40 protein-coding genes and 2 pseudogenes are annotated in these 41056 nt (G+C 71.0%); 24 read left to right on the plus strand and 18 right to left on the minus strand.

Annotation, left to right across the window (positions count from 1 at the left end):
* On the plus strand, window positions 1-699 hold a 699-nt coding region (locus tag VGR06_RS06085; RefSeq protein ID WP_327557972.1), incomplete at its 5' end, for a DUF1932 domain-containing protein.
* Complete coding sequence (locus VGR06_RS06090; RefSeq protein ID WP_327557973.1) at window positions 692-1879, plus strand: class I SAM-dependent RNA methyltransferase; 1188 nt, start codon at window positions 692-694, stop codon at window positions 1877-1879. The genes VGR06_RS06085 and VGR06_RS06090, both read left to right, overlap by 8 nt.
* A 216-nt stretch (window positions 1880-2095) precedes the next feature.
* Here VGR06_RS06090 and VGR06_RS06095 read toward each other — a convergent pair whose 3' ends face one another.
* Window positions 2096-2683 (minus strand): YceI family protein, encoded by a 588-nt coding sequence (locus VGR06_RS06095; RefSeq protein ID WP_327557974.1) that lies wholly within the window; start codon window positions 2681-2683, stop codon window positions 2096-2098.
* Window positions 2684-2771: 88 nt separating this feature from the next.
* Between VGR06_RS06095 and VGR06_RS06100 the strand changes: the two genes are divergently transcribed.
* Complete coding sequence (locus tag VGR06_RS06100) at window positions 2772-3230, plus strand: MarR family winged helix-turn-helix transcriptional regulator (protein WP_327557975.1); 459 nt, start codon at window positions 2772-2774, stop codon at window positions 3228-3230.
* 3 nt (window positions 3231-3233) lie between these two features.
* On the opposite strand, the gene VGR06_RS06105 is transcribed toward VGR06_RS06100, so the two are convergent.
* The gene (locus VGR06_RS06105; RefSeq protein ID WP_327557976.1) at window positions 3234-3899 is read right to left on the minus strand and encodes a hypothetical protein; all 666 of its coding nucleotides are present in this window, start codon (window positions 3897-3899) and stop codon (window positions 3234-3236) included.
* Between the two features lie 200 nt (window positions 3900-4099).
* Between VGR06_RS06105 and dxs the strand changes: the two genes are divergently transcribed.
* Window positions 4100-6034: a 1-deoxy-D-xylulose-5-phosphate synthase gene (gene dxs, locus VGR06_RS06110; protein WP_327557977.1), complete on the plus strand. Its 1935-nt coding sequence runs from the start codon at window positions 4100-4102 to the stop codon at window positions 6032-6034.
* On the opposite strand, the gene VGR06_RS06115 is transcribed toward dxs, so the two are convergent.
* Entirely contained in the window at window positions 6031-6264 is a 234-nt protein-coding gene (locus VGR06_RS06115) for a hypothetical protein (protein WP_327557978.1), read from the minus strand. The two genes, dxs and VGR06_RS06115, sit on opposite strands and share 4 nt — an antisense overlap.
* Window positions 6265-6382: 118 nt before the next feature.
* Between VGR06_RS06115 and VGR06_RS06120 the strand changes: the two genes are divergently transcribed.
* The 3 genes from VGR06_RS06120 to VGR06_RS06130 are packed head-to-tail and all read left to right on the plus strand — an operon-like array spanning window position 6383 to window position 9020.
* Complete coding sequence (locus VGR06_RS06120; protein ID WP_327557979.1) at window positions 6383-7246, plus strand: helix-turn-helix transcriptional regulator; 864 nt, start codon at window positions 6383-6385, stop codon at window positions 7244-7246.
* 29 nt (window positions 7247-7275) lie between these two features.
* A complete protein-coding gene (locus tag VGR06_RS06125; RefSeq protein ID WP_327557980.1) occupies window positions 7276-7449 on the plus strand; it encodes a DUF397 domain-containing protein in 174 nt (57 codons plus the stop codon).
* On the plus strand, window positions 7449-9020 hold the full coding sequence (locus VGR06_RS06130; protein ID WP_327557981.1) for a DUF885 domain-containing protein: 1572 nt from the start codon (window positions 7449-7451) through the stop codon (window positions 9018-9020). The genes VGR06_RS06125 and VGR06_RS06130 overlap by 1 nt, the downstream gene beginning before the upstream one ends.
* 130 nt (window positions 9021-9150) lie before the next feature.
* Here VGR06_RS06130 and VGR06_RS06135 read toward each other — a convergent pair whose 3' ends face one another.
* The 3 genes from VGR06_RS06135 to VGR06_RS43795 all read right to left on the minus strand — a co-directional run bounded on the left by VGR06_RS06135 (window position 9151) and on the right by VGR06_RS43795 (window position 10441).
* The gene (locus VGR06_RS06135) at window positions 9151-9606 is read right to left on the minus strand and encodes an SRPBCC domain-containing protein (protein ID WP_327557982.1); all 456 of its coding nucleotides are present in this window, start codon (window positions 9604-9606) and stop codon (window positions 9151-9153) included.
* Between the two features lie 206 nt (window positions 9607-9812).
* Window positions 9813-10217 carry a hypothetical protein gene (locus tag VGR06_RS06140; protein ID WP_327557983.1) on the minus strand — a complete coding sequence of 135 codons (405 nt, stop codon included), beginning with the start codon at window positions 10215-10217 and terminating at the stop codon, window positions 9813-9815.
* Complete coding sequence (locus VGR06_RS43795; RefSeq protein WP_414637164.1) at window positions 10214-10441, minus strand: type II toxin-antitoxin system HicA family toxin; 228 nt, start codon at window positions 10439-10441, stop codon at window positions 10214-10216. The genes VGR06_RS06140 and VGR06_RS43795 overlap by 4 nt, the downstream gene beginning before the upstream one ends.
* 158 nt (window positions 10442-10599) lie before the next feature.
* On the opposite strand from VGR06_RS43795, the gene VGR06_RS06145 reads away from it, so the two are divergent.
* The 5 genes from VGR06_RS06145 to VGR06_RS06165 all read left to right on the plus strand — a co-directional run bounded on the left by VGR06_RS06145 (window position 10600) and on the right by VGR06_RS06165 (window position 14771).
* Window positions 10600-11280 (plus strand): response regulator transcription factor, encoded by a 681-nt coding sequence (locus tag VGR06_RS06145; RefSeq protein ID WP_327557984.1) that lies wholly within the window; start codon window positions 10600-10602, stop codon window positions 11278-11280.
* Entirely contained in the window at window positions 11270-12397 is a 1128-nt protein-coding gene (locus VGR06_RS06150) for a HAMP domain-containing sensor histidine kinase (RefSeq protein WP_327557985.1), read from the plus strand. The genes VGR06_RS06145 and VGR06_RS06150 overlap by 11 nt, the downstream gene beginning before the upstream one ends.
* 129 nt (window positions 12398-12526) lie before the next feature.
* Entirely contained in the window at window positions 12527-12916 is a 390-nt protein-coding gene (locus VGR06_RS06155; protein ID WP_327557986.1) for a hypothetical protein, read from the plus strand.
* Between the two features lie 349 nt (window positions 12917-13265).
* Complete coding sequence (locus VGR06_RS06160; RefSeq protein WP_327557987.1) at window positions 13266-14441, plus strand: LLM class flavin-dependent oxidoreductase; 1176 nt, start codon at window positions 13266-13268, stop codon at window positions 14439-14441.
* A 123-nt stretch (window positions 14442-14564) separates the two neighbouring features.
* Window positions 14565-14771, plus strand: coding sequence for a hypothetical protein (locus VGR06_RS06165; protein WP_327557988.1), 207 nt, complete (start codon window positions 14565-14567; stop codon window positions 14769-14771).
* 5 nt (window positions 14772-14776) lie between these two features.
* Here VGR06_RS06165 and VGR06_RS06170 read toward each other — a convergent pair whose 3' ends face one another.
* The 3 genes from VGR06_RS06170 to VGR06_RS06180 all read right to left on the minus strand — a co-directional run bounded on the left by VGR06_RS06170 (window position 14777) and on the right by VGR06_RS06180 (window position 17659).
* Window positions 14777-15580 carry a DUF72 domain-containing protein gene (locus VGR06_RS06170; RefSeq protein ID WP_327558009.1) on the minus strand — a complete coding sequence of 268 codons (804 nt, stop codon included), beginning with the start codon at window positions 15578-15580 and terminating at the stop codon, window positions 14777-14779.
* Window positions 15581-15611: 31 nt separating this feature from the next.
* Window positions 15612-16856: a ribonuclease D gene (locus VGR06_RS06175; protein ID WP_327557989.1), complete on the minus strand. Its 1245-nt coding sequence runs from the start codon at window positions 16854-16856 to the stop codon at window positions 15612-15614.
* 86 nt (window positions 16857-16942) lie between these two features.
* Window positions 16943-17659 (minus strand): response regulator transcription factor, encoded by a 717-nt coding sequence (locus VGR06_RS06180; protein ID WP_325161656.1) that lies wholly within the window; start codon window positions 17657-17659, stop codon window positions 16943-16945.
* A gap of 279 nt (window positions 17660-17938) precedes the next feature.
* Between VGR06_RS06180 and VGR06_RS06185 the strand changes: the two genes are divergently transcribed.
* Window positions 17939-18952: a dipeptidase gene (locus tag VGR06_RS06185; protein WP_327557990.1), complete on the plus strand. Its 1014-nt coding sequence runs from the start codon at window positions 17939-17941 to the stop codon at window positions 18950-18952.
* A 51-nt stretch (window positions 18953-19003) separates the two neighbouring features.
* Here VGR06_RS06185 and VGR06_RS06190 read toward each other — a convergent pair whose 3' ends face one another.
* Window positions 19004-19567, minus strand: a complete 564-nt coding sequence (locus VGR06_RS06190) for a DUF3000 domain-containing protein (RefSeq protein WP_327557991.1) — start codon at window positions 19565-19567, stop codon at window positions 19004-19006.
* A 100-nt stretch (window positions 19568-19667) separates the two neighbouring features.
* Between VGR06_RS06190 and hemE the strand changes: the two genes are divergently transcribed.
* Both hemE and hemG read left to right on the plus strand, forming a co-directional pair.
* A complete protein-coding gene (gene hemE, locus VGR06_RS06195) occupies window positions 19668-20753 on the plus strand; it encodes a uroporphyrinogen decarboxylase (protein ID WP_327557992.1) in 1086 nt (361 codons plus the stop codon).
* The gene (gene hemG / locus VGR06_RS06200) at window positions 20750-22213 is read left to right on the plus strand and encodes a protoporphyrinogen oxidase (protein ID WP_327557993.1); all 1464 of its coding nucleotides are present in this window, start codon (window positions 20750-20752) and stop codon (window positions 22211-22213) included. Before hemE ends, hemG begins: the two co-directional genes overlap by 4 nt.
* A 184-nt stretch (window positions 22214-22397) precedes the next feature.
* Here the strand turns inward: hemG and VGR06_RS06205 are convergent, their stop codons facing one another.
* Complete coding sequence (locus tag VGR06_RS06205) at window positions 22398-22835, minus strand: PPOX class F420-dependent oxidoreductase (RefSeq protein ID WP_327557994.1); 438 nt, start codon at window positions 22833-22835, stop codon at window positions 22398-22400.
* Window positions 22836-22858: 23 nt separating this feature from the next.
* Between VGR06_RS06205 and hemQ the strand changes: the two genes are divergently transcribed.
* The 4 genes and pseudogenes from hemQ to VGR06_RS06225 all read left to right on the plus strand — a co-directional run bounded on the left by hemQ (window position 22859) and on the right by VGR06_RS06225 (window position 27226).
* Window positions 22859-23551 carry a hydrogen peroxide-dependent heme synthase gene (hemQ, locus tag VGR06_RS06210; RefSeq protein WP_327557995.1) on the plus strand — a complete coding sequence of 231 codons (693 nt, stop codon included), beginning with the start codon at window positions 22859-22861 and terminating at the stop codon, window positions 23549-23551.
* Window positions 23552-23985: 434 nt separating this feature from the next.
* Complete coding sequence (locus VGR06_RS06215; RefSeq protein ID WP_327557996.1) at window positions 23986-24753, plus strand: VOC family protein; 768 nt, start codon at window positions 23986-23988, stop codon at window positions 24751-24753.
* 10 nt (window positions 24754-24763) lie between these two features.
* Window positions 24764-25589, plus strand: a pseudogene (locus VGR06_RS06220) (pentapeptide repeat-containing protein).
* A gap of 86 nt (window positions 25590-25675) precedes the next feature.
* On the plus strand, window positions 25676-27226 hold the full coding sequence (locus VGR06_RS06225) for an alpha/beta fold hydrolase (protein WP_327557997.1): 1551 nt from the start codon (window positions 25676-25678) through the stop codon (window positions 27224-27226).
* A 46-nt stretch (window positions 27227-27272) separates the two neighbouring features.
* On the opposite strand, the gene VGR06_RS06230 is transcribed toward VGR06_RS06225, so the two are convergent.
* The gene (locus VGR06_RS06230) at window positions 27273-27899 is read right to left on the minus strand and encodes a maleylpyruvate isomerase family mycothiol-dependent enzyme (RefSeq protein WP_327557998.1); all 627 of its coding nucleotides are present in this window, start codon (window positions 27897-27899) and stop codon (window positions 27273-27275) included.
* A gap of 73 nt (window positions 27900-27972) precedes the next feature.
* On the opposite strand from VGR06_RS06230, the gene VGR06_RS06235 reads away from it, so the two are divergent.
* From VGR06_RS06235 to VGR06_RS06245, 3 genes are all read left to right on the plus strand, one after another.
* Window positions 27973-28410, plus strand: coding sequence for a MarR family winged helix-turn-helix transcriptional regulator (locus VGR06_RS06235; protein WP_327557999.1), 438 nt, complete (start codon window positions 27973-27975; stop codon window positions 28408-28410).
* Window positions 28411-28643: 233 nt separating this feature from the next.
* A complete protein-coding gene (locus tag VGR06_RS06240) occupies window positions 28644-30686 on the plus strand; it encodes a choice-of-anchor P family protein (RefSeq protein WP_327558000.1) in 2043 nt (680 codons plus the stop codon).
* Window positions 30687-30769: 83 nt separating this feature from the next.
* The gene (locus VGR06_RS06245; RefSeq protein WP_327558001.1) at window positions 30770-31933 is read left to right on the plus strand and encodes a hypothetical protein; all 1164 of its coding nucleotides are present in this window, start codon (window positions 30770-30772) and stop codon (window positions 31931-31933) included.
* Here the strand turns inward: VGR06_RS06245 and VGR06_RS06250 are convergent.
* Window positions 31923-32354, minus strand: a complete 432-nt coding sequence (locus VGR06_RS06250) for a protein-tyrosine phosphatase family protein (RefSeq protein WP_327558002.1) — start codon at window positions 32352-32354, stop codon at window positions 31923-31925. The genes VGR06_RS06245 and VGR06_RS06250 overlap by 11 nt on opposite strands.
* A 17-nt stretch (window positions 32355-32371) precedes the next feature.
* On the opposite strand from VGR06_RS06250, the gene VGR06_RS06255 reads away from it, so the two are divergent.
* Window positions 32372-33688, plus strand: coding sequence for a serine hydrolase domain-containing protein (locus VGR06_RS06255; protein WP_327558003.1), 1317 nt, complete (start codon window positions 32372-32374; stop codon window positions 33686-33688).
* Here the strand turns inward: VGR06_RS06255 and VGR06_RS06260 are convergent.
* Together VGR06_RS06260 and VGR06_RS06265 are read right to left on the minus strand one after the other, a co-directional pair.
* Window positions 33674-34267: a TetR/AcrR family transcriptional regulator gene (locus tag VGR06_RS06260; protein WP_327558004.1), complete on the minus strand. Its 594-nt coding sequence runs from the start codon at window positions 34265-34267 to the stop codon at window positions 33674-33676. The two genes, VGR06_RS06255 and VGR06_RS06260, sit on opposite strands and share 15 nt — an antisense overlap.
* 2 nt (window positions 34268-34269) lie before the next feature.
* A complete protein-coding gene (locus tag VGR06_RS06265) occupies window positions 34270-34962 on the minus strand; it encodes a crotonase/enoyl-CoA hydratase family protein (RefSeq protein WP_327558005.1) in 693 nt (230 codons plus the stop codon).
* A gap of 200 nt (window positions 34963-35162) precedes the next feature.
* Here VGR06_RS06265 and VGR06_RS06270 point away from each other — a divergent pair, with 200 nt between their 5' ends.
* Window positions 35163-37928 carry an AfsR/SARP family transcriptional regulator gene (locus tag VGR06_RS06270; RefSeq protein ID WP_327558006.1) on the plus strand — a complete coding sequence of 922 codons (2766 nt, stop codon included), beginning with the start codon at window positions 35163-35165 and terminating at the stop codon, window positions 37926-37928.
* 32 nt (window positions 37929-37960) lie between these two features.
* Here VGR06_RS06270 and VGR06_RS06275 read toward each other — a convergent pair whose 3' ends face one another.
* From VGR06_RS06275 to VGR06_RS06285, 3 genes and pseudogenes are all read right to left on the minus strand, one after another.
* The gene (locus tag VGR06_RS06275) at window positions 37961-38968 is read right to left on the minus strand and encodes a hypothetical protein (RefSeq protein ID WP_327558007.1); all 1008 of its coding nucleotides are present in this window, start codon (window positions 38966-38968) and stop codon (window positions 37961-37963) included.
* Window positions 38969-39495: 527 nt separating this feature from the next.
* Window positions 39496-39912, minus strand: coding sequence for a PASTA domain-containing protein (locus VGR06_RS06280; protein WP_327558008.1), 417 nt, complete (start codon window positions 39910-39912; stop codon window positions 39496-39498).
* A gap of 244 nt (window positions 39913-40156) precedes the next feature.
* A pseudogene (locus VGR06_RS06285) lies at window positions 40157-41056 on the minus strand (GTP-binding protein); the annotation flags it as partial.

Consider the following 41056-nt stretch of genomic DNA (forward strand, 5'->3'; position numbering starts at 1 on the left):
GGGTTGCGCGGGGTGGACACGGTGGGGGAGCTGCTCGCCGAGTCGTCCGTGGTGCTCGCGATCTGTCCGCCCGCCGCGGCCGAGGACGTGGCGAACCTGGTGGCGGGCAACGGGTTCCGCGGGGTCTACGTGGACGCCAACGCGATCAGTCCACATCGGATGATCCGGATCGCGGAGTTGTTCGCGGACGTGGTGGACGGGTCGATCATCGGGCCGCCGCCCCGGCCGGACCGGTCCGCGCGGGTGTACCTGTCCGGGCCGGATGAGCTGGTTTCCTTGGTACACGGATTGTTCGTGGGTGGCGCGGCCGAGCCGGTGCGGCTGAGCCCGCGGATCGGCGACGCCAGCGCGCTGAAGATGGCGTTCGGTTCGTACAACAAGGCGAGCCACGCGCTGGCCGCGGTGAGCCAGGCGCTGGCGTCGGAGTACGGGGTGACTGCGGAGCTGCTGGCCGAGGCCGGGCGGGAGACGGAGAGCGCGCTGGCCAGGCCGCACCGGATGCCCGGGGTGGCCGCGCGGGCCTGGCGCTGGGCACCGGAGATGCTCGAGGCGGCCGAGTCGTTCGCCGCGGTCGGGCTGCCGGCCGAGCTCGCCACCGGGGCCGCCGCCGTGCTGGGCCGGTGGGAGGCCGACAAGGACGACGCCGACCTCGACGTCGCGGCGGCGTTGCGGCACCTGCGCCGGGGCCGTGATGACTGACTGGGTGGGCCGGCGGTTCGAGGTGGAGGTCGGGTCGGTCGCGCACGGCGGGCACTGCGTCGCGCGGGCCGAGGGCCGGGTGGTGTTCGTGCGGCACGCGCTGCCCGGCGAGCGGGTCGTGGTCGAGGTGACCGAGGACCGCGGCGGCTCCTTCTGCCGCGGTGACGCCGTTTCCGTGCTTTTGGCGTCACCCTCGCGGGTGCCGCCGCCCTGCCCGCTGGCCGTGCCGGGTGGCTGCGGCGGTTGCGACTGGCAGCATGCGTCCGGCGCGGAACAGCGGGCGCTCAAGGGTTTCGTGGTCGCCGAGCAGCTGCGCCGGCTGGCCGGCCTGGACGTCGCGGTCACCGTCGAGGAGCTCCCCGGCGGCCTGCTCGACTGGCGCACGCGCGTCCAGCTGGCCGTCGACGAGGAGGGCTGCGCCGGGTTCCGCGCCCACCGCAGCCATCACGTGGTGCCGGTCGCCGACTGCCCGATCGCCGCGCCGGGCACCGTCGACGCGGTGGCCGGCCGCCCGTGGACCCCGGGCGCCGAGCTCGACGTCACGCTGGATTCCTTGGGAAGCCTGCACATCGCCGAGGTGACCGACGGCCGCCCGCGGCTGGTCACGGGCTCCGCCGTCGCCGTCGAGCACGCCGCCCGCCGCGAGTGGCGCCTGGCGGCACGGGGTTTCTGGCAGGTCCACCCGGACGCCGCGGACGTCCTCGCCGAGGTGGTCGGCGACTGGGCCGCGTTGGCTCCGGGTCAGTGTGCCTGGGACCTCTACTCCGGGGTCGGCCTGTTCGCCGCCGTCCTCGCCGCCCAGGTCGGTCCCCAAGGGACGGTCCTGGCCGTCGAGTCCGCCGCCCGTGCCGCCGAAGACGCCGCCGGCAACCTCGCCGACCTCCCACAGGTCCGCGTCTTCCACGGCCGCACCGAACGCGTCCTCACCGCCCCCGACCTCCCGTCGCCGAACGTCGTCGTCCTCGACCCGCCCCGCCGCGGCGCCGGCCGCCCCGTCGTCGAAGCCATCACCGCCCGCGCTCCCGCCCGCGTCATTTACGTCGCCTGCGACCCCGCCGCCCTGGCCCGCGACGTCGCCACCTTCTCGTCGCTCGGCTATCCCCTCACCCACCTCCGCGCCTTCGACACCTTCCCCATGACCCACCACATCGAATGCGTCGCCCTCCTCGAACGGGCGTGACCATGGCGGGTAATCGTGTTGGCGTCTCACGTCGCTGTGTTGGCGCGCCACGTCGCCGTGTTGGCCCCTGACGCGGGCGTATTGGCTGGTGACGACGACGCCGGACACAGCTCACGGCGACCCCGACGCGCACTCGGCCAACGTGGCGACGCCACAAGTCAACATGGCCACGCCATGGGCCAACATGGCGACGTCGGAGGCCAACACGCCGGACGTCTAGTTTGCCGTCGGCTGGCGGATCAGTTCGACCTCCAATTGCAGCTCGATCTCCTTGGAGACGAGGACGCCGCCGGTTTCGAGGAGCATGTTCCAGGTGAGGTGCCAGTCTTCGCGGTTGATTTTGCCGTGGGCGGAGAAGATGGCGCGGTCGTTGTTCCAGGGGTCGCGGGCGTGGCCGAGGTATTCGATGTTCAGGGTGACCGGGCGGGTGGTGCCTTTGATGGTGAGGTTGCCGGTCATGGTGCCTCGGTTGCCGTTCCACGTGACCTGAGTGGAGGCGAAGGTTGCGGAGGGGTGGTTGGTGACGTCGAAGAAGTCCGCCGAGCGGAGGTGGTCGTCGCGCGCGGTGTCGCCGCTGTGGACGCTGGCCATGTCGATGGTGACGGAGACGTGGCTGTCCTCCGGGCGTTCGCCGATGGTGATGGTGCCGTCGACGCCGGTGAACCGGCCGCGCACCTTGGTCAGCATGAAGTGCCGGCCGACGAAGCCGACCTCGGCGTGGCCGGGGTCCAGCCGCCAGGTTCCCGCGGCGGGGAGTTCGGTCCCACCGAGCAGGCGGGTCGGTGCCGTTGTCGTGTTGCTCATGGTCTGGGGTTCCTTCCGTTCAAACTGTGTGCGTCTGCACGCACTTTAACAGGTGTGTGCAGACGCACGCAACGGTTATGCTGGCGGCATGCCGAAGGATGAGCCCGGACTCGACGCGTGGCGGGCGATGCTGCTGGCGTCGAACGCCGCGCTGCGGGCGATCGAGGCCGACCTGAGCCGTGCCGGGGGAATCCCCCTGACCTGGTACGACGTGCTGCTGGAGCTGAACGGGGAAGGGGGACGGCTGCGGATGCAGGAGGTCGCCGAGCGGGTCGTGCTCAGCCGCACCCGGGTGAGCCGGCTGGTCGACGAGATGGCGCGGGCCGGGCTGGTGCGCAAGGAGCCCGACGAGGATGACGGCCGGGTGGTGTGGGCGGTGATCACCGAGGAGGGCGGGCGCGAACTACGCGCCACCGCGCCGCGTTACCTGCGCGGCATCGAGGACCACTTCGCCGTGCACCTCACCGACGACGAGAAGAAGGTGCTGGCCGAGGCACTGGGGCGGGTGGCGAAGGTCCACCACGACACCGGCCGGAGCCGCCGGTAGTGGTCAGGTGGTGGCCGGGTCCGGTGGAGGCGGGGGAGACCAGCCCGGCGGTGGGCCCGGTTGCCCGGCCTGCTGAGGTGCGGCCCAGTTCGGCGGCCCGGCCGGCATGGGTGCGGCGGGTGGTGCGAATGGCGGGCCGGGGCGGACGGTCTGGGGCATGCCGGCCGGCGGTGTCGCCATCGGTGGCTGCGGCCCGGCGCCGGGCGGAGGCATGGGCGGTTGTCCGGCCGGGGGCAGGCCGGCGCGCTGGCGGAGCCAGTCGGGGATGTTGTCGTCGGAGCGGGGGAAGAAGCGGAGTTCGTCCTGGAAGCCGATGGGCGGCGGGAGGCGGCGCCAGCGGGGCTCGAGGTCGGGTTCGAAGTCGACGGTGAAGCTGCTGGGCGGCTCGAGGGCGTAGACGGCGGAGAGCCAGGTGCCGATGCCGGGGCGGTACATGCCCTGGCGCATCCGGCCGAGGCCGTCGACCACCTCCATGGGCGGGCGCATCGGGTGCTCGGCGCCGTCGGGGCCGGTCACGAACACGTCGACCTCGATGTGCCGGCCGGCGGAGCGGTACTCGGCGCGGATCCGGGTCCAGCCCGGTGGCGCGGCGCCGAGCAGGGCACGGCCGACCTGGCGGGTCAGCTGGTCCTGCTCCGCCTGGCTCATCGCCGGCAGCGGCTCACTCAACGTCCTCGTCCTCCCCGACCCCTGCTTCGAGGGTATGACCTTACCGGGTGAGGCGGCCGGTCGCGGGGCACTCGTAAACTGGCCGCGTCGGCTACGGGCGGGAACTCGACACTGGCGCTACGCCAGCGAGCCAAATAAGAGGTCACAGTCCGAAGGAGACCAGCCGCTTGTCGGCGTTGTGCGAGATTGGGGTGCGTGTCGTGACCTTGCTGGAGTCCGTCCGGGGACCGGCCGATCTCAACCGGATGAGCCACGAGGAGCTGGACCGGCTGGCCGCCGAGATCCGGCAGTTCCTCGTCGACAAGGTGACCACCACCGGCGGGCACCTCGGGCCGAACCTGGGTGTGGTGGAGCTGACCATCGCGCTGCACCGGGTGTTCGCCTCGCCGCACGACGCGGTGATCTTCGACGTGGGGCACCAGAGCTACGTCCACAAGGTGCTCACCGGCCGCCGCGACGGCTTCGACCGCTTGCGGCTGCAGGACGGCATCTCCGGCTACCCGAGCCGGGCGGAGAGCGAGCACGACCTGGTGGAGAACAGCCACGCCTCCACCGCGCTGTCCTACGCCGACGGCATGGCGAAGGCGTTCGCGCTGCGCGGTGAGCGCCGGCACGTGGTGGCCGTCGTCGGCGACGGCGCGCTCACCGGCGGTATGTGCTGGGAGGCGCTGAACAACATCGCCGCCGGCAAGGACCGGCCGATGGTGATCGTGGTGAACGACAACGGCCGAAGCTACTCGCCGACCATCGGCGGCCTGGCCGACCACCTCGCGACGCTGCGCACCCGGCCCGGTTACGAGCGCGCGCTGCAGGGCGGAAAGCGCGTGCTGCAGGGCACGCCCGTGGTGGGCAAGCCGGTCTACACCGCGCTGCACGCGGCCAAGAAGGCGATCAAGGACGCGCTCAGCCCGCAGATGATGTTCGAGGACCTCGGGCTGAAGTACCTCGGCCCGGTGGACGGCCATGATCTCGCGGCGCTGGAGTCGGCGCTGCGCCGGGCGAAGGCGTTCGGCGGCCCGGTCGTCGTGCATGCGGTGACCCGCAAGGGTTGCGGTTTCCCGCTGGCGGAGAACGACGAGATCGACCAGATGCACCAGACCGATCCGATCGACCCGCTCACCGGCAAGCCCACGACGGCCAAGGGCGCGTCCTGGACCAGCGTGTTCGCCAAGGAGCTGGCAAATCTTGGGGCGGAGCGGCCGGACGTCGTGGCGATCACCGCGGCGATGCTGCGCTCGACCGGGCTCGCCCCGTTCGCCGAGGCCTACCCGGACCGCTGCTTCGACGTGGGCATCGCCGAGCAGCACGCGGTCACCTCGGCCGCCGGCATGGCGATGGCCGGCATGCACCCGGTCGTGGCGATCTACTCGACGTTCCTCAACCGGGCGTTCGACCAGGTGCTGATGGACGTGGCGCTGCACCGGCTGCCGGTGACGTTCGTGCTGGACCGGGCGGGCATCACCGGGCCGGACGGCGCGAGCCACCACGGCATGTGGGACCTGTCTCTGCTCGGCGTGGTCCCCGGCATCCGGGTCGCCGCGCCGCGCGACGCCGTCACCCTGGCCGAGGAGCTGCGCGAGGCGGTCGGCACCGACGACGGGCCGACGGTCCTGCGCTTCCCGAAGGCCGCGGTCGGCGGCGAGGTGGCCGCGGTGGACCGGATCGGGCCGGTGGACGTGCTGCGCTGGCCGGGCCCGGCGGAGAGCGCGGACGTGCTGCTGGTGACCGTGGGCGCGTTCGCCGAGCTGGGGTTGGCGACGGCCGCGCGGCTGGCGGATCAGGGCATCGGGGTGACCGTCGTGGACCCGCGCTGGGTGGTGCCGGTGCCCGGTGAGCTGGTGGACGTCGCCGCGCGGCACCGGTTGGTGGTCACGGTCGAGGACAGCGGCCGGCACGGCGGTTTCGGCTGGGCGCTCGCGGCCGCGCTGCGGGACTCCGATGTGGACGTTCCGTTGCGGGATCTGGCCGTGCCCAACAAGTTCCACGCGCAGGGCACGCGGCCGGAGGTGTTCGTGCGGCTGGGGCTGACCGCGCAGGACGTGGCCCGGCGAATCACCGAGTGGGCCGCGGACCTGATCGGCGAGCGCCCGCAGGAGGTCGCCGCGCGGCCCGCCGAGGAGCGCGAGAGCCGCTAGGCTGGATCCTCGTTTTCCTTGGCGTACAAGGCATCCAACTCAGCGAGCAGCTCGGTGCCGAGCTTGACGAACTCGCGGAGCGCCTCGGATTCGAAGTCGAGCTCGAGGTTGTCCACCTTGATCCAGGCTCGGCCGCTGCCCTCGATCAGGTAGGTGAAGCGACAGTCGTCGGGCAAAGTGATCAGGGAACTGACCGACACGCCGGTGACCATGGCCGAGTGCTCTCCCATCCTCGACGGTAAAATGCGGTGACTAAGGGACCTCCTGATCGGGATTGTGCTCGACAATACGTGGGGTATCCCGTTATGACACTTCCCCAATCGGGTGATCTGGAGGGCAGCTCATCTCATGGCAACGCCTACGACGCGGCGGAAACAGCTCGGCTACGCGTTGCGGTACCTGCGCGAGCAAGCCGGCCTCGGGCAGGAGGAGGCGGGCAGCCACGTCGGGAAGCGGCAGGGCCGAATAGCCGAAATCGAGTCCGGGCAACGTGTCGTCTCCGCGGATGATTTGGCCACGCTGCTGAAGGTTTACCGGGTGACCGACCAGTCCCGCATCGATCTGCTGACCGAACTGCGCCGGGACAATTCTCATCGCGGCCGGTGGAATGGCCACCGCGCGACCTATCCCGAACAGTTCCGGATGTTCGTCGACCTGGAGGAGGACGCTGATCTGATCCGCACGGTGGGGGCCGAGGTCATTCCCGGCATCGTGCAGTGCGAGGAATATGTCCGTGCCATGTACGAGGAGCGGTCCCGGTTCGAGAACGCGCTCAGCGTGGAGGACTTCGTGCGAGCGCGGTTGGAGCGGCACGAGATCCTGGACAAGGCCGACGCGCCGGAGCTTCTGGTGGTCATGTCCGAGTCGGCCCTGCGCCGGATGCAGGGCGGCGCCGAGGTCATGCGTGCGCAGATCGACTACCTGATCACGTTGTCGCGGCGGCCCAACACCCAGATCCAGGTGCTGCCGTTCAGAACCCGTACCTACCACGGTGCATTCGTCAGTTTCCGGTTCACGATCCTCCGCATCCCCACGCCGGGCGCCGCTGGGCCGCTGGAGGTGGTCTACCTCGACCAGCTCGTCGATTTCCGTTACCTGGAGGACAAAACCGATATCACGGCGCACGATAGGTTGTGGCATCGCTTGTCCGCCGCGGCGCTGAGCCCCGAGGACACCCGGGCGTTCATGGGCGAGGTGGCTCGCGACTACTGACCTGTCCCCGCTCGTGCAAGGACAAGACCATGGCCGAGTTCCGCAAGTCCAGTTACAGCGACGCCAACGGCGCGGAGTGCGTCGAGGTCGCCGGCACGCTCGATGCCGTGCGTGACTCCAAGAACCCCGGCGTCCGCCTCGAGGTCGAGCTCGGCGCGTTCCTGACCGCCGTCAGGTCCGGCCGCCGCCTGGAGAACCGTTGATGCGCCTGGAGGAGCTCGCCGGCGAACTGGTCGACGTGCTGGCCGGGGAGGACCCGCTCAACGAACTCCTGCAGGGTTATCCGGGTTACGAGGACCGGCTGCCCGACATCGACGAGGCGGCCGGGCAGCGCCTGCGCGACCATGCGCTGCGCATCGCCCGGGAGGCGTCGGGGCTCGACCCGGGCGACGAGGTCACCCGTGGCGTGGTGATCCAGCAGGCCGGGGCGGTCGCCACCCGGTTCGACGCGCGGCTGGTCGAGCACACCATGGTCAACCACCTGACCGCGCCGTTCGCCATCCTGTCCATTCTGTCCCAAGTAGAGGGTGGAAACCTGCTGGCACGCCTGGAAAGCGTGCCGGGCTTCCTGGCGTCGGCGGCGGAGCGGCACCGGGCCGGAGTGGCCGCCGGCCGGCTTCCGGTCGGCTCGCTGGTGCGTGCTGCGATCGGGCGGATCGACGCCTACCTCGCCGATCCCGCCGCCGACCGGTTGCGCCGGCCGGAGACCGAGGACGTACTCGACCGGAAGGTGCGCCCGGCCGTCGCCGCCTACCGCGCGGTGCTGCACGACGAGCTCGCCTCCGCCGGCCGCCCCGATGACCGTCCCGGATTGTGTTGGCTCCCTGGCGGATCCGACACCTACGCCGCGCTCGTCCGGATGCACACCACCACGGGGCGGAACCCGGACGAGCTGCACCGCACCGGCCTCGAGCTGATCGAGCGGTTGGCCGGCGAGTACCGCGAGATCGGTGCCGCGGCGCTGGGCACGCGCTCGGTCGACGAGGTGCGCCAACGGATGCGCACCGACCCCGCGCTGCGTTTCCGCGACGCCGCCGAGGTGCTGTCAACCTGCCGTTCCGCGATGGACCGCGCCGAGGCCGTCCTGCCCCGCTGGTTCGCCCGCCTCCCCACCCACCGCTGCGGCCTCGCCCCCGTCCCCGAGCTCGACGCCCCGACCGCGTCCAGCGCCGGCTACCAGCCCGGCCCCCTCGACGGCTCCCGCCCCGGCGTCTTCCACGTCAACACCTACCGCGCGAGCGAGCGCGACCGCTGCGTCGCCGAGGCCAACACCTTCCACGAGGCCGTCGGGCACCACATCCAGATCACCCTCGCCCAGCAGCTCACCGGCGTGCCGACGCTCCGCCGCGTCGCCTGGATCAACCCCTACATGGAAGGCTTCGCCCTCTACTGCGAGCGCCTCGCCGACGAGATGAACCTCTACTCCGACCACGTCGCCCGCCTCGGCATGCTCGCCAACGACTCCATGCGCGCCGCCCGCCTCGTCGTCGACACCGGCCTGCACCACCTCGGCTGGCCCCGCCGCCGCGCCGTCGACTACCTCCGCGCCAACACCGTCATGAGCGAAGTCGAGATCCAGTCCGAAACCGACCGCTACATCGAATCCCCCGGCCAGGCCCTCTCCTACATGATCGGCCGCCTCGAGCTCGACCGCCTCCGCGCCCGGACCGAACGCGCCCTCGGCACCTCCTTTGACATCCGCGCATTCCACGACCTGATCCTCAGCACCGGCCCGGTGCCGATGGCCGTCCTGGACGACGTGGTCGCCTTGTGACCATGTTGGCGTCTCACGTCGTTGTATTGGCACGACGCCACCTGCCAACACGCCGACGCCAGAGGCCAACACAGCAACGTCAGCGGCCAACATGCCCGGACTGGGCACGTGATGATCTGCCGCGGCGGGGTTAGGGCTGCGTCTCGGTGAAGGATTTCAGGGCTTGGATGGTGCGTTGGCTTTCCTGGCGGAACTGGCGCAGGACGAATGGTTGGAGCGGTTTCAGCGGCCAGGGGAGGGTGAGGGTGACGAGCCGGGCGACGTGGACGCCGGCTGGGGTTGGGGTGAGGGTGTAGGTCACGTGGATGTCGATGGTGCCGAGGGAGCGCGGCTTCATGGTCATCGGTTGGTGGAAGGTGACGCGGTTTGGTGGGTCCAGCTCGGTCACCGTGCCGTGGCGCGTCCCGCTGGGGCTGGATTCGGTGTAGGTGGTTCCGGCCGTGATCGGGTCGGCGCTGATCTCGGTGGTGCCGGCATAGGCTGCCGAGGAGGTGAGCCAGCGGTCGTAGCCGCGCAGGTCGGTGATGAGCTGGAAGACCGTGTCGGCAGAGCTGTGGATCTCGGTTTCGAAGGAGAGCTCCACCATGCCCGGACCACCTTTGCTCGTGCCGCGTTGCCGTGCGGCAGCGTAGTGGCGGCTACCAGTGCAGGGGGAGGGTGGCCAGGAACGCGGTGAGATGTCGGCGTAGCCGGCGTCGGGGTCGTTCAGCACGATTCCGGCCCCGGTGCCGCGGAACCGGCCTTCGAAATAGGCACCGGATTTGTCCGGCGTGGTCCATGATCGGTGGTGCGCTAACTGGCCCTTCGTGTGGTGATCTGTGAGACCCGCTGCGGGCTGATGCCGAGAATCGCGGCGACATCGCGAACGGAGAGGCCGTGCGCGACCAACAGTTCCGCCGCTGCGCTGGTACGGGCGGTCGCGGAGGCAGCGATTTGGTCGGCCTGCTCGCGCAGTGTTCGTACCTCGGCGGCGGTCACGTCCACTTCTGGATCACCGGTGCGATAGTCGTACGCCAGACGAAGGAGCGGCATATCCTCGTCGGGTCGGTCAACTGCCATCACGACGACCTCACGTACCGCGCGGTCAAGCGCGGGAAGGGTGCGAGCGTACGTGTGTGCGCCCGCCAGCTCGGGGACGTCCGCCAGCCAGGCTCCGTTCTCCCGGGTCACGACCACCCGGTAGACGTGCTCGCTCATCGCAGCCATCCTTTCCCGAACGCGACCTCGAGATCTCCCTCGATCGCCCGGAGCGTTCCCGCCGGAATGTCCCCTGGATGCTGTGCCACCGTCGTGAAGGCGACTGCCTCCGCGCCTGTGGCACGATCCGTGTAGGTGGCCTGGTAGCGGCGGTGCGAGCCGGTCTGCCGTGACATCACGCCACCCAACCGCTCGATCCGCCGGTTCACCTCACGGGCTTTCACAATGATATGTCTATCTAGTAGACACCACAACCGTCAACTGGCTAGACACTATCGGGTGATGGCGGAGGTCCAGGAACCTTGATCGGGGTCCGGTCGTTCATGACCTCGTACGAGGTGCCGGGCGGCGGCGGGGGCGGATGTGCGAATACGGTGAGGTTGTGCGGATTCTGATCGTGGAGGACGAGCGGCCGTTGGCTGAGGCGGTGGCTCGTGGGCTGCGGCGCGAGGGTATGGCCGTGGACGTCGCGTTGACCGGGGACGAGGGCCACGAGAAGGCCTCGATCACCCGGTACGACGTGGTGGTGCTGGACCGTGACCTGCCGGGCATGACCGGGGACGAGCTGTGCCGGGAGATCGTCCGGTCCGGGCAGCTCACCCGGGTGCTGATGCTGACCGCGAGCGGCGCGGTGGAGGAGCGGGTCGAGGGGCTGTCCCTCGGCGCCGACGACTACCTGGCGAAGCCGTTCGCGTTTCCCGAGCTGGTGGCGCGGGTGCGGGCGCTGGCCCGGCGGGCGACGCCGGTGACACCGCCGATCCTGCAGGCCGCGGACGTCGAGCTGGATCCGGCGCGGCGCACGGTCACTCGCGCGGGGCGGCCGGTGGAGTTGACCCGCAAGGAGTTCGGCGTGCTCGAGGTGCTGCTGGCCGCGGGCGGGTCCGTGGTGAGCAGCGAGGAGCTGCTGGAGCGGGTGTGGGACGAGAACGCCGACCCGTTCACCACCACGGTGCGGGTCACCGTGATGACGCTGCGCAAGAAGCTGGGTGAGCCGGGCATCATCGACACCGTGGTCGGCTCGGGCTACCGGGTGCCGGTGGCGAGCCGCCGAGATGGCAGCTAAGCGGCGAAGCCCCGGGCTGCGCGGCCGGATCACGCTGCTCACCACCGGCCTCGTGGCGATGGCCGGCGGGCTGCTGCTCTGGCTGGGCTGGGTCCTGGCCGGCGACGTGGGCGCGTCCGTCCCGTCGTTCCCGCCCGGGACCACGATCGAGGTGGACGGCGTTCCGGTCGAGGTCGGGCAGCTCGCCTCGGCTTTGCGGCACGACGCCCAGGCCCGGGTGCTGCAGGCCGGGTCGATCGCGCTGGTCTGCGTCGTGCTGGCGGCCGCGCTGCTGGCCTGGACGATCACCGGCCGGGTGCTGCAGCCGCTGCGGGATGTCACCGCCACCGCGCGCCGGCTGTCCGTGGAGTCGCTCGGCGAGCGCATCGGCCACCGCGGGCCGCGCGACGAGGTGGCGGAGCTGGCGGACACGTTCGACGCGATGCTGGACCGGTTGCAGGCCGCGTTCGCCTCGCAGCGCCATTTCGTCGCCAACGCCTCGCACGAGCTGCGCACCCCGCTGTCGGTGATCCGCACCGAGCTGGACGTGACGCTGGCCGACGCCAACGCCGACGTTGCCGAGCTGCGCCGGATGGCCGAGGTGGTGCGCGCCGCGACCCTGCGCGCCGGGCACCTCGTCGAGGCGCTGCTGCTGCTCGCCCGCACCGACGGCCTGGGCATCGCCGTCGCCGAGCCGGTCGACCTCGCCACCGTGGTCACGTCCGCCTGGCGTGCCGTCCGCGCCGAAGCCGAGCGCCGGCACATCACCGCGTCGTTCCTCGGCGACACCGCCCCCACCGTCGGCGACCCCGCCCTGCTCGAACGCGTCGCCGGCAATCTTCTCGAGAACGCCGTCCGGCACAACGTCGACGGCGGCTGGATCGAGGTTCGCCTCGACCGCGCCCCGGCCCACTCCTGCCTGCGGGTCAACTCGTCCGGCACCCTCGTCGACCCCGACCGCGTCGGCGAGCTCTTCGAACCCTTCCGCCGCGCCGGCCCCGACCGCACCGCCCAGACCGGCACCGGTCTCGGTCTGTCGATTGTCCGCGCCGTCGTCCTCGCCCACCGCGGCCTGGTCACCGCCGACCCCGTCCCCGGCGGCGGCCTCACCGTCACCGTCCAACTTCCTGCGGTATAGCGTTCTGTCACTATTCGCGGTTCCGTTTACCCTCGATCGTGTTACTCCGTTTGTCCTTGTTGGACGGTACTTTCAGAAGGGGAACGGAGGTGCGCGATGTCGATCAGGAATAGTCTTCGTGTGTCCATTGTGGGCGGCATGATCGTGGCGATGGCGGCGGTTTCCGTGCCGTCCGGCGTTGCCGAGGTGGTGGCGCCGGATCGGGTGATCTCCACCGCCATGACGGCGGATCCCGGCGTCCTCATCGTGGCGGACTCGTCGGACTCGGTGAATGGCGGCAAGACCAAGATCAAGAAGCACTGGTGGGGGTTCGCCGTCTTCCTGAACTCCGAGGACGCGAACATCGTGATCGGGGGAGGTGCGGCCGCGGCCGCGTTGCTGTCACGGTTGGGCCTGCCCGGCGCGATCGTCGCGACCATTCTGGCGATCGGGGTCGGTGTCCTGACCGCCTGCCGGGGAAAGAACGGTATCTATATTCACGCCGCCTGGATCGGCCCGTCGTGGTGTAAGCGTCAGTAGCCAATCCAGCGGAGACGCCCAGACCCACGGCTGTTTCAAGATCACCTGAGTGGTTGCTGTTTGCTGATGGGACTGTGGTGACGCCAGGTACTCCAGTGGCTGGCGAAGTCGTGCGATGAAGGACGCTTTCCTCACGCTGGGCGTGAGAAAGGACGCCTTCCTCGCATCCACTCCACAATGGACACTGAGGTGTCGCACGGCTCGGCACCACCGGCACGCCACCGGCCTCGGGTAGCACCGCCTGAGGCGCCACCCAAACGATCTTGAAACGGCCCTGCGCCCAGACCGGTGCCGGTCAGTTCGGCGCCGGTCTGGTCCTGTCCATGGTCGGGGCCGTAGCTTGTCTCTTGTGAAGATCGATCTGTTCAACGAGATCCAGAACCCGCGGCCGTGGCCGGAGGGGCATGAGGGGCGGAAGTTCGCGGAGACGCTGGAGCAGGCGAAGTTGGCTGATGAGCTGGGGTATGGATGCTGGTGGCAGGTGGAGCACCACGGGGCCGGGGAGTTCAGTTTGTCGTCTGCGCCGGAGTTGATGCTGGCGGCGATCGCGCAGCACACCACGCGTATCCGGCTGGGGCATTCGGCGGTGCTGGCGCCGGCCCGGTTCAACCATCCGATCCGGATCGCGGAGCGGGCGGCGACGCTCGACCATCTCAGTGGCGGGCGGGTGGAGTTGGGGTTGACCCGCTCGACGATTCCGGAGTGGCGGCTGTTCAACATCGACCCGGAGGAGGCCCGGGACCAGACGCGGCAGGCGTTCGAGATGGTGCCGGGGATCTGGATGTCGGAGCGGTTCTCCTACCACAGCGAGACGTATCAGATCGACGATGTGCGGATCGGGCCGAAGCCGGTGCAGCGGCCGCATCCGCCGCTGTGGCAGGCGGCGACCAGTCCCGCGTCGTTCGAGGAGGCCGGCCGGCGCGGGGTCGGGGTGCTGGGCACGACGATGTGGGAGTCGCTGGAGCGGGCGGGGCGGATGGTGGCGCTGTACCGGGCGGCGGCGCGGGCGTGCACCGAGCCGGCCGGCGCGTTCGTGAACGACCAGATCGCCTACTTCACGTTCGTGCACTGCGCGGACACCGACGAGGAGGCCATGCACAACGGCGCGGCGGCCGCGGCCGCGTGGTACACGGTGACCGCGCTGACGTTCTTCGAGGCGGCCAGCGCGTTCGTGGAGATGACTCAGCGGCACCAGCAGCTGCTCGAGTCCGCCGGCGGCGGCGGTCTCGCCGGTGAGTTCCTGCGCGGCGAGGCGGGCAACGCGCCGACCGAGGCGCAGCTGCTGATCGGCCGGGTGCTGCAGGGCGAGCACGTGCCGGACGACGAGATCTTCACCGTGCTCAGCGCCCAGGACTCGCTGATCGTGGGCAGCCCGGACACCTGCCGCAAGAAGCTCCAGGCCTACGCGAACCTGGGCATCGACCGGCTGATGTGCCTGCAGCAGATCGGCGGCATGCCGCACGACAAGGTGATGAAGAGCATCCGGCTGATCGGCGAGCTGATCCCCGAGCTCGACCGGGAGTGACCCCCGCCCGCGTGTCCAACTGAAATCTTCATGGTCGACCGATGCCGCACGCACTGGTTGTCAAGTGGCTGCCGTGCGGAGAATCGCACATCCAGTTATTGACTTTCTCGCGGCGGTGTCATCATGACCGTTCTGGACGAACTGGGTCAGCTGATCCGAACTGCACCTGGCCTCCAAGCCCCACCGACCCAAGTGGCCCACTGGTACGAGCTCAAGGCCCACATGCTCGAGCAACTCGCCCAAGAGGACGAAGCCAGCCGGCCCACCGCGCTGCGCCAGGCCGCGGCCGCGCACCAGCACGCCACAGCCTTGCTGGCTCTGGCTTCCTGACGCCGTCAGCTCCGGAGTCGCTGCGCCAGAGCCATGGCGTCGAAGGGGGCGTGGGCGTGTGCGTCGTTGTCGAAGTAGACGTAGACGTCCCCGGCGGCGCTGAGGCTGCGGATCCGGGTGGCCCAGGTGTCCAGGGCGGACGGTGCGTAGCCGCTGGTGTAGAGCTCGACGTCGCCATGCAGGCGGACGTAGGCAAAGCCGGCGGTGACGTCCTCGAGGTACGGGAACTTCCCGGCGGTGTCCGCGATGACGAGGGCGATGTCGTTGGCGCGCAACAGGTCCAGGAACTCGGGCGTGGTGAAGTCGGGATGCCGGACCTCGAGGGCATGGCGGAGCGGGCGGTCGGCGTCGGCGGTGAGCCAGTCCCGGCCGGACAGCCGGTCGTCGCGGTGCTTGGCGAGATCGGCCGCTGCAGAAGTGGTGCGCGGCAACAGGGTGAAGAACGCGGTGAGCAGGTCCGGGTCGTAGCGCAGGGTGGCGGGGAGCTGCCAGAGGAACGGGCCGAGCTTGGCGCCGAGCGCGAGCGGGCCGGAGGCGAAGAAGTTGGCCAGCGGGGTTTCCACGTCGCGCAGGCGTTTCATGTGGGTGATGAAGCGGCCGCCCTTGACCGCGAACAGGAAGTCGTCCGGGGTCTGCGCGTGCCAGGACTGGTAGCTGGTGGGGCGTTGCAGGGAGTGGAACGAGCCGTTGATCTCCACCGAGCTCAGCCGGCCGGCGAGATAGCCGAGCTCGGCGCGGTGCGGCAGGCCCGTGGGGTAGAAGACGCCGCGCCATGGTGGGTAGAGCCAGCCCGAGGTGCCGACGCGGATCACGGCAACAGAGTGCCACCGTGGACGGAAGTCAACCGGCCGACACCGCAAGCGCCTCGGCGAGCGCCGCCACGGTCAGCGTGATCTGCCAGTTCCGGGCGCCGCCGGCGCGCAGGGCTTCGGCCACGCCCGACTCGGAGAGGTCGGCCGGCGGTTCCCAGCAGGTGCGCCGGACCAGGTCGGGTTGCAGCAGGTTCTCCAGCGGCAGCCGGTTGTTCTCGGCGATCGCGGTGAGCGCCGCGCGGGCGGCGGAGAGGCGGGCGGCCGCGGCGGGGTCCTTGTCGGACCAGCGGTTCACCGGGGGCGGGCCGTCATTGTGCGGCGACGGGTCGGGCAGCTCGGTCCGGTTCAGGCCGGCCGCGGCCCGCAGCGCGCGCATCCAGACGTCGGCGAGCCGGCGCTGGGCGCGGCCGCGGAACACCGGGAGCTGGAGCAGGCCGATCTCGTCGTCGGGGGCGGCGACGGCGGCGTGCACGATCGCGCTGTCCGGCAGGATGCGGCCGGGAGCGATGTCGCGCTGCCGGGCCAGGCCGTCCCGGGCCTCCCAGAGCGAGCGGACGGCGGCGAGGCCGCGCGGGGTGCGCACCCGGTGGATGCCGGAGGTGCGGCGCCAGGGCTCGGCGCGCGGCGGGGCGGGCGACGCGGTGCGCAGCGCCTCGAACTCCTCGAGCGCCCAGGAAAGCTTGCCCTGCTTGGAAAGCTCGGCCTCGAGGGTGTCCCGCAGCGGGATCAGCAGCTCGACGTCGAGCGCGGCGTAGTTGAGCCAGTCCCGGGGCAGCGGGCGGTGCGACCAGTCGGCGGCGCCGTGGCCCTTCTCCAGCCGGTAGCCGAGCAGCACCTCGACCAGCGTGCCCAGCGCCACCCGCTCGTACCCGGCCAGCCGCCCGGCCAGCTCCGTGTCGAACAGGCGGTCCGGCCGCAGGCCCAGTTCGACCAGGCAGGGGAGATCCTGGGAGGCGGCGTGCAGCACCCACTCGGCGCCGCGCAGCGCCGTGATCAGCGGGTCGATCCGGTCGTCGAGCGCGACCGGGTCCACGAGGACGGTGCCGACACCTTCGCGGCGGACCTGCACCAGATACGCCCGCTGCGAGTAGCGGTAACCCGACGCCCGCTCGGTGTCCACCGCGATCGGCCCCTGGCCGGCCGCGATCGCGGCGGACACCTCGGCAAGCCGTGCCTGCTCGGTGATCACCGCCGGAGTTCCGCCCGCGGGTTCGGTGAGCAGCACAGGAGCGGGTGACGCCGGCTCGGCTTCCCCGTTCCCTGACGTGCTCACGACGGATGACCCTACGGGACGGCCTCCGGCGGCCTGGCGAGCACCGGCAGATCTTGACTTGTGGTTCCTGCTGTCGGGTAACCCGCTCAGCGGATCACGCCGGCCCGCATCGCCAGCGCGACCATCTGGGCGCGGTCCCCGGTGCCCAACTTGCGCCCGATCCGCGAGAGATGGCTCTTCACCGTCAAGGCTGACAGGTTCAGACCCTCGCCGATCTCCTTGTTGGACTGCCCATCTGCAACGAGCTGGAGAACCTCGACCTCGCGAGCGGACAGCTCCCGAGGCGTGTTGTCGGTGCCCGGGACCCGGGTTCCGGTGGCCAGAATCGGGGCCACACTCGGGTCGGCGTAGACGCCGCCCTCGAGCACGCGCCGCACCCCGTCGGTCACCACCATCGGTGAGGCGGACTTCAGCAGGTAGGCCTGAGCGCCTGCCTGGAAGGCCGAACGCACCGCGTACGGGTCGTCCGAGGACGCCAGCACCACGATCCGCGGCCAGCCATGGCTGCGGAGCTCGGTTACCAACTCGATGCCACTGCCGTCCGGCAGTCCGAGGTCCAGAATCGCCAGATCGCACGGGCCGGTGGCCAGTGCACGCGCTCTTGCCTCGGCCACCGTGGCGGCCTCGTGGACGGTGCCCGCTCCCATCTGCGTGAGCCGGGCAGCTATCGCCTCCCTCAACAACGGATGGTCATCGACCACCAGCACCGAGAACAACTCTTCCCGCGGATGCGGGACCATGTTCGCCGGCAGTACGCCGGCTGGCGTGGTTCGAACGGCCTGACCTAAGCCGACGGCAGCCACGTCACTACCTCCCTGGAGTCGGTCGTGCCCCCCGACCGGCACCGGGACTTTCGGCCAAACAGCCGCGCCGCCATTGGACCGAAAGTGGTGTCGACGAAGGCAGCCTAGCCGCCCAAGCGGGTTAGCGACATGATCAAATCGTGATATATCCGATCGAGTTGTCACCCGGCCGGGTTCATGTCACACGATTGGACGAACCAAGGATGGTTACGTAACGGAAGGACAGCGGTACTCGATGAAACCAGGTCTGGCCCAGTGAGGGCCGCGACGAACGACCGGGTGAGCGCCCTTCTCCGCGCCGCCCCGATCATCGACGGCCACAACGATCTGCCCTGGGCACTGCGCAAGCGGCTCGGTCCGGACGCGGCCCTGGTCGCGGCCGGGATCGACCTCACGGAACCGCAACCCGACCTGCACACCGACCTCGGGCGGCTGCGCGACGGGGGCGTCGGCGGGCAGTTCTGGTCGGTGTATGTGCCGTGCGAGCTCACCGGGGACGCCGCGGTCGCCGCCGTGCTGGAGCAGATCGAGATCGTCCACGCCCTGGCCGCACGGTATCCGGAACACCTGCGACTGGCCCGGACGGCCGGCGAGGTGGAGACGGCGATCGCGGACGGGCGGGTGGCGTCGCTGCTCGGCGCGGAGGGTGGGCACTGCATCGCGGAGTCGCTGGGCGTGCTGCGGGCGCTGCACCGGCTGGGCGTGCGCTATCTGACGCTGACCCACAACCGGAACGTCCCGTGGGCGGACTCGGCCACGGATGAGCCGGTCGCGGGCGGTCTGACCGGGTTCGGGCGGCAGGTGGTGGCCGAGATGAACCGGCTCGGCATGCTGGTCGACCTGTCCCATGTGGCGCCGGCGACCATGCGCGACGCGCTGGACGTGAGCACCGCGCCGGTGATCTTCAGCCACTCCTCCTGCCGGGCCGTGCGTGATCATCCGCGGAACGTGCCGGATGACGTGCTGGCCCGGCTGCCGGAGAACGGCGGCGTGTGCATGGTGACGTTCGTGCCGGCGTTCGTCTCGGCGGGCCCGCAGGCCACGGTCGCGGACGTGGTGGCGCACGTCGAGCACGCCCGGGACGTGGCCGGGATCGACCACGTCGGGCTCGGCGGGGACTTCGACGGGGTGTCGCAGGTGGCGGTCGGGCTGGAGGATGTCAGCACCTACCCGGCGCTGTTCGACGCGCTGCTCGACCGCGGGTGGACCGACGACGACTGCGCCAAGTTGGCCGGGCACAACGTGTTGCGAGTGCTCCGCACGGCGGAGGAGTTGGCAACCGTTCGGCGGTGATAACTGGCAAAAGGTAACAACGGCTGGCGGCGTTTACCGGCGCGTCGGGGGTCAACCGCTGCGGCGCTGCCCGAGCGCGGCGACGCCGACCGGGGGGAGCCCGACGACGCTGGCCATGAGGTCGCAGAACGCCTCGCCGTGCGGGACGAGCTCGGCGGTGAGTGCGGTCCAGGAGGCGCGCAGCTCCACGTCGTCGGTGCGGGCCGGGCCGGCGATCTCACCGAAGCGGGCCGAAGAGGTGTCGGTGACCGTGCCGCCGAGCGCGGTGTACGCGGCGCCGGCGGCGTTCAGCGCGTCGGTCAGCCAGGACCAGGTGACCTCCGGCAGCAGCGGGTCGGCGGCGAGCTCGGCGTCGAGCTCAGCGCGGACGTAGGCGACCACCCGCAGCGTGCCGTTCCAGGCCTCGTCGCCGTCCGGGTCGTGCAGCAGCACCAGGCGCCCGGTGGCCAGGATCTCCGACGGCCCGGTCACCTCGGCGGTGAACGCGCACGCCCACGGGGCAAGCCGCTGCGGCGCGCGGACCTCCTCGAGGTGCAGCTCGGGCCGCGGCCGCAGCGAGCGCAACGCCGCGACCGCCCGCGTGAACAGCTCCGGAGCCGCCGACATACCGGTCACGACTGGTAACTGTAAAACCACCCGAGTCAGTGAGGCGGTAGGCCGCGCCGCGTGTTGTGCCCACGGTGGGTGCGGAGCCGGTCGTGGCACCATGATGACGATGACGAACGTGACCAAGTCTGGGGCCGCGACGGGGCGGCGGGCGCTGGTGGGGGCTCCACTGCTGGTGGCCGCGGCGGGTGGCCGGCCGGCGCGGGTGCCGGTGTGGTTCATGCGGCAGGCGGGGCGGTCGCTACCGGAGTACCGGCGGCTCCGGGCGGGCTCGTCGATGCTCAGTGCCTGCCTGAACCCCGAGCTGGTCTGTGAGATCACGGCGCAGCCGGTGCGCCGGCACGGGGTGGACGCGGCGATCCTGTTCAGCGACATCGTGCTGCCGCTGCACGCGGCGGGCGTCGACCTGGACATCGTGCCGGGGACCGGGCCGGTGGTGGCGGCGCCGGTGCGGAGCATGGCCGACGTGTCCGCGTTGCCGGTGCTGGACGGGGCGGCCGTCGGGCCGGTGGCCGAGGCGATCGGGTTGCTGCTGCGCGAGTTGGGCGACCTGCCGCTGATCGGGTTCGCCGGGGCGCCGTTCACCCTCGCCTCGTACCTGATCGAGGGCGGGCCGAGCCGGCACCACGAGCGCACCAAGGCGCTGATGCACTCCGACCCGCGGACCTGGCACGCGCTGCTGGACCGGCTGGCCGAGATCACGTTGACGTTCCTGCGGGTTCAGCTGGACGCCGGGGTGGACGCGGTGCAGCTGTTCGACTCCTGGGCCGGCGCACTGTCCGAACGGGACTACCGGGAGCTGGTGCTGCCGCACTCGGCGAAGGTGCTGTCCGGATTGGACGGTGCCGGGGTGCCGCGGATCCATTTCGGGGTGGGCACCGGCGAGCTGCTCGGGGCGATGCGCGAGGCGGGGGCCGACGTCGTCGGGGTGGACTGGCGGGTGCCGCTGGACGAGGCGGCGCGGCGGCTCGCGGCCGCGGTGCCGGGCGGGCCGGCGCCGGTGGTGCAGGGCAACCTGGACCCGGCCGTGCTGCTGGCCGACTTCGACGTCATCGAGCGCGAGGTGCGCCGGATTGTGGCGGAGGGGCGCGCGGCCGGCGGGCACATCTTCAACCTCGGCCACGGGGTGCTGCCGGACACCGACCCCGAGGTGATCACCCGGGTGGTCGAGCTGATCCACACCCTCGAGCCATGACCGCCGTCGCGGTGGTGGGGGGCGGGATCACCGGGCTGGCCGCGGCGTACCGGTTGCGCCGGCTGCTCGGGCCGGACGCGCGGATCACGCTGATCGAGCAGTCGGACCGGCTGGGCGGGAAGCTGCGCACGACGGAGCTGGCCGGGGTCCGGTACGACGTGGGCGCGGAGGCGTTCCTGAACCGGCGGCCCGAGGCGCTCGCGTTGATCAAGGAGCTGGGGCTGGGTGCGGGGCTGGTGCATCCGAGTGCTGCCCGGTCGGCCGTGCGCGCCGGCGGGGTGACCCGGCGCATTCCGGGGCGCACCGTGATGGGGGTGCCGGCGGATCCGGAGACCGTGCGGGATCTGCTGTCCGGCAAGGGTTTCCGCGGCGTCGAGGCGGAGCGCGGGTTGCCGCCGGTGCAGTTGGACGGTGCCGACACCGGGCTGGGGTCGTTGCTGCGCGGCCGGTTCGGGCCGGAGCTGGTGGACCGGCTGGTGGATCCGTTGCTGGGTGGGGTGTACGCGGGAAGTGTTGACGGGCTCGGCTTGCGGGCCACGCTTCCGGCACTTGCGTCCGCTTTGGACGGTGGGGCCGGTTCGCTCACCGCGGCCGCCGCGGCGGCGCTGCCCGCGGCGGAGTATCTCGCGGTGGGGGCGGGCCCCCGTCAGGGGGTCGGTATAAACACGATGGTGCCGGTGTTCGCGACGCTGCGCGACGGGCTGAGTGGGCTCGTAGCGACACTGGCCGATGAGTCCACAGTGGACATCAGGCTCGGGGATCCGGTGCGGGCGTTGACCAGGCGCGAGCACGGGTGGCGGCTGGAGCTGGGTGCGGTGGCGGCCGTGCACGCTCCGGCCGATCCGGTGCTGGACGTGGACGCGGTGGTCCTGGCCGTGCCGGCGCCGGCCGCCCGGCGGCTGCTGGACGGCGTGGTGCCGGTCGCGTCACGGGCCTACGGTGAGGTCGGGGTGGCCTCGATGGCGGTCGTCGGGCTGGCATTGCCGCCGGGGACGGAACTGCCGGACAGTTCGGGGGTGCTGATCGGCTCCGGGGAGCGGCACGCCGATGGGACTCCGTTCGCCGCCAAGGCATTCACGTTCTCCGCGCGGAAGTGGGACCACCTGGGCGCGGCCGGGCCGGTGCTGGTCCGCGGCTCGGTCGGCCGGCACGGGGAGCCGGGTGCCCTGCAGGTTGACGACGCTTCGCTGGTCCGGCTGGTGCGGGCTGATCTCGCCGAGCTGACCGGGATCACCACCGAACCGGTGGACACCGTCGTCACCCGATGGGGTGGCGGTTTGCCGCAGTACGGCGTCGGCCACGTCGACCTGGTCTCCGCGATCGAACACGCCGTCGCGGACGTGCCGGGGCTGGCGGTGGCCGGTGCGGTGCTGCACGGCGTCGGCATCCCGGCCTGCATCGGCACCGCCGACCGGGCGGCGGCGAAGGTCGTCGCCGAGCTCAGTGAGGTAGCAATGTGACTTTGCTTCCTACTGGGCTGTGGCGGGCGTGGCCCGGAGGGATCGGTGTGACTCTTGGGCGGTCGACACATGCCCTGAAGGCCGCCTCCGGGACGCTCAATGTTTCGAAGGCCGCCTTCAGGGCATTGGTCATGGCCACCGTAGGAACCGCGCCCGACGATCCGACCGCACCTGAGCGCCGAGCTCAGTCCGACACGCTGGCGAACGCGGTCACCCGGGTGATCCGGCCGCGGACCAGGAGCTCGCCGGGCACGGCGTTGCGGCGGCCGAACTGCTCGGCGGACTCCGCGCCCATGTAGCGGCCGCCGAGGCGGGTGGCCCAGACCAGCAGCTCGTCGAGGTCGTCGGACAGCGTCGCCTCGCCTTCGAGCAGCACGTAGGAGTACGGCGGCCGCTGGTCGTCCACGCACAGCGCGAACCGGGGGTCGCGGGCGAACGCCTTCGCCTTGAGGCTGGTGGCCTGCGTGGTGAACACGACGTGGTCGCCGTCGGCGGTCTCGTCGACCAGGAACCAGACCGGCGAGACGTGCGGGCTGCCGGCCTTCCGGGTCACGGCCAGCTTGCCCGTGCGGGTGCCGGTGTGCACGAAGTCGAGCCACTCCTGCCTGGACATCCGATGCATGGGGCAGTGCTTACCATGGGCGTATGGCGCGCACGAACTTCGCCGAGCTGAACTCGGCGATCCGCTACACGATGTGGTCGGTGTTCCGGGTCGAGCCCGGGCGCCTGCCCGACGAGCGCGGGCCGGCCGGCACCGAGGTCCGGGAGTACCTGGACTCGCTGGCCGGCAAGGGCGTCGTCGTCCGCGGTGTCTACGACCTGGCCGGGCTGCGCGCCGACGCGGACTACCTGATCTGGTGGCACGCCGAGGAGATCGAGCAGCTCCAGGCGGCCTACGCGGGCCTGCGCCGCACCGCGCTCGGCCGGGTCTCCGTCCCGGTGTGGAGCCAGGTGGCCCTGCACCGGCCCGCCGAGTTCAACAAGAGCCACATCCCGGCGTTCCTGGCCGGCGAGGAGCCACGCCGTTACGTCAGCGTCTACCCGTTCGTCCGCTCCTACGAGTGGTACCTGCTGCCCGAGGAGGAGCGCCGCCGCATGCTCGCCCAGCACGGCCTCCAGGCGCGCGACTTCCCCGACGTGCGGGCCAACACCGTCGCCTCGTTCGCCCTCGGCGACTACGAATGGATCCTCGCCTTCGAGGCCGACGAGCTGCACCGGATCGTGGACCTCATGCGGCACTTGCGGGCCAGCGACGCACGCCGCCACGTCCGCGAGGAGGTGCCGTTCTACACCGGTACGCGGATCCCGCCGGCCGAGCTGGTCGCCAGCTTGCCCTGAGCAAGGTGCGGTGAAGGCGTCCTTCCTCTCGCTGAGCGTGAGGAAGGACGCCTTCACCGCATTCCTGGCTACCTCCTCGCGAGCTTGGGTTGTGGAGATCGTGAGGGCGAGGACGGTCCCCGCGGTCGCGATCCGTCTGAGGCTGTGGGCCATGGCACCTCCTGGTTACCGAGGAGGGGCAGCGGTGCTTGAGCGCGCAACTATACGCACCACCTCTACACGTGGTGTATAGGTGGGTAAATAAAAAAACTTCTAACCCCAGTACCCCTGCCCCTCCATGCGCCGGAACATATCGGGCGCGGTTGCGGGTGACAATAGGCCGTTGGAGTGTTGGCGTGTGCCTGTCATGTCTTTGGCCCGGCTCGCCGATGTCGGTGCGGGGGTCTACCGTGCCCGGTGCACTGACAGGACACACGTTTTGGAGGCTGACCGTCATGGTCACTCGTGACACCGCTTGGCTGCCCGGCACCCCGTGCTGGGTGGACGTCAGCGTGGACAGCGTTGAGAAGGCGGTTACGTTCTACGGCTCCCTGTTCGGCTGGGAAGCCGGTATCAACCCGGACCCGCAGTTCGGCGGGTACGCGATCTTCACCAAGGACGGCAACCGGGTCGCGGGCGCGGCCCCGGTGCAGGACCCCGGCCAGCCGCACGTCTGGACCACCACGGTGGCCAGTGACGACGTCGAGCAGACCGCTGCCAAGATCAAGGCCGCCGGCGGCCAGGTGATGCAGGACCCGATGGACGTCGCCGACCTCGGCCGGATGATCGTCGCGTCCGACCCGGCCGGTGCGGTGTTCTGCGCCTGGCAGTCCGGTACCCACACCGGGTTCGGACTCGCCAACGAGCCGGGCGCGGTCAGCTGGAACGAGAACATGAGCCGGGACTGGGACGGCAACAAGAAGTTCTACAACGAGGTGTTCGGCTACGAGTACGGCGACATGAGCAGTGACGAGTTCTCCTACGCCACGCTCGACCTGCAGGGCCGGCCGGTGGGTGGCATCGGCACGCTGCCGCCGGGCACGCCGGACGAGATGCCGGCCAACTGGCTCACGTACTTCGGCGTTTCGGACACCGACGCGAGTTTGGCCAAGGCGGTCGAGCTGGGCGGCTCGGTTGTCAAGGAGGCGTTTGACACGCCGAACGGCCGCATCGCCATCCTGGCCGACGACCAGGGCGCCGTTTTCGGCATCGTCAGCGTGTAGGTGAGTTGCCATGAAGGACTCCCCCGGAACGTCCAGGGAGTCCTTCATGGCGTTGCGCGCGGACTGCGCGCGGTGTTTCGGGTTGTGCTGTGTGGCGCCGGCGTTCTCGGCGTCGGCGGACTTCGCCATCGACAAGCCCGCGGGGCGGCCATGCCCGCACCTGGCCGCGGATTTCCGCTGCTCGATGCACAACCGGTTGCGGGCCAACGGGTTCCCGGGGGTGCACGGTCTACGACTGCTTGGGCGCCGGGCAGAAGGTCGCGCAGCTGACGTTCGGCGGCCGGGACGGCGGAGCGCACCGGAGACGGCCGGGCGGATGTTCGCCGTGTTCGGGGTCATGCGGGAGCTGCACGAGCTGCTCTGGTTTCTGACCGAGGCGCTCGGGTTCGGCGCGGCCCGCCCACTGCGTTCCGACCTCAGCGGTGCGCTCGCCGAGACCGAGCGGCTCACCGAACTCGGGCCGGAAGCGTTGGCGGAGTTGGATGTTGACGCTCGCCGGCGGCGGGTCGGCGCGGTGCTGCGGCGGGTGAGCGAGTTGGTGCGCGGCCACGGTGGGCGGCAGTTGCGCGGTGCGGACCCTGATGGGTGCGAACCTGCGCGGCGCCGACCTGCGCGCGGCCGACCTGCGGGGCGCGTACCTGATCGGCGCCGATCTCACCGGTGCCGATCTGCGGCTGGCCGATCTCACCGGCGCCGATCTGCGCGGCGCGGCGATGCCGGGGCGGATCTCGGCGCCAGCATTTTCCTCACCCAGTTCCAGGTCAACGCGGCCGCCGGCGACGGCGAAACCCGTGCTGCCGGAGGCGCTCACGCGCCCGGCACACTGGTCGAAATAGCGCCGTTTGTTTACCGGATATTGAGGTTGGTCTCCGTAACCTGTCCCGCGGTTCTATCCGCCATACCTGTACGGAGGAGGACAGGAATGCGAAGAACTCTCACTATTTTCCTTTCCCTGGTCACGGCGTTATCCGCTGTGGTCAGCGCGCCGGCTGCCGCGGAACCGGAGGCCTTCACCGCGCCACCGCTGCGCTGGGCGCCGTGCCCGGAGGATCCGGGCGACGCGACGTTGCAATGCGCAACGCTGCTGGTCCCGGTGGACTGGGCGCACCCGAGGGGGGCCAGGACCGAGGTGGCGGTGGCGCGCCGGCTGGCCACCGACCCGTCCGCCCGGATCGGCTCGCTGCTGATCAACCCGGGCGGCCCCGGCGGTTCCGGCGTCGACTTCGCCATCTTCGGCCAGGACTACTTCAGCGCGGAGCTGCGCCGGCATTTCGACCTGGTCGGCTTCGACCCCCGGGGGGTGGCTCGGAGCCACCCGGTGCTCTGCTCGCTGGACCTCGTGCAGCAGTTCCCGAACTTCGTGCTGAACGACCAGCGTGAGTTCGACGCGGTGGTGGCCTACAACCAGCGCCTGCGGGAGGACTGCCGGCAGCACACCGGGCCGGTGTTCGACCACGTGGACATGCTGAGCGTGGTGCGGGACATGGACGCCCTGCGCACCGCGGTCGGCGACCGGAAACTGACCTATTACGGGGTTTCCTACGGCAGCCTGAACGGGCAGCAGTACGCCGAGCAGTTCCCCGACCGGGTCCGGGCCATCGTGGCCGACAGCAACATGGACCACAGCCTGGGCACGCGGGACTTCCTGCTCACCCAGGCGTCCACGGTCGAGGACTCCTGGCGGGAGTTCGTGGCCTGGTGCGACCGCACGGCAGGCTGCGCGCTGCACGGGCGCGACGTGCGGGCGTTGTGGAACGGGCTGCTCGCCCGGGCGGAGCGGGGCGAGCTGCCGAACCCGTTCGACCCCACACGGGCGTGGCGTCCCGAGGACCTGATCGGGTTCATCCTCGGTGCGTTCTACGGGCCGTCGTGGTCCCCGCTGGCCGAGGTGCTCGACGCGCTCGACGCCGGCCGGCCGTTCCTTACCGCGCAACCGAAAGCGCAGCAGGGCGAGGTGGTCGAGTTCTTCGGGCTGGCTCAGTTCTGCGAGGACTGGAGCCTGCCGGTCCGCGACATCCGCCAGTACGCGGAGCTGGTGCGGGCACAGCGGCGGGTCGCGCCGGACCAGCGGTGGTCGTCGAACGCGTTCCCGCTCACCGTGGCGTGCTTCGGCTCGCCGCGGCCGGTGGCCAACCCGCAGCACGAACTCCGGGTCCGGGACCTGGACCGGCCGCTGCTGTTGCTCAACGCCCTGCACGATCCGGCGACCGGGTACAACTGGGGCTCCAACGCGGCGCGCCAGCTCGGCCGCGAGGCGGTGCTGGTCACCTACGACGGCTGGGGCCACGGCGTTTACGGCCGCAGTGAATGCACCACCACGCCGGTTGACCGCTATCTCATTTCGCTGACCCTGCCGGCACGGGGCACGCACTGTCCGGGGGTCGAACCCGCCGCCGGGCTCACCGTGGCGCAGCGGCCCAGCCCGCTGAACCGTCCGGCATTCCCCACCACGAAACAACAATTCCCGTACTGATCACAAATTGCCCGCCCGGGTGAGTTCGGCGACTCACCCGGGTGGGTTACTTCGGGAGAACTGCCAAGCCTTCTCCGGAGAGCTGCCGGAGGGATTCGGTGCGGCCGGTGAGGAGCAGCAGCAGCGCGGACGTCGGGCCACGGATTTCCGTGCCGTTTCCGGCGGTCCACGTCGTGTCGGTGGCGGTGAGGCGGAAACCTGCGAGGCGCCGTTTGGCGTGGAACGGCCAGCCCATGGTCCAGACCCGGGTGGCGGCGGTGGCGGCCGCCTCGGTGGGCATGGGCAGGGTGCGGCGCAGGGGGATGGCCATGTCCTGGGCGTGCACCAGAGTGTCGGCGAGGACGTTGCGGTAGCTGGTGACGGCCGGCAGCTTGCGGGAGGCGGCGTGCCGGCGCAGCTCCGCGACGAGGTCGGCGCCGGGGCGGTTGGCGTGCCGGACGGCGATGTCGTGGTTGAGGCGGTGGAAGCTGCCGCGGGCGCGGACGGCTTCGACGAGCATGGTCCACGGGCCCGGTGCCTGCGGGGTCATGGCGATGTGTGCGGCCACGTCGCGGATGCGCCAGCCGGCACACAGCGACGGAGCGTCCCACTCCTGCGCGGAGAGGTCCTCGAGGAGGTCGGCGATGGCCAGCCGCTGCTGCTCGATGACCCGCCAGCAGGCTTCCCGGTCCACGGCCGCCTCCTCTACACTTGGTAAGTCTCTCTGACTAGTTAATCAGCCTCTCTGACTATCGTCAAGGAGTTCCGTGGCCGAGGAGGAGCTCAACATCGGGGTCCTGCTGTTCATCCCGTACCGGGCGATGGAGAACCGGGTGTTCGCCGCGCTCGCGGACGCCGGCTACGCGGACTTCACCGTGGCCCAGGCCCGAGTCGTGCAGCGCATCGGGCCGAACGGCACCCGGCTGACCGAGCTCGCCGAGCAGGCGCAGATCACCAAGCAGACCGCCGGGTTCCTGGTGGATCAGCTGGAGAAGGCGGGCTACGTGCAGCGCGTGCCCGACCCGACCGACGGCCGGGCGCGGCTGGTGCGCATCGCCGAGCGGGGCGCCACGGCCGCCGCGCTGGCCAACCGCGTCGCCGCCGATATCGAGGCGGAATGGACGGAACATCTCGGCGCACAGCACATGCGCCAACTCCGCCGCGCCCTCACCCGGCTGAGGGAGATTACCGACCCGTACCAGTGACGCTGAGGATCCGCGCGGTTTTTGTCAGTAACGGTGTCCGGATGGCCGTCGATGAACGTTTTGCGATATCGCGGTCTTGATTTAACTGCCCCACTACGTGTGGAGAAAAGCATATGAGACGCACACTCACTGGGTGTGCCGGTGTCGCCATGCTCGCGACGCTCGTCGTGAACGCAATTCCGGCAAACGCCCATTCGGTCAATGGAAATCTACCCGGAGGAACCAGCATCTCGGTGTCGATCAACACCCCGGCCGACGGGGCGGTGCTGCCGCCCGGCCCGGTGACGGTGTCCGGCACCGCCTCGGTCGGCCAGGGGCAGCCGGTGCCCTCCACCGCGCTGATCTACGTGCTGGACGTGTCGGCCAGCACCGGGGCCGCCGTCCCCGCCGGCTGCTCCGGGGACCAGAACGGTGACGGCCTGCTGAACACGATCATCGACTGCGAGGTGCTCGCCGCCAAGACGTTGAACAACGAGGCGTTGAGCCCGGGCACCGTGGGCACGATCCCGCAGGTCGGGGTGGCCGCGTTCGCCAACGGCGCGGTGACCGGCGACGTCGGGCCGGCCGCCGGCGACCAGCTGATCACCGCGCCGGACGCCGACGAGGACGGCACCGGCGGTCACGACGTGGACCAGGTCTTGAACTCGGCGTTCATCGCCACCGCGAACCTGGCCGGTCTGCACCAGTTCACCGAGCACAACATCCCGTGCTGTGCGACGAACTTCGCCGCCGGCATCACCGCGGCGACCACGGTGGCCGGGCAGGCGAGCGGGAACCTGCGCAAGATCGTGGTGTTCCTCTCCGACGGCTTCTCCACCGGCGAGGACATCACCGGGCCGCTCGCCGCGGTGCCGGCGGACGTCGACTTCTTCACGTTCGCCGTCGGCCAGGGCTCGCGGTGCGTGGTGCCGGCCAACAGCCTGCAGCAGATCGCCGACGCCACCGGCGGCACCTGCACCGAGGTGCCGGACATCGCCAACCTGCCGAACATCCTGCCCGGTGTGATCAACTCGCAGCTCACCTCGCTGACGTTGCGGGTGGACGGCGGCGCGGCCACGCCGATCACCAACGTCACGCCGCCGCTGCCCCGGAACGGGCCGGCGAGCGTGAACTACACGGCGAACACCGGCGCGCTCGCCGCCGGGCTGCACACCCTGTGCGTCACTGCGAACGGGACCGACGGCGGCGGGCCGGGCAGTGTCACCGACTGCCACACGATCCGGATCAACGCGCCGCCGGTGGTGGACGCGGGCGGTCCGTACTCCGGGCAGGAGGGGACCCCGGTCGCGATCGCCGGCTCGGTGACCGACCCGGACGGACCGAGCCTGACCACGGGGTGGGAGGTCGTCCCGGTCTCGGGCGTCGATCCGGGCGCGACGTGCGCTTTCGGCAACGCATCCGCGCTCTCGACCACCGTCACCTGCACCGATGACGGCACGTACCAACTTCGGCTCCGGGTGAACGACGGGGTCAACCCGGAGGTGGTCGACACCGCCACGCTGACGCTGACCAACGTCGCGCCGGCGGTGACCATCACGGCGCCGCCCAACGGTTCGGTGATCAGCCGCGGCTCGCTGGTCACGTTCACCGCGCCGTTCACCGACATCGGCACGAACGACACCCACACCTGCACGGTCGACTTCGGTGACGGCAGCCCGGTGGTGGCCGGAAACGTTACGGAGGCACCGGGTTCGGGGACGTGTGGTAGCTCCCACGCGTTCACCGTGCTGGGGCCGCACACCGTGCTGGTGACGGTGCGGGACGACGACGGCGGGTCGGCCACCGCGGTGCTCACCGTGATCATCTTCGCGCCGGCGGAGGCGTGGGCGATCAGCGCGAACGGGCTGGTGACGATCCCGAAGACGCCGGACGCCCTGTGCCCGCCGAACTCGGATCTGACCCAGGTCGGGCTCAACGTTCCGGGCGTGGCGAGCGTGAACGCGCTGAACGCGCGGTGCACCCTGGACCGGGCCACCGGCACCACGGTGGCGACGTCCTCTGTGGACGGCGCCAGCCTGCTCGGTGGGTTGATCACGATCAGCACGATCGAGAGCACCTGTGTCGCGGACGCGAACGGGGTCCGCGGGTCGTCGCGGGTCGGCACGATCAACGGCACGCCGATCGGGACCGGCTCCGGCTCGATCAGCATTCCGCTGGTGGCCACGGTGTTCTTCAACCAGACGGTGAACTCGGGCGGCCAGCTGTTCCAGCATGCCATCCGGGTGCAGACCCTGCTCGGCCAGGAGATCATCCTCGCCGGCTGCCGGGTCTTCTGAGGTTCTCCAATGCGGTGAATGCGTCCTTCCTCTCGCCGAGCGTGCGGAAGGACGCATTCACCGCACGCTAGGGTCTCCAGGCTATGCGAGGGCGATTAGCCGCGGCGGCGCTGGCCGTCACGCTTTCCGGCTGTGGCACAACGACCTCCGGTGAGGCCGTCGGGCCGCCGCCGGTCTCGGTGCCACCGGCCTCCTCGTCCGCGGTCGTGCCGCCCGTGTCCGCGGTGCCGCCGTCCTCCACACCGCCGCCCACGCCGAAACCGGCTCCGCTGCCGCAGGCCGGAAACCCGGCAGGGCGCGCGGCCGTGCCGGCGGAGGCCGGGCCGGAGGACACCTCGCACCCGACCCGGGTGATCGGTGACGGCACCGCCGCCGGCTGCACGTCCGCCGCAGTGGCGGCGGCGGTCGCGGCCGGCGGGGTGATCACGTTCAACTGCGGGCCGGACCCGGTGACGATCACGCTCGCGGCCACCGCGAAGGTGCGCAACACGAGCGGACCGAAGGTCGTGCTGGACGGCGGCGGGAAGGTCACGCTCAGCGGCGGTGGCAAGCGGCGGATTCTGTACCTGAACACGTGTGATCCGGCGCAGGGCATCACCACCTCGCACTGCCAGGACCAGGACGCGCCGCGGCTGACGATCCAGAACCTGACGCTGGCCGACGGCAACGCGACCGGCGAGACCGCCGAGGGTGGCGGCGGGGGCGCGGTGTTCGTCCGCGGCGGGCGGGTGAAGGTGGTCAACTCGCGGTTCCTGCGCAACCGGTGCGACCAGGCCGGGCCGGACCTCGGCGGGGCGGGGCTGCGGGTGCTGAGCCAGTCCAAGGGCCTGCCGGTGTACGTGGTCGGGAGCACGTTCGACGGCGGGGTCTGCTCCAACGGCGGCGCGCTGAGCAGCATCGCGGTGTCCTGGGTGGTGCTGAACAGCGTGCTCACGCACAACTCGGCGGTCGGCCGCGGCGCCAACCCGGCGAAGGCCGGCACGCCCGGCGGCGGCAGCGGCGGCGCGATCTACAACGACGGCGACCGGTTCACCCTGCGGATCGCCGGCACGATCATCGAGGACAACCACGCCAAGGAGGGCGGCGGCGCGGTGTTCTTCGTGAGCAACGACCGGACCGGGACGATGAGCGTCGAAGCCTCGACGTTGCGGCGCAACCCGAGCGACGGGTTCGAGACGGCCGGGTTCCGCGGGATCTTCTTCCTCGGCGCCGGCAAACCCGCGGTGAGCGGGTCGGTCATCCAGTGACCGGGAAGTGCTTGACCCAGCGGCGTTGCCAGGGGGTTTCCACGGCGCGGCGGTGGTAGTGGGTGCGGGTCCAGCCGACCGCCTCGGTGGCGGGGACGCCGGAGAGGACGGCGAGGCAGGCGATCACCGTGCCGGTGCGGCCGATTCCGCCGCCGCACGCGACCTCGACGCGTTCGCCGGCGAACGCGCGGTCGTGCAGGGTGCGGATTGACGCGATCGCTTTCCGCCGGTCCCGGGGGAGGCGGAAGTCGGGCCAGTCCAGCCACTCGTGCGGCCAGGGTGGGTCGGCGCGGCGGGAGCCGAGGTACAGGGCGAAGTCGGGCGGCGGGCCGTCCGGGGTGGGGTGGCGCAGGCCGCGGCCGCGGATCCAGCAGCCGTCGGGGAGTGGAATCGCGCCGGGGAGGGGCGGCGGAGTGATCATGTCGGTACGGTAGCTCGGTGTTGGAGCGGGACTGGGGCGACATCACCGCCCGGCTTGACCGGCAGGTGGGGCGGTGGCATCCGTCGGCGGACGAGGCGGGCATCGCCGAGCTGATGCGGATGTACGCGGTGCCGGGGATCAGCATCGCGGCGCGGCGGGGTGCGGATTCGTGGGCTGCGGGGTATGGCACGACCGTGGCCGGTGGGTCGACTGAGGTTGCGCCGCGCACGGTGTTCCAGGCGTGCTCGATCAGCAAGCATGTGGCGGCGTTCGGGGTGCTGCGGCTGGTCGATCAGGGTGTGCTGGCGCTGGACGAGGATGTCAACGCCTACCTGCGGTCGTGGCGGGTGCCGGAGGCGGGCGGGTGGCCGGCGGTGATCACGGTGCGGCAGCTGCTGGGGCACACCGCGGGGTTGTCGTACAACTGGTTCCGGGGATTCCACAGTGGAGCGTCGCATCCCACCCTGCGCCAGGTGCTGGCCGGAGAGGAGCCGGCGAACACGCCGCCGGTGCGGGTGAGCCTGCTGCCGGGGAGCCGCTTTCGTTACTCCGGCAGCCACTATGCGGTGGTGCAGCAGCTGCTCATCGACGTGACCGGGGTCGGGTTCGCCGAGTTGATGCACACGCTGGTGCTGGAGCCGCTCGGCATGACCGACAGCAGCTACGACCAGAGTTTTCCGCACGGGCGGGGGGAGCTGGTCGCGACCGGGCACCAGGTGGACGGGATTCCGGTCAGCGGCCGGTGGCGGGTGCTGCCCGAGGCGGCGGGCGCCGGATTGTGGACCACGCCGGGCGATCTGGCCCGGCTCGGCGCGGAGATCGCACGGGCCGCGGCCGGGGAGCCGGCGCTGCTGTCCGGGGACCTGGCCGGGCAGCTGCTCACGGTGCAGGTGCCGGGCGGCGACTACGGGCTCGGCACCCAGGTCGACGGCGAGCGGTTCGGGCACGTCGGGGGCAACATCGGGTACGGCTGCTGGCTGTTCACCTGGCGGGAGAGCGGAACGACCGTGGCGGTGATGGCGAACTCCGGCGGGTGCAACGAGCTGCTCGACGCCATCCTCGCCGCGGCCGAGCGCCGGTACGCGGCACCCGGCGCCGGTGGTACGCCGGTGGCCGGCACGTACCTCCTCCGGGAGGGCTACCCGCTCCTGGTCGACGTCGCGGGCGAGCAGGTCACGCTCACCGCGGCGGGGCAGCCGCCGGTTCGGCTGATTCCGTTGCCCACCGGGCAGTTCCTGGTTCCCGGCCTGGACTGCGAGCTGACCTTCGGCGAGGGCACGGTGGAGCTCCGGCAGGAGGGCCGGGTGGACACCGCCGAGCTAAGCGGGTCCTAGGCCGGCGAACGCGGCGCGGACGGCGAGGGACCAGCGGCGGTCCCGGGTGGCGGCGGAGCGGCCGAGCCAGCCGGCGGTCTCCTGGGCGGCGAGGCCCTGGGCGAGGGCGAGCAGCACGTGCGCGATGTCGGTGGGGTCGCCGGCGAGCTGCCCGGCGTCGACGCAGCGCTGGACATGGCCGGTGATCAGCGTGCGGACCGACGCGGTGGCGCGCAGCTCGGCGGGGCCGGGGTCGAAGTCGGCGAACGGGCGGGAGAACATCACGTCGGCCAGGACCGGGTGCTCGCGGACGAAGATCCGGAACGCGGCGAGGAGCCCGGTGAGGTCGGCCCGCGGGTCGTCGGTGCGGCCGGTCGCGGCGAGCGCGCGGCCGAGATGGCGGAAGCCTTCGAAGTAGACCTCGCGGACCAGCCCGGCCTTGTCGCCGAACAGCTCGTAGACGGCCGGCACCGAGGTGCTGGCCGCGGTGGCGACCTTGCGCGCGGTGAACCCGACGACGCCCTCCTCGGCCAGCATGGTGACCGCGGCGTGCAGGACCCGGTCGCGCAGCTCCGGCGTGCGCAGCTTGGCCCGCGGCACGGCTACGAGGTGACGGCCGCGTAGTCGGCGTCGATGGCGGCCCGGAGCGCGCGCAGCACCGGCTCCCGGGCACGGAGCTTGCTGGCGGCGTGCGCGTCGAGGTTCAGCCCGAGCATCGTCTCCGCCGTGCTCCTCGCCGCGCCGGGCAGCTCCGCGGGTTCCACCACCCGGTCCAGGAACCCCGCCTCGACCGCGTTGTCCGGGCTGAACTGCTCGGCCAGCAGCAGCGCCCGGTTGAAGCAGGCCGGGGTGAGCCGCTGCCGCATGATCTCCACGGCGGCCTGCGGCATGGGCAGCCCGATCGCCACCTCGTTGGCCATCAGCCGGTACGGCCCGGCCGCGCCGATCCGGTAGTCCCCGGACAGCAACAGGAACACACCCATGGCGATGGCATGTCCGGGGCACGCGATGACCACCGGCGCCGGAAACGACAGCAGCCGCAGGGCCAGCTCGAACCCCGCGTGGATCATGCCGAGCGCGTCCGGGCCGCCGGCGCGGAGCACGCCAAGGTCGAACCCGGCGGAGAAGACACCCTCGCGGCCGGTGAGCACCACGACCGCACGCTCACCCTCGGCCTCGTCCAGCGCCGCGTTGAGCTCGGCGAGCAAGCTGGGGGAGAGCACGTTCACCTTGCCGTCGTCCAGGCCGATCGTGGCGATCCCGCCGTCGAGCGCGTAGCTGACCAGCGTGCCCATGGCCGCCTCCGTCCTGTCGATGTCGGGAGCACGGTAATCGGAACGACGTTCCGGAATCAAGTTCCGATCCGGCCGAGGGCGTGCAGACCTTGTCCGTATTGCCACGGTTTTCCGGGAATCTTCCCGACTCTCCGGTAGCCCTTGCCAAAGCTCACGCCGACCCACTATGACGGGGAATCGGCGCGCGAAGGGGTCTCGGCATGGCGGTCGAGTTCCGGTTACTCGGGGACGTGGAGACGAGGGTCGACGGCAGCCCGATCGTGATCGGCTACGCGCAGCTTCGGTGCGTGCTGGCCATCCTGCTGGTCGAGGCGAACCGCACGGTGCCGGTCGACCACATGGTGGACCGGGTGTGGACCGACCGCCGGCTCCCCGCCCGGCCGCGCGGCGCCGTCCAGCACACCATCGCGGTGCTGCGCAAGGCTTTGACCGCGGTGCCCGAGGTGACGATCAGCTGGCGCTCATCCGGCTACCAGCTCGACGTCGACCCGGAAACCGTTGACCTGCACCGGTTCCACGCGCTGATCGGCCAGGCCCGCGCGGCCGCCGACGACGATCGCACGGCCGCCCTGTACGAGCAGGCACTGCGCCTCTGGCACGGGGAGCCGTTCGCGGGCCTGTCCACCGGATGGCTCGCCGGCGTCCGCACCAGGCTGATCCAGCAGCGCAACGCCACCCGGCTCGACCTCACCGACATCCGGCTGCGCCGGGGCGCGCACGCCACCCTGCTGGCGGAACTGCGGGACTGGACCGAGCACGACCCGCTGGACGAGCGGCTGGCCGGGCAGTACCTGCTCGCGCTCTACCGCAGCGGCCGCCAGGCGCAGGCGCTGGAGCACTACGAGCGCACCCGGCGGCTGCTGGCCGAGCAGCTCGGCGCCGACCCGAGCCCACCGCTGCGCCGGCTGCACACCCAGATCCTCACCGGCGACCCGGCACTGCGCGTGCCGGCGGCCTCAGCACGACACCCGGCGCCCCGGGTGGTTCCGCGCCAGCTGCCGGCCCGGCCGCGGCTGTTCACCGGCCGCCGGCGCGAGCTGGCCGACCTCACGGCCGCGCTGACCGAGCCGGGATCGGTGGTCATCTCGGCGATCGGCGGCGCCGGCGGGGTCGGCAAGACCTGGCTCGCCCTGTACTGGGCCTACCAGCACCTGGACCGGTTCCCGGACGGGCAGCTGCACGCCAACCTGCGCGGGTTCGACCCGGTCGAGGAGCCCACGCCGGCGAGCGCCGCGGTGCGCGGGTTCCTCGAGGCGCTCGGCGTCGACCCGGCCGCCGTGCCCGTCGACACCGACGCGGCGGCGGCGCTGTACCGGAGCCTGGTGGCCGGCAAGCGGATGCTGGTCGTGCTGGACAACGCGCGGGACACCGCGCAGGTCGAGCCCCTGCTCCCGGGCGGATCGTCGGGCACGGTGCTGGTCACCAGCCGGCACCGGCTCACCGGCCTGGTCACCCGGCACGGCGCGCGGGCCGTCGACCTCGACGTGCTCACCCGCGCGGAGGGGCGGGACCTGCTCACCGGCCATCTCGGCACCGGCCGGGTCGCGGCCGAGCCCGGCGCGGTCGCCGAGCTGCTGTCCCGCTGTGCCGGCCTGCCCCTGGCGATCAGCATCGTCGCCGCCCGGGCCATCGCACACCCCGGCTTCCCGCTCGCCGCGCTGGCCGGCGAGCTCCGTGACCGGCCCGGTCAGCTCGACGCCCTGGACGGGGGCGACCCCACGACCAACCTGCGGGCCGTGCTGTCCTGCTCGTACCGTGCACTGTCCACTCGGGCCGCCGCGGTGTTCGTGCTGCTGGGCCTTGCGCCCGGGCCGGACATCGGCGAGCCGGCCGCCGCCAGCCTGGCCGGACTGTCCCTTGTGGATGCCCGGAACACGTTGCGGGAGCTGGAGAAGGCTTACCTGGTCAAGGAGCACCGGCCCGGGCGGTTCCGGATGCACGACCTGATCCGCAGCTATGCCACCGAACTGGCGGGCCGCGACCCGGCGGCGCAGCGCCGGCTGGTCGACTTCTACCTGCACACCTCGCTCGGCGGTGCCCGGCTGCTCGATCCGTACCGCCGGCTGTACCACCCCGGCGAACCGGCTCCCGGCGTGCACGTCCAGGCTCATCCGGACGAGGCCGCGGCGCTGGCGTGGTTCGCCGCGGAGCATGCCAACCTGGTTGCCGTGCAACAGGTCGCGGCCGACCAGGGGTGGCATTCCGTGGTGTGGCAACTGCCCTGGAACCTCGAGACGTTCCACTGGCGCCGCGGTCTGCTCGACATCGCCGTCGCCCTGTGGCGGGCCGGGCTCGCGGCGGCCGACGCGCTGGCCGACCCCGTCGCGCAAACCATTGCGCACCAACGGCTCGGCAACGCCAGCGCCCCGCTCGGGCGGCACGACGAGGCGTTGCACCATCTGCGGCTCGCGTTGACCATCGCCGAGCACACCGGCGACGCGCTCCACCAGGCGCACGCACACCTCACCCTGGCCTGGGCGCACGAGGAACGGGGTGACCAGCGCCGGGCACTCGAGCACGCCGTCCAGGCCGCGCGCCTGTTCCACGGTGTCGGCGAGCCCTCGCACGAGGCCAACGCGCTGAACACGGTCGGCTGGTACCACGCGCTGCTCGGGGAGTACGAGGAAGCCCGCACGCACGGCGAGGCCGCGCTGCTGCTGCTGGCGCGCCAGCCCGACCGGCAGAGCCAGGCGGCCACGTTGGACACCCTGGGCTACGTGGCGCACCAGACCGGCGAGCACGACCGGGCGTGGGACTACTACCGGCAGGCGCTCGACCAGTTCCGCGAGCTCGGCTTCGCCTATGAGGAAGCGAACACGCTGGAGCACCTCGGCCAGACCCTGTACGCCCTCGGCCGGGTCGACGAGGCCCGGGACACCTGGCGGCGCGCGCTGGAGCTCTACCAGGCACAGCACCGGACCGCGCAGGCCGAGCGGCTCCGAAAGGAGCTGGCGGGCTCCTGGTAGGCACGTACCAGGAACCCGCCAGCGGTCCGGGGTCAGAATATGACCATGCTGAACAATGCGTCCTTCACGGTGACGTCACTGGTGTTGGCCGCCGCGAAGGCGACGTAGCCGAACGCGACCCACGGTAGGAACGGCACGTAGCCGTACACGCTGTCGCCGAAAATCCAGATGTCGAACGGGAGGAGCAGCTTTGTGATCGCCGCCAGGTACAGCGGCGACTCCCACCAACCGGCGTCCGCGACGAACAGGCAGCTGCCGACGTCGGTGAGGGCGCCGACGGCTCCGTAACCACCGTACGGGCGGACGCTGACGAATACCGACGGGTCGAAGTAAATGTCGAGCGGGCAGGTGGCGTTGGTGCCCGCCTGCGTTGTCGGGCGGCCCTCGCGGTATCCGGCCGGCGCCGCGAACAGGCCCGCGGACGGCTCGGTGGTGCGGATATTGGTGTAGGTCGTGGTGACATCCTGGCCGGCCGCGTCGTAGAACCGGGTCTGGACCGGCAGTTGCAGGTCACGGGACAGCCAGACGGTCACCTCCTTGGTCTTGGCGGCCTGGAGCTTGCTCGCCGGAATGGTCACCGTGTACTGGCGTCCTTCGACCGGCACGCCGGACACGACCGACGTGCCGATGTCGCGGGACTGCGTGCCCAGCGCCTCGCCCAGGCCGTCCGGTTGACGCTTCGTGTCTCCGGAGCTCAGGCGCAGGAACGTCTGCGATTTCTGGTCCAGGCGCAACGTCGTTCCGCTGGCCGGGTCGCTGATGGTGACGACGGATCCGGCCTCGACGCGGGTGCGGCCCTTGTTGTCCCGATAGAACTGGCTGGTCGACTGCGTGGTCCGCCAGGTTCCCGCCGTCGTCAGATCCGATCGGGTGACCTGCTGGACCGCGCTCACCGCGACGACCTTGGTGACGGTCGCGGCCGGTGCCGCCCGCCCGGTTCCGCCGACGCCGTCGGCGTGCGCGATAGCCTGGGTTGGAACACTGAGTAACAGACCGCTCAACCCGACCGCGAGAATTCCGCGCCATCTGTTTCTTCGCATGCTCTACCTCCTCGTCGTGGACGCGCGCGTCCGGGACGAGCGTTCTCCCAGCCGCGTTCGCAACGCTGTGGCACCGCATGCGTGCCCTGCTCAGCGCCGGTCGGCGGGTTGATCGGAAGGCGGCGCGGGGTCAGCGTCGGTCATCATTTCGGCCGGAGACCGGCAAGCTGCTGAACGACCTGGTCAACGTGCTGCTCCGGGCGCTCCTCCGGATCCGGTGCCAAGATCGCCGTGCGGACGTGGTCAGGCGAGCACTACCGGTGCTCAGAAGGGCCTGCCGAGAAATAAGTTGATCATTTGTGGGGTATGGGGCTGGTGGGAGGGTGGCGAGGGGAGCCGGGGTCGCGGTGGGAGGGAAGGAACGCCACGTTGCTTTCCGCCCAACCCAGATCAAGATCAACTCACGCCGAGAAATCGTTCATGATCGCCAAAAGTGGGCGTTCCCGTTCGCATATGAGCGTGAACGCCCACAAGCAACGGTCATGGTTCCTGGCATTGACGTTTTCGTCACACCCAGACCCCGGGCGCTACGGGCAGGACTCGGACAGCTTCACCGCGCCGAAGTCGATTTTGCTGCCGGCGGCGATCGAGGTGCCGGCGGAGATGTTCTGGGAGCACACCTTCCAGTTGTTGTCGAGAACCTGATTGCGGTGCTTGCCGGTGGCGTCGTGCGAGGTCGTGAGGAAAACCGCGTTTCCGGTCAGCGCCTGGACCTGATCCTGCGCCTCTTGCAGGTTGCGGCCAACGAGATTGGGCATCGCCCATTGTTGCGCCGGTGCCGCCGCCGTTTCCGGCGGTGGTTGGGCGACGTTCGCGGTGGCGGCGGGCGCTGATGTCGAGTCGTTTGACGACCCAACGGGTTGGGTGCTCTGGCAACCGGCGATGGCCGCGGCCGCGCCGACCGTGAACGCGGCGAACATCAGTCGCTTGATCGAGTTTGGCAAGGACTACCTCCGTGTCTCGCAGCCCTGCATCGCCCGGCGGCGACCCTTTGTTTCCGGGTAACAAGCCGACTTCCCCGGGCGATACGCGCTAACACTACAGCCGCACTGTGGTGACGTGAGCGACGGGTGTGGCCACAGGGACTCCTGGGGCGACCGGAAATGCGGTGAACGACGCTTTCATCACGCCCAGCGCGAGGAAAGACGCATTCATCGCACCCGACCCCCCGCAGGTGCGGCTGTAGTACTAAACACGGCGGACCACGTGGAGGAGGTACCCCTTGCGGTTGAGCGGGTTGTGGTCGGTGCGGGGGCGGCTGGGGGCGGCGCCGCGGACCTCGGCGTAGTGGTCGAAGGCGGACTCGAGCAGGCCCTCGCCGCGGGTGAGGGCGGGGAGTTGCTGGTGCAGCTCGTGGACCCGGGCGGCGGGGAGGTGGCCTTCCAGGCGGTAGGTGGAGTTGTCCTGTGTGGACGATTGGGGGACGGCGCGGAGGCGGGTCAGGGTCGGGTGGATGACGCTGACCGTGTCGGCGGGGACGTCGAGGCGGAAATGGTGCATGGGCTCGTGGACCCGGGTGCCGGCCCGGCGTAGGGCGGACATGAGGACCAGGGGCGTGAGGTTGCGGAAGTCGCCGGCGGTGCTGGACATGGACTTGTCGAAGGTGCCGTGGGCGTGGCTCTGCCGGGCCCAGTAGCCGGAGTGGGTCATGGTGACCACGCAGTCGGTGACGCGCCAGCCGGAAAGGCCCTGGGAAAGCGTCTCCGCCACGGTTTCCTCGACGGCGCGGAAGAAGGCGTACGGCATGGAGCCGAGCTCGACGCCGAGCCGGAACTCGACGCCGCTGCCCACCGGGGCCGGCTCGACCCGCAGGCCGACGGTCGCCAGGAAGGGGTTGGGCTCCTTGCCGATCAGCTCGAAGGCTTCGCCCGTGCCGCACGGGCGCTCGAGGCAGATGGTGGTGGTCTCGCGGAAGGTCACGTCGACGCCGAAGTCGCCGGCCAGGGTGGCCTGGATGACCTCCTTCTGCACCTCGCCGTAGAGCGAGACGGAGATCTCCTGGCGGATCTCGTCGAGCCGCACGTTGATCAGCGGGTCCTGCTCGGCGAGCTGGGTGAGCGCGGTGTGCAGCGGCCCGCGATCCGCCGG

This window comes from Actinophytocola sp., assembly GCF_036002505.1.
In the GTDB taxonomy this organism is placed as follows: Bacteria; Actinomycetota; Actinomycetes; order Mycobacteriales; family Pseudonocardiaceae; genus DASYTH01.

Coding starts and splice junctions, on each gene's coding strand:
- VGR06_RS06090 (WP_327557973.1), top strand. CDS start 692: ATGACTGACTGGGTGGGCCGGCGGTTCGAGGTGGAGGTCGGGTCGGTC.
- VGR06_RS06095 (WP_327557974.1), bottom strand. CDS start 2,683: ATGAGCAACACGACAACGGCACCGACCCGCCTGCTCGGTGGGACCGAA.
- VGR06_RS06100 (WP_327557975.1), top strand. CDS start 2,772: ATGCCGAAGGATGAGCCCGGACTCGACGCGTGGCGGGCGATGCTGCTG.
- VGR06_RS06115 (WP_327557978.1), bottom strand. CDS start 6,264: ATGGGAGAGCACTCGGCCATGGTCACCGGCGTGTCGGTCAGTTCCCTG.
- VGR06_RS06120 (WP_327557979.1), top strand. CDS start 6,383: ATGGCAACGCCTACGACGCGGCGGAAACAGCTCGGCTACGCGTTGCGG.
- VGR06_RS06125 (WP_327557980.1), top strand. CDS start 7,276: ATGGCCGAGTTCCGCAAGTCCAGTTACAGCGACGCCAACGGCGCGGAG.
- VGR06_RS06130 (WP_327557981.1), top strand. CDS start 7,449: ATGCGCCTGGAGGAGCTCGCCGGCGAACTGGTCGACGTGCTGGCCGGG.
- VGR06_RS06135 (WP_327557982.1), bottom strand. CDS start 9,606: ATGGTGGAGCTCTCCTTCGAAACCGAGATCCACAGCTCTGCCGACACG.
- VGR06_RS06140 (WP_327557983.1), bottom strand. CDS start 10,217: ATGAGCGAGCACGTCTACCGGGTGGTCGTGACCCGGGAGAACGGAGCC.
- VGR06_RS06150 (WP_327557985.1), top strand. CDS start 11,270: ATGGCAGCTAAGCGGCGAAGCCCCGGGCTGCGCGGCCGGATCACGCTG.
- VGR06_RS06165 (WP_327557988.1), top strand. CDS start 14,565: ATGACCGTTCTGGACGAACTGGGTCAGCTGATCCGAACTGCACCTGGC.
- hemE (WP_327557992.1), top strand. CDS start 19,668: ATGACGAACGTGACCAAGTCTGGGGCCGCGACGGGGCGGCGGGCGCTG.
- hemG (WP_327557993.1), top strand. CDS start 20,750: ATGACCGCCGTCGCGGTGGTGGGGGGCGGGATCACCGGGCTGGCCGCG.
- VGR06_RS06205 (WP_327557994.1), bottom strand. CDS start 22,835: ATGCATCGGATGTCCAGGCAGGAGTGGCTCGACTTCGTGCACACCGGC.
- hemQ (WP_327557995.1), top strand. CDS start 22,859: ATGGCGCGCACGAACTTCGCCGAGCTGAACTCGGCGATCCGCTACACG.
- VGR06_RS06215 (WP_327557996.1), top strand. CDS start 23,986: ATGGTCACTCGTGACACCGCTTGGCTGCCCGGCACCCCGTGCTGGGTG.
- VGR06_RS06225 (WP_327557997.1), top strand. CDS start 25,676: ATGCGAAGAACTCTCACTATTTTCCTTTCCCTGGTCACGGCGTTATCC.
- VGR06_RS06245 (WP_327558001.1), top strand. CDS start 30,770: ATGCGAGGGCGATTAGCCGCGGCGGCGCTGGCCGTCACGCTTTCCGGC.
- VGR06_RS06250 (WP_327558002.1), bottom strand. CDS start 32,354: ATGATCACTCCGCCGCCCCTCCCCGGCGCGATTCCACTCCCCGACGGC.
- VGR06_RS06265 (WP_327558005.1), bottom strand. CDS start 34,962: ATGGGCACGCTGGTCAGCTACGCGCTCGACGGCGGGATCGCCACGATC.
- VGR06_RS06270 (WP_327558006.1), top strand. CDS start 35,163: ATGGCGGTCGAGTTCCGGTTACTCGGGGACGTGGAGACGAGGGTCGAC.
- VGR06_RS06275 (WP_327558007.1), bottom strand. CDS start 38,968: ATGCGAAGAAACAGATGGCGCGGAATTCTCGCGGTCGGGTTGAGCGGT.